Origin of the sequence: Arthrobacter ginkgonis (genome assembly GCF_039540195.1) — a bacterium.
GTDB lineage: Bacteria > Actinomycetota > Actinomycetes > Actinomycetales > Micrococcaceae > Zafaria > Zafaria ginkgonis.
Window position 1 is genome coordinate 112,214 of the sequence record NZ_BAABEO010000024.1, and the last position, 47,364, is coordinate 159,577.

A 47,364-nucleotide genomic window follows, 5' to 3' on the forward strand; every position below is an offset into this window, starting at 1 on the left:
TATGTTGTTATAGGTTATAACGTGTAACACCACGAGGGAGGGCCAATGGCCGCAGGAACCGGAACCATGGGCGATACCGCCACGATCGAGGTCGAAGGCCGCGCCTTCAGGGCGATCGACGTGCGCGCCCCCCTCGGCGGCGACTTCGGGCGCCTGCCCGTGGTGCTGCGGCTGCTCGCGGAGAACACCCTGCGCCGGTCCGCGGCCGAGGAGGGCGCCCGGACGGTGCGGAACCTGCGCCGCTGGCTCGAGGCCCGGACCTCCGAGGAGGAGCTGGAGTTCTGGCCCCAGCGCGTGCTTATGCACGACACCACCAGCACCCCGGCCCTGGTCGACATCGCCGGGATGCGCGACTCCCTGGCCGAGGCCGGCGTCGACCCCTCCGCCCTGAACCCGATGCTGCGCGTGGACGTGTCCATCGACCATTCCCTCGCCGTGGAGGAGTACGGCCGCCCCGACGCCGCCCCGCGCAACCTGGTCCACGAGTACCGGCGCAACCGCGAGCGCTACCGCTTCCTGAAGTGGGCGTCCCAAACGATGGAGACAGTGCACATCAACCCGCCCGGCACCGGGATCATGCACACCATCAACCTCGAGCAGCTGGCGACCGTGGTCACCACCGCCGAGGCGACCGACGGCGGCCTGCCGTGGGCGGTGCCGGACATGATGATCGGCACCGACAGCCACACCCCCATGATCAACGGCGTCGGCGTGCTGGGCTGGGGCGTCGGGGGCCTGGAGGCCCAGACCGTTATGTTCGGCATGCCCACCACCCTGCGCATCCCCGACGTCGTCGGGGTCAAGCTCACCGGAGCCCTGCCCCGCGGCGCGACCGCAACCGACCTGGCCCTGACCGTGACCCAACGCCTGCGCGCCCTGGGCGTCGCGGGCGAGTTCGTCGAGTTCTACGGCCCCGGCGTCTCCAGCCTCACCGTCGGCCAGCGCGCGGTGGTGGCCAACATGGCCCCCGAATACGGCGCGACTACCGGGTACTTCCCCATCGACCACCACGTGCTGGACTACCTGCGCGACACCGGCCGCGACCCGTTCCAGCGCCGGCTCGTCGAGGCCTACGCCCGCACCTGCGGCTTCTGGTTCGACCCCAACGCCGCACCCGAATACTCCCGCACCATCGCGATCGACCTCTCCACGATCCAGCTGCGGGCCGCCGGTCCTCGCCGCCCGCAGGACCTGCGCGCGCTCGCCGAAATCCCCGCCGCGCTCGCCGGGGAGGACGCCTCCGTCCGGGAACCCGCGCGGGACATGCCGGTCTTCCCGGTGGCCCTGGCCGCCATCACCAGCTGCACCAACACCACCGACCCGAAGCTGCTCATCGCCGCGGGCCTGGTCGCCAGCAAGGCGCGCACCCTGGGCCTGAGCGTGCCGGCCTGGGTGAAGACCTCGCTGGCCCCCGGCTCGCCCGCGGCGGCCAGCTACCTCAAGCGGTTCGGGCTGCTGGAGGACCTCGGCGAGGTCGGGTTCGACATCGTTGGCTTCGGCTGCACCACCTGCATCGGCAACCCCGGTCCGTTGTCCGCGCCGATCAAGAAGAACCTCGACGCCGGCCGCATCCGCCCGGTCGCGATCCTCTCCGGCAACCGCAACTTCCCCGGCCGCGTGCACCCCGACCTGGACCTGGGCTTCATCATGTCCCCGCCCCTGGTGGTCGCCTACGCCCTGGCCGGGCGCGCGGACATCGACCTGGCCACCCACGACTTCCGCACCGGCGCCCCCGCCGGCGCGGCGCCGGTGACCCTCGAGGACCTGCTGCCCACGCAGGCGGAGATCGACGAGGCCTGGGCGTCCGGGCAGGACCCGCTGGACTTCGCCCGGGACTTCTCCGTCGCCGTGCGCAACCCGATGTGGTCCCGGCTCGAGGCCCCCGACGCGCCGCAGTTCCCTTGGGATCCGGCCTCCACCATGCTGCGCCGCCCGCCCTTCGCCTCCGCGTCCGAGGGCACGCAGCTGGGTCGCTACGCCGCCCACCCCCTGCTGGTGCTCGGCGACGACATCACCACCGACCACATCTCCCCGGCCAGCGCCATCCCGGCGGACAGCCTGGTCGCGGACTTCCTGGTCGAGCGCGGCGAGAAGCGGGACGACCTGAACGTCTTCGCCTCCCGCCGCGGGAACTGGGAGACCATGCTGCGCGGCGGGTTCCACAACAAGACCGTCGACAACCGCCTCGGCGCCGGGGTTCCCGGAGGGCTGCCGGTGGCGCACACCGTCCACGCGCCCAGCGGCGAGGTCCTGCCGCTGTGGGAGGCCGCCGAGCGCTACCGCGCGGACGGGGACTCGGTGGTCATCGTCGCCGGCGAGCGTTTCGGCACCGGATCCTCGCGCGACTGGGCCGCGAAGGTCCAGCGCCTGCTGGGCGTGCGCGCCGTGATCGCCGGCAGCTTCGAGCGGATCCACCGCTCCAACCTCATCGGCATGGGCGTCCTGCCGCTGATCGCTCCCGCCGAGGTCCGCGCCCGGCTCCAGGACCTGCGCCCCGGGGACACGATCGAGATCGACGCTGCCGCGGACACCCTGGCCCCGCGCGCCGGCGTCGCCGTCGTGCTGCGCACCGCCGACGGCGGGACCGGGGAGTTCACCGCCCGCGCCGCGGTCGAAACCGAACTCGACGTCGAACTGCTGCGCGCCGGGGGCGTCATCCCCTCCCTGCTGCGCAGCACCCTTGAAGCCGCGCGCCAGCGCTGAACGGAGAAGACATTATGGACAAGATCGCCGTGAACGGGCCGATCGTTGAACTTGACGGCGACGAGATGGCCCACACCATGTGGACCCTGGTCCGGGACCGGCTCGTCCTGCCGCACGTGGACGCACCCATCCTGCGGTTCGACCTCTCCCTGCCCAACCGGGAGCGGACGGGGGACCGGGTCACCTTCGAGGCGGCCGAGGCCGTCGCCGAGCACCGGGTGGGCGTGAAGTGCTCCACGATCACTCCCGACGCCGCCCGGGCGGCCGAGTACGGGCTCAGCCGGCTCTGGCCCTCCCCGAACGGGACGGTGCGCGGGGTGCTCAACGGGGTGATCTTCCGCGAGCCGATCATCATCGACTCCGTGCCCCGGCTGGTGCCCGGCTGGACCCGGCCCATCGTGATCGGCCGCCACGCCCACGCGGACCAGTACAAGTCCGTGAACTTCGCGGTCCCCGGCGCCGGCCGGCTCACCCTGACGTACACGCCCGACGACGGCTCGCCGGCGACCAGCCACGAGGTCACCTCCTTCCCGGCCGGGGGAGGGGTGGCGATGGGGATGTACAACTACACCGACTCCATCCGGGACTTCGCCCGCGCCTGCTTCTCCTACGGACTGCGGCGCCGCTTCCCGGTGTACCTGTCCACGAAGAACACCGTGCTCAAGGCCTACGACGGGCAGTTCAAGGACGTCTTCGACGCCGTGTACGCCGACGAGTTCCGGGCCGGGTTCGAGGCGGCCGGGATCGGCTACGAGCACCGGCTGATCGATGACATGGTCGCCTCCGCGCTCAAGTGGGAGGGCGGCTACGTGTGGGCCTGCAAGAACTACGACGGCGACGTGCAGTCGGACATCGTCGCGCAGGGCTTCGGGTCCCCGGGGCTGATGACCTCCGTGCTCACCACGCCCGACGGCGGCACGCAGCTCACCGAGGCGGCGCACGGCACGATCGCCCGCCACCACCGACGCCGGCAGGCGGGGGAGACGACCTCCACCAACCCCATCGCCACCATCTACGCCTGGACCCGGGCCCTGGCCCACCGGGCGGGACTGGACGGCAACGACGCCCTGGCCCGGTTCGCCGCCGAACTGGAGCGGGCCACCACGGACACGGTGGAGCGGGGAACCATGACCGACGATCTGGCGGGCCTGTCCGCCCCGGGAGCCCGTGGCGTGAGCACCGAGGACTTCATCGACGCGGTGGCGGCCTCCGTGTCCGCATCCGTCGCCGCCGGACAGGGCCGCCCCGGCGTCGTTTAGGGGACAAGTCCGAGCCGGACCGGAGCATCCGGAAGCTGGACCCGGGCATCCGGAAAACACCCGTGGGTGGACGGGTGGGATATTTCCGGCAGGCCCGGGTGGATCCCGGTCCCCGCGGGGACCAGCGTGCCGGCTCACGGCCTTGGGTAGGTGCTCCCGCTCACCGCTTCGGCAGGCCCGGGACCCCGGCGGCCTCGGCGACGGCCCGGTAGGCATCGGCCAAGTCGTCGAGGCTGGAATGCGCGTTCAGCCCGCTGGGGTTCGGCGCGACGTGGAGTTCGGTGCCCGGCCACGGCGAGGGTTGCGGGCCGGACCGCGCCCGGGGCTGCCCGAAGGCCACCCGGTAGGCGGTGATGCCCAGGACCGCGACGACGCGTGGACGGCGTTCGCCGACCAGTGCGTCCAGCCGCTCCGCCCCCGCGAGCAGTTCCTCGCGGCCGAGCTCGTCGGCGCGGGCGGTGGCCCGGTGGCAGATGTTGCTGATGCCGATGCCCCGGGTCGCCAGATGCGCGAGGTCCTCATCCCGGTAGCCCGCGGACGCGTCGATGAGGCGGTCGGTGATCCCTGCCCGGAACAGGGCCGGATAGAAGCGGTTTCCCGGACGGGCGAAGTGCGCGCCGGTCGCCGCCGTCCACAGCCCGGGGTTGATGCCCACGAACAGCAGGCGCAGCGGATCGGGCAGCAGGTCGGGCACGGTCGCGTCGCGAAAGGACTCCAGTTCGGCGCGCGTATATCCCACGTCGCCCAGCCTACAGACACCCGAAAGGATCCGGCGGGCTGTCCCTTCGCCGCGGCTGGGGCCTCCGTCGCCGGCTCGTTTTCCTGGACCCGGGGGCCGGTGCGGGCCCCTGGTTGGACGGCGCAGGTGCCAACGGATAGCGTCTTGGACATGCCCAGGTCCGAGTCCCCGTCCAAGCCGCAGAACGCCCTGCTGGTGTTGGGCAAGATCAGCGCAATCCTTGATGCCTTCTCGCTGAGGCAGCCCGTCCTGACCCTCGCGGACCTTCGCCAGGCGACCGGCATGCCCACCTCCACCGTGCAACGGCTCGTGGCCAACCTGGTGGGCCAAGGGTTCCTTGACCGTGAGGGCGACGCGTACCGCATCGGCCTGAAAATGGCCTACTGGGCGGCGCCGGCGACGCGCGGCAAGGAGATCCTCGACGTCATCACCCCCCTGCTCGCCGACCTCCGGGACGCGACCGGCGAAACTGCCTGCCTGTTCCGGACCGAGCAGCACTACCGGGTATGCGTCGGCCTGGCCGAGACGCGCCACGCGCTGCGCCGGGAGATGCACCTGGGCAAGATCCTTCCCCTGCACGCCGGCTCGGCCGGGCGCGTCCTGCTCGCCTGGGACCCGGCGCTGCTCCGCGAGGTGCTGGAGAACCCGCTGGAGCCGATCACCGACATGACCATCACCCGTACCGAGGACCTGGAAGAGGTGGTGGCGCGGACCCGGGCCGAGGGCTTCGCCATCACCACCGACGAACGCGAAAGCGGCTCCTCGGGGCTCTCCGCGCCCATCTTCGACGCCGCCGCCGGCCTGGTCGCCGCGGTCTCCATCAGCGGGCCGGCCCTGCGCATGCCGCGCGAGGTCTGCGAGGGATGGGTGGAACCCCTGCTGGAGACCGCCGAGCGGATGACGCGGCTGATCGGCGGGCGGTTCCCGGGCGAAGCGCGCTCCGCCTAGCCCGTCGGGAGCCGGACTCAGCAGGTGGCGGACGCCAGGGGACGCAAGGTGGCCGCGATTTCCTGGCCGGCGCGAAGCATGGCGGCGGGTTCTCCGGCCACCATGACGTCGGCAAAATGCCTGCGGTAGTCCCCCAGATCCGCTGCGACGGATCCGACAACGGCGAACACCGGAACGGCGGGCGCCTGGTCCGCAACGCGGCGCAGGATGGCGTGGATGATCTTGCCCTGGCCGGTTTGCGAGTCCAGCCGTCCTTCGCCGACCACGACGGCCGAGGCGCGGGCCAGGTGCCGGTCGAACCCGACGGCATCGAGCACCGCGTCGGCGCCGGAGACCAGCTCCGCGCCAAAGTGGGCCCACAGGCCGCCGGAGAACCCGCCCGCTGCACCGGTGCGCGGGACGCCGGACGGGTTGCGCGGCATCTCTGTCGCCAGGGCCCGGAGACGCTCGGTGAGCAGTTCGACGGTGTCGGGGCCCGCCCCCTTCTGCGGACCGTAGACCCGGGCCGCCTCGATGAAGGTGGTGGCGACGTCGGAGAGGACGGTGATGCGGGCTCCGTCCAGGCCGCCGGAGTCCTGGATGGCCCGCACCGCCCCGGCGCCGCCGTCGGTCGTGGCCGAGCCGCCGGCGGCGACCAGGATGTGCCGGGCGCCGCGTCGTGCGGCCTCGGCGATCACCATGCCGGTGCCGTAGGTATCCGCGGCGACGGGGTCGCGATAACCGTCGTGCGGCGTGTGCAGGCCGCTGGCCTGGGAGAGTTCGACGACGGCGGTGTCCCCGGCCAGTCCCAGCAGTGCCTCCGTCGGTGCGCCCCAGGGATTGCGCGCGGGGACCCGCACGGTCTGGGCCCCGAGGCCGGCGCAGAGGGCCTCGAAGGTTCCCTCCCCGCCGTCGGCCACGGGGACCTCCACGGCGGTCCCGCCGGCCCGCCGGACTCCGGTCCCGATGTGGGAGGCGACCTCCGCGGCGGTGTACGTGCCCTTGAAGCTGTCCGGCGCCACCAGGACGGTCACGACCACGCCTCCGGGTTGACCGCGTGCTGCGGGAGGCGGCCGGCCGCCATGTCGGCGGCGTTCAGCGCGCTGAGCCGGGCCATCTCGGTGCGGACCGAGACCGTGGCGCTGCCGACGTGGGGGAGCAGGACGGTGTTGGGCAGCTCCGCAAGGCCGGCGGCGAGCCGGGGCTCATCCTCGAAGACGTCGAGCCCGGCGCCGGCGATGGTTCCGGAGGCGAGTGCCTCGACCAGTGCCGCCTCGTCGACCACCGGACCGCGGGCGGTGTTGACCAGGATCGCCGAGGGCTTCATCCGGCGCAGTACGTCCGCACCGACGAGATGGCGGGTGTCGGCGGTCAGGGGCACGTGCAGGGAGAGGAAGTCGGAGGCGGAGACCAGTTCGTCCCACGGCACCTGGCGGACCTTGCCCGCGAATTCGCCCAGCTCCTCGGCCCCCACGGGCCGGTCCCCGGGAGGCCGCGGAGAGAAGATCACTTCCATCCCGAAGCCGAGCGCGCGGCGGGCGGTGGCCCGCGCGATCCGGCCGAAGCCGGCCAGGCCCAGGACCTGGCCGGAGACGTCGGAGCCGAGCATCAGTTCCGGCTCCCACCCGTGGAAGCGTCCCTCGCGGACCATCCGGTCCGCCTCCACGACCCGGCGGGCGGTGCCCAGGACCAGCAGCATCGCGATGTCCGCCGTCGCGTCGGTGAGCACCCCGGGGGTGTTGCCCACGACGATGCCGTGCTGCGTGGCGGCGACGATGTCGATGTTGTTGTAGCCGACGGCGTAGTTGGAGATGCCCCGCACCTTGGCGGCGGCCAGCAGCGGCGCGTCGATGCGGTCGCGCAGTTGGGTGAGCACGACGTCGTAGTCCCCGCTCGCGCACAGCAGCGCCAGCTCGTCGTAGCCCGGCGGATCGGGAAGGACGTGCACATCGCCGGCGGCCTCCAGCAGCGCGGGCGCCGGCTCGGGGATCGGCGTCGTGACCAGGATCCGGGCGGCCATCACAGCGCTCCTTCGCAGGACGGAACCCGGTCGGAGGCGATGACCCACTCGAAGGCGTCCGCCTTGGAGCGGGCGCCTTGGGCGGCCTTGGACCGGTTCGGTTCGCCGAGGTCGGACAGGAGGGATTCGGACAGGTCCACGAGCCCGGCGAACGCGGCAGGGTCCAGCCAGCCCGGACGGGTGGCGAACAGGATGTCCTCGCTGGAGGTGTTGCCGCTGGCCCCGGGGGCGAACGGGCAGCCGCCCAGCCCGCCGAGCGCGCCGTCGACCAGGGTCGCCCCGGCCTGGATGGCGGCCAGCGTGTTGGCCACGCCGAGGCCCCACGTGTCGTGGCCGTGGTACACGATCCGCCGGTCCGGGGTCTCGTCGCGCACCCGTGCGACCAGGCTGGACACCTGGGCCGGGACCGCCTGGCCGAGGGTGTCGCAGATGACGATGTCGGAGGTGCCCGCGGCGCGGGGGTCGTTGGCGATGTCGATCACGCGCTGTTCCGGAACCAGGCCCTCGAACGGGCAGGTGAAGGAGGTCGCGAGGCACAGTTGGATCCTGCCGCCGGCCTCCAGCGCGTACTCGACGGCCTGGGGCAGGGCGGCGAGGCTGGCGTCGGTGGTGCGCCCGATGTTGGCTTGGTTGTGGGCGTCGGAGGCGGAGAGGCAGTACTGGACGTTGCGGATGCCCGCCTTGACGGCCTTTGCGACGTGGCCCGGGGTGGCGACCCAGATCCAGCACTTCTCCAGCTCCTCGGGCGTCAGCGCCGCCACGACCTCGAGGGTGTTGGCCATCGGCGGAACCAGGTCCGCCCGCGCCATCGAGCCGAGTTCGATTTCCGGCACTCCCAAACGGATCAGTTCCCGGACGGTCTGGACCTTCCGCTCGGTGGAGAGCAGCTTGCCGGTGAGCTGGAGGCCGTCACGCAGGGTGACGTCGCGCAGTTCGGCGTGCGGTGCGTAGGTGAAGCTCATGCCAGGGCTCCTTCGGGGTTGGAGGCTGCCGCGATGCGTTCGGCGTCCATCCCCAGCAGCCCGCCGAGGACCTCGGCGGTGTGCTCGCCGAGGTCGGGGCCGAGGCTGCGGATGGGGAGGGAGGTGCCGCCGATGACCGGTACGACGCCGGGGAACTGGACCCCCTTGATGATCTCCTCCCCGGTGGACACATCGAAGGACTGGACCATGTCGCGGGCGGTGTACTGGGGCTCCTTGACGATGTCCTCCGCGGTGTAGATCGGTCCCGCCGGCACGCCGGCGGCATCGAGGAGGTCCAACGCCTCGGCCGCGGGCAGCGTCGCCGACCAGGCGCCGATGGCCGCGTCGAGTTCCTCGCGGCGCTCCCAGCGCTGCGTGTTGGACTGCAATCCGGTGTCGGCTCCCAGGTCGGGGCGGCCGATGGCTTCCATGTAGCGGCGGAAGATCCCGTCCCCGTTGCCGGCGACGACGATGCTCGCACCATCGGCGCAGACGTAGGCGTTCGACGGCGCGATGCCCTCCATCCGTCCGCCGACGCGTTCCCTGCGGTCGCCGTAGGCGCCCAGGTCCGGGACCAGGGATTCCATCATCGAGAACATCGCCTCATGCAGGGCGACGTCGATGATGCGTTCGGTCAGCGGCACGGGGGAGGCGGACCCGCGCCGGGTTTCGCGCTGGAAGAGGGCCATGACCGCTCCGAAGGCCGCGTAGAGCCCGGCGATGGAGTCTCCGATGGACACGCCCACCCGCACCGGGGCGCGGTCCGGGTCGCCGACGAGGTTGCGGAAGCCGCTGAAGGCCTCGGCGACGGCGGCGAAGCCGGGCCGCTCGGCCAGGGGACCGGTTTGTCCGAAGGCGGAGATGCGGGTGATCACCAGGTCCGGGTTCGCCTCATTGAGCACCTCCGGGCCCAGGCCCCACTTCTCCAGCGTCCCGGGGCGGAAGTTCTCCAGCAGGATGTCGCACTGCTTGACGAGTTCGAGCACCGCCTCGCGGCCGGCCTCGCTGCGCAGGTCCAGCACCACCGACTTCTTGTTCCGGTTGATCGTCCGGTAGAGCATCGAGACGCTGCCCTTCTTCAGGCGCCAGTTGCGCAGTTCGTCGCCGGTGCCGGGGCGTTCGACCTTGATGACCTCCGCCCCGAAGTCCGCGAGCAGGCGCCCGGCGGTGGGGGCGGCGATGTAGTTGCCGAGTTCCAGGACCCTGACGCCGGCCAAGGGGGCGATCGTGTGCTCAGACATGTTCTTGGGTGTCCTTCTGTGATGGTGCGGCCATGGGGTGGCCGCGGAATGCTGGGGGCGGGCGATCAGATGAAGAGGCTCAGCGGGAGGATCACCAGCATCGCGACCACGGAGGCCACGGAGACTCCGAGCGAGACGCTCTTCAGGGCTCCGCGGACGGTCTGGCCGAGCAGGGACTGCAGGAGCCAGAAGGTGTTGGAGGTGACGTGGACCATGAAGAGGGATCCGGCACCGGCCGCCAGGGCAATGAGCACCGGGTCCAGGCCCAGTGCCGGGGCGATGGGGGCCAGCAGGCCGGCGGCGGTGATCGCCGAAAGGGTCACGGAACCGACGGCGATGTGGAGGACGGCGGCGATGCCCCACACGACGAGCAGCGGTGCGACGTGGCTGGCGCTGAAGAAGCCGCCGAGGATGTCGCCGAGGCCGGCCGCGGCAACGGTGGCGGCGAGGGAGCCGCCGACGCCGGTGAGCAGGAGGATCTGGCCGCTTTCCTTGAAACCGGAGGAGATGGCGGCCTCGACCGACTTCTGTCCGATGGCGTAGCGCCCAACGACGGTGGTGCCGATGAGGCCGATCAGCAGGGCGATCACGGGGTCGCCGATCAGCTGCAGCCACGGGATGTCGAGTTCCATGATCTCGACGATCGAGCCTGCGCCCACGAGCAGCAGGGAGGTGATCAGCGGCGTGAAGAGCAGCAGCAGCGGGGCTTCCTTGCGCGGGGTGTCGGTGACGGTGACGCCGCTGGTCGAGGGAGCGGTTTCCGTGGAGGTGCCCGAGATGGCGGTGCCGGGGGCCGTCGCCGCGCCCCGGGGGCTGGGGGCGTCAGTGGTGGGGATGCCGTAGGCGCCGGGGCCGAACTCGTCGGCGGGCTGGCTCTGCGGCAGGTCCTTCTCCTCGAGGAGGTGCTCTTCGTCCCGCTCTTCCTTCCAGAGGCCGCGGCGGAAGAGGAAGCTCATGATCGCGATCGAGATGATGATGGTCGGCACGACGACGATCAGGCCGAACACGAGCATCTTGCCCAGCGGGACGCCGAGCAGGCCGGCCAGCGCCAGGGACGCGACGCCGGGGACGGTGAAGACGATGCCGCATTCGAGGCCGATGGCCATCGCGGTGGCCATGCGGGCGGTGCCGAGCTTGCCGATCTGCGGGGCCAGGCGCCGGGCGAGCGGGGCGGAGATGACCAGGAGCACGTCGAGGAAGATCGACTGCAGGGCGGTGCCGATGGCCAGGGCCATCGTATAGGGCAGGCGCTTGGGCCCGAAGGCCCGCAGGAGCTGCTCGACGAGCCGGCGGATGGCGCCGGTCTCGTTGAGGATGGAGCCCATCAGGACGCCGAAGGCGATCAGCAGGCCGACCTCGACCATGATCTCTCCGAAGCCCCCGGTGATGGTTTCCACCGTTTTGGCGACGCCAAGGCCCGTGGACAGGCCGAGGTAGACCGACCCCAGGACCAGGGAGATCACGGGGTTGACCTTGAAGCGCACGATCAACAGCACGGTGGCCAGGACGGCCACGGCGGTGTTGATGAGGATCGCCGCATCTGACATGAGTTGTTCCGATCGTCGGGGAGGGGGATTTCCCAAGTCTGGGTGACGTGTGCCACATTGGTTATCTCAGATTATGGGTTTTATCCCATAATGTAAATCACCGACCGGGTTCTTCCGGCTCGGACCACCCCCGGGGCACCTTCCCGCCTCGGGTCCTGACCACAGCAAAGAGCCGCTTCCAGTGGGCGGATTTTGCCGAAAAACAAAAGGACAAGACATGAGCGAGAACCACCAGGCCCAGGCCTACATCGACCAGATGGCCGAACAGCGCGGCTACGTGCTCGACTACCACAAGGTGATGGCCAAGCATGACTTCCAGGTCCTGCAGGCTGCCAACGGCCTGGTCAACGCCGCCTACCTGGCGCCGCGCAGCCTCGACCGCACGGTCAAGGAACTGATCTTCATCTGCAGCCTGACGGTGCTCAAGGCGCCCAAGGGGCAAATCGAAAGCCATATCCGCGTCGCGCTCGACCTCGGCCTCAGCCCCCAGGAGATCCTCGAGGCCATCGAGATCGCGCTGCCCGAAGCCGGCGTCGTCGCCTTCCAGATCGGCTTCGACGCCTGGAAGTCGGTTGTGGGCGCCACCGGCATCGAGCCATCGGTCCAGGTCCACGACGCCGGCGTCATCAGCTGACCGATGTTCCCTCACGACTTCTCCACCCGCCTCGCCGCCGACGATGAATTGCGCGAGCTCGGGCTGAACACCGACGTGGCCTTCGCCCTGGCTGTCCGGGAAGGCGAATCGCACACCGTGTCGGTCCGCAACGGCACGGTGGCGCTGGACCAGGCGGGCCCCGGGGACGCGGCGTTCGCCGTCGTCCTGGACCAGGGCGACTGGACCCGGCTGCTCGCCCCGTCGCCGGCGCCGCGCACCCAGCACGTCCTGGCGTTCCTGGCGCCGCGCGGAACGGGAGCCGTGGAAGGGGACCTGGCGTCCTTCGCCCAGCATCTGCACCTTGTCCGGCGAGCCGTCGAGCTGGCCCGGGGAATTGCCGAACAGGAATCGCCCCGCCGGGTGCCGCTGGAGGACATCACGGGGCGGTACGTCCACGTGGACGTGCCGGGGTGGGGGCCATGCGACATCTACGCGGAAACGGCAGGGCAGGGGATTCCCGTGCTGCTGCTCGCCACGGCCGGATCCGACACCCGCCAGTACCACGGCCTGATGTCCGACCCGGACGTGACGTCCCGGTACCGGCTCATCGCCTTCGACCTGCCGTGGCACGGCAAGTCGAATCCTCCGGCCGGCAAGCGCAACACCGACTACGTCCTGGACTCCCAGACGTACACGGACTGCATCGCCGGTGTCATCCGTGCCCTGGACCTGCCCCAGGCGCCGGTCATCGTTGGGGCGTCCATGGCCGGGGCGGTCGTCGTCGAAATGGTGGCCCGCCATCCGGACCTGGTTCGCGGAGCCGTCAGCTCCCAGGCGGGCCCGCGCGTGGCCAACCGCCACACCCCCTGGCTGCGGAACCCCCAGGTGAACCAGGCGCTGCACGTGCCCGAATGGACCTACGGACTCATGTCCCCGGCCTCCCCGAAGGAGGACCGCGACCGGGTCTGGTGGGGCTACTCCCAAGGCGGATTCTCCGTCTACGAACGCGACATCTCCTACTACTCGACGTGCTGGGACATCGACAACATCGCCCACCTGTTGGGCTCCCACACCCCGCCGGTGGTGCTCATGAACGGGGTCTACGACTATTCCGTTCCCCCCGAGGCCACCCGCGAACTCGCCGGACACATCCCCGGGTCCGTGGTGCGGGAGATGCCCGAGCTCGGGCACTTCCCCCACGCCGAAAACCCCTCCGCGTTCGCCGCCCACCTCCTGTGGGCCCTGGCCCACATCCAGAACCGCACCACCGCCCAACCCACAGAAACAAGCGAGGCAATCCGATGACCGAATCCCTCCGCCAAGGAACCCGCCGCCACCGCATCGTCATCATCGACGGGCCCAACATGACCAACCTCGGCGCCCGTAACAAGAAGGTCTACGGCGCCATCAACTCGATCGAGGACCTCCAGGACTTCTCCACGTCCTTCGGCGACCGGATCGGGGTCGAGGTCGAGACGTTCGTGTCCAACTACGAGGGCGCCATCCTCGAATACATCCACGCCAACGCCGCCACGGCCGACGCGTTCATCATCAACCCCGCCGGCCTGACCGAGATCGGCATCCCCACCAAGCACGCGCTCTCGGAGACCGGCAAGCCGGTCATGGAGATCCACTTCGCGAACGTGGACGCGCCGCCCACCGCGCCGCGCGGCCTGCCGATCGGCCCCTGGGACTCGGTGTTCCGCGGCAGCGTGACCGGCGTGGCCATGGGCCTGCGCCAGTACAGCTACTCCTCCGCCATCCTGGGCCTGGCCATGGCACTGGACGACGAAACCTTCCTCGGCGCCGACCTCGCTCCGGCGCCCGCCACGGCGTCCTAAGCCCCTGAACCCCTCCCAGAAAGTTCACCGACAATGACGTCCACCAACATCCCGGTGCAGCGGACAGCGGCCGACAAATCGCAGATCCGTAAGATCATTGCCTCCAGCCTCGTGGGCACGGTGCTGGAGTACTACGAGTTCTTCGTCTACGGCACCGTCGCCGCGCTCGTTCTTGGCGGACTGTTCTTCCCCGGGGAAGACCCGCTGGTCGGAACGCTCGCCGCGTTCGCGACCTTCGCCGTCGGCTTCGTTGCCCGGCCCTTCGGAAGCGTCCTGTTCGGCCACTTCGGCGACAAGCTGGGACGCAAGGCCACCCTCGTCACCTCGCTGCTGCTGATGGGTGGCTCCACCGTGGCCATCGGCCTGTTGCCCACCTACGAGGCGATCGGCGTCGCCGCCCCCATCCTCCTGGTCACCATGCGCCTGATCCAGGGCCTGGCCCTGGGTGGGGAATGGGGCGGGGCCGCCCTGATGCTGGTCGAGAACGCCAAGCCCGGCAAGCGGGGGCTGATGGGCAGCATCGTTATGATCGGCGTTCCGGGCGGACTGGTCCTGGCGTCCCTGGTCACGAGCCTGGCCATCTGGGTCTCGGGGGACCAGTTCGCGGTGTGGGGATGGCGCCTGCCGTTCCTGGTCAGCGCCCTGCTGCTCGCCGTCGCCCTCTTCATCCGCCTCTCGGTCTCCGAAACCCCGGAGTTCCTGGAGGCCAAGGCCAAGCAGGACGCCGCCCCCAAGGCGCCGGTGGGCCTGGTGGTCCGCCACCACTGGAAGGACCTGTTCCTGGCCTTCGGCGTCGCGGCCCCGGGCAACGCGATCTTCTTCATCATCGCGACCTTCACCGTCAACTACGCGACCGCCGGGCTGGGGCTGGACAAGGGCGCGGTCCTGATCGTCCAGGGCATCGCGGGGCTGATCTACTGCGGAACCATCCCCCTGGTGGGATTGCTCGCGGACAGGATCGGCCTGTGGCAGACCGAGCTGATCGGAGCGATCTGCGCCGGCGTCTTCATCCCGCTGTACTTCCTCATGATCAACACCAAGAGCCTGGGGTTGATGCTGGTGGCCATGACGCTGGGTATGGCCGGCGTGCACGCCCTGCTGCAGGCTCCGCAGGCGGCCCTGTTCTCCTCCCGGTTCCCCGTCCCCGTCCGGTACACCGGAATCGCGATGAGCCAGGCGCTGCCCACCACCGTCGTCGGCGGCACCGTGGCGCTGGTCGCGACCTGGTTCGTCAGCCTCACCGGCGACGCCAGCCTCATCATCTACTACGTCATCGGCCTGTCCGTCCTTGCGGCGGCATGTGCCCTGGGGTTCGCCCGCCGGGCCAACACCGAGCCGTCAGCCTAGGCCGCCGTACCGCAGAAAGCCGGAGCGGGACCACCCTGGGGGTGGGCCCGTTCCGGCTTTGGGCGGGCGCCAGCGATCCGCCGTGCGCGGACTACCGGGACTGGGGGACGGGGGCCGACGCCGCCGCCCGGGGCCGCAGGGGCAACGGCGCGCCCTGATGGCTGCGCAGGACCTCGCGCAGGTCCTCGCTGATCCGCCAACTCCGTTCCGTGGCCCGGTCCACCAAGACAATGGTGGATTCCGCGAGCACGGCCGGGGCCTCCTCCGACGGCGCGCTGATCGTGCAGGCGAGCGAGAAGCTCGTCCGGCCGATGTGGGACACCCAAACGCTTGCCGTTACCGGGGCCGGGGAATACCAAAGCTCGCGCTGGAATTCGACGGTTTGCTGGGCCACCAGCCGCCCCACGCCTCCGAGGCCTTCCAGGATCCCCTCCTGGTATCCGGAACCGTCGTGGAGGGAATGGCCGAGAAACGCGGTGCGCGCCTCATCCACGATGCGCGTGATGGCCACATTGCCCACATGCCCGGCTGCGTTGACATCGTCGAAACGCAGTTGAACGCGAGTGTTCCACGGGAAGGCCATGCACATGAAGATTCCTCCGAAAACGACGAGAAGTTGAAGCGGTTCAAGGGCGGAGACTCCGAGGGATGCTCGGCGGGGAGTCTTCGCCGCACTTGCAGAAGGCGGCCCCCGTGCCGAGGCCTGCCAGAACAACGCTACGGGTTCCCCTTGGACCACCTAGACCCATTATATGGGCACCGGCTTGCATTGTGGGAATGTGAATAAGGCTAGGGGCGTCCGAAACAAGACCCTTTTTCCAAGTAAAGCGTGCCCCCCACGTCAAGGATCCACGGGAGGGGGTCCTAGGAAGCGCGTTGCTGGAGGGCCTTGATCCGAATCCGGAGCTGGTCCAGCGGCGCCCGGCCCCCGACGATGTCCATGGCCGAGCCCGAAGCATGCAGGATGCCGAGCGCCAGGTGCGTCTCTTGGATGGTCTTGTCCTGGTGGGCGATCGCCTCGCGCAGGGACAGTTCGAGTGACTTCTTGGCCTCCGGGCTGAAGGGGATGTGCCCGGCGCCGGAAACCAGGCCGCCCCAACCCCTGCGCTTCGGTTCGGCGGCACGTTCCAGTGCCTTCGGCCCGAAGTTGGTTTCCAGACTTCGGTTTACGGCGTCGAGGTCGATCCCGATGGAGCGGAGGGCTTCGGCGTCGTCCGTTCCCAGCGGACGGTCCTTGGCTGTGGCCGTAAGCCTCTCCACCAGGAGTTCCCGGGTGATGCCCGCCTGGGACAGCACGCCGGTAAGGTCCGGGCCGGCCTGCCGCAGCAGGCCCAGGAGCAGGTGCTCGGCGACCACGCGCTCCGACTGGAGCGTCTGGGCTTCCTCGACGGCCGTGACCACTGCGGAGCGCGTACCTTTGCTGAACCTCTCGAACATCAGCGGACCCAGCCTCTCTTGTTGTACTTCTGGTGGACTGCCTGCTTGCTGACTTCCAGGGCCTCGGCGATCGCCTGCCAGGACCAGCCCTGTTCGCGGGCGTTGGCCACTTGGATCGCTTCCAGGCGCTCCAGGAGTCGCCGGAGCGCCAAAACCGCACGCAAACCGACCCGTGGGTCGGGGTTTCCCGCCTCGTCGGCTAGTTTCGTTGCCTCGCTCATGCCGTCAATCTTGGTTGACGATAGTCGCCTTGTCAATCAAAGTTGACGCAGGGGTTTCTGGCGCCCCAGCGGAACGACGACGGCGGGAGGGCACCCGGGTGCCCTCCCGCCGTCGTGCGGTGGGAAGCAGGGGATTGGCGTTTCAGTCCGCCAGCGTGAACGTGGAGATAGTGCGGGATTCGAGCAGGGGGATGATGCCCCCGGCGCCTATCTCGCGGAAGTGCTCGCTGTCCCGGTGGGCCTGGAAATCCTCTTCGCGGCGGTATCTCTCGAGGATGACGATCTGCCGATCGTCGGCGACGCCGCGGAAGAATTCGTAGGAGAGGTTGCCTTCCTCCGTCCTTGTGGCGGCGGCCAAGGCGAACAGCTTCTCGAGGACTTCGCCGGTCCGGCCATCCTGCGTGCGGTAACGGGCGATGACGTTGAAACTTGGGTTCATGGTTGTCCTGGTCGTGAGGATTGCGCCACGGCTGGAAGCCCGGCGGGGAATGAGGGAGTATCCGCAAGGGCGGATGGAGAGATCAGCCGGATCTTCCCCGCTCCGCATAGGAATTCATCCTTTTCGTCCTGGCATTCCACCCGCACCGGTCTAGGGTCCGTGGTGAGAAATGCGCGGATGGCGAGCCCGGCGGCCGCCTCGGCACGCGAGTGGGTGAGTGAGGGGAGGCCGCGGGATTCCGCGAGGACGGCCAGCGGGAAGCTGCCCTTGTCGATGTAGTCCAGAGTGGAGAGCAGATGGGGCGCGGATTGCATGGCGCCCGTGGGCTTGCGGACGGTGTAACCGCGGCCGTTCAGGGCAGCGTGCACTCTGGCGCTTAAGGGCAGCAGCCAGCCGGTGAGAAAATGGGCGCACGAGACGCGCGCCTGGCGCGTCCCGAGGAAGTGCCGTTCCCAGTCAGCCTCGCCCAGCGGAACTCCGGACCCGCAGGCTCCGCACACGGCTACGGCTCCGTCGTTGACTCGTCGGACAGGACGACGCCTGCATTGTGCTCGATCCATTTCGTCACGGCGGTGTGGTCGAGCATCCGGTCGTCGAGTTCGCGGCGGGCTTCCTGCCACAGCTGGACCGTGCTGCGGACGATGGAGGGTTCCCCGTGGTTCTCGGGAAGGATCTCGGCGGCGATGCCCAGGTCCTTGACCATGAGGTCCATGGCGAAGCCGGAGTTGAAGGCCCGGGACAGGATGAACTTCGCGAACTTCACCTGGGTGGCTTGGTTCGAGCCAGTGGAGTTGTTGAGGATGTCGAGCATGGTCTCCGGCCTCAGTCCGTACTTGGCGCCCGCTGCCATTACTTCCGCGGCAGCGGCGAGCCCCGTGGCCGAAAGCAGGTTGTTCAGCGCCTTCATGGCGTGGCCGGCGCCGTGGCCGCCGGCGTGGAAGATCTTCGATCCGAGCAGCTTGAGGACCGGCAGGGCCGCCGCGAAGTCGTTGTCCTGCCCGCCGGCCATGATGGCCAGTTCCCCCGTGATTGCCTTGGCGCGGCCTCCCGAAACGGGGGCGTCGATGAACCGGATCCCTTGGGCCGCGGCAATTTCGGCCAGTTTGCGGGTGCTGTCGGGGTGGGAGGAGCTCATGTCGATGACGAGCGAGCCCGGCTTGAGGGATTCGAGGAGCCCTTGCTCTAGCAGGAGCGACTCGACCACGGCGCTGCTGGGGAGCATGAGGACCACGGCATCCTGTTCGGCGGCGGCAACCACCGGGTCGGGGACCGCCACGGCTCCCAGATTCTCGGCAACCTCCGCGCGCCGGTCTTCGGAGAGGTCGTAGACGCTCAGCTGGGCGCCGCCCTTGCTGAGGTTCGCGGCCATGGGCTCGCCCATGGCGCCCAAGCCGATGAACAGGATGCTCTTCGGCTCTGCGGGGATCTCAGTGGTCAATGTCTTCTCCTGGTTCATGAAAGGCCGGAATTGGCGTGGCGGGCGGCCCCGAGGAGTTCCCGCCTTGCTTTCCACAGTAGAGCAAAACAACCGATTGCGTAAGGGTTTCGATCCGCCCTTTAACGTAACGGCTATGTAAATTACCCGGATTTTCGCCCCGCTGCGTTGACGCGAGCCGGTCGAGGGTGCAACAGTTAGGCAACCGATTGCATAGATGGTGTGGATCACATGGTCGCGTTCAGCGCATCACACCTGTTTTAGTGAAAAGGAAAGAACCAATGGCAGTTTCCGCCCAGGAGTACGTCGATGCGATGGTCGCCAAGCGTGGCTACGTGCTCGACTACCACAAGATCATGGCCAAGCACGACTTCGACGTCCTCCAGGCGGCCAACGGGCTTGTCTCGGCGGCGTACCTCGATCAGCGCACCCTGGACCGCAAGACCAAGGAGCTGATCTTCATCGTCAGCCTCACCGTCATGCGCGCCTCCAAGGGCCACATCCAGAGCCACATCCGCGTGGCGCTCGACCTCGGCGTGACGCCCACGGAAATCCTCGAGGCGATCGAGATCTCGCTTCCCGAAGCGGGCATCGTTGCTTTCCAGACCGGCTTCGACGCCTGGCGCGAAGTCGTCGGCGCCGAGGGTATCGAGCCGACCGTCCAGGCGCATTCCGGCGGGTCCGGCGCCTAAGAACATGCCCAGGTGATTCCAGTGAACAACCCATTGCCCGCACCCCGGCGTTTCACCGTCAGGGAAACCCGCATCGCCACGGTCATCGCGTTCTTCGCGTGGGCGGTCGCGGTCTATGACTTCATCATGTTCGGCACGCTCCTTCCGGTCATCAAGGAGGACTTTGGATGGAGCGAAAGCCAGGCGCTGTTCGTCCACACGCTCACCACCCTGGGCGGGGCCATCGTGGTCTTCGTGCTCGGTCCCCTGGTGGACCGGTTCGGACGGCGCCGCGGCATGATGCTGACCGTGGCCGGCACCGCGGTTTCCTCCGGGCTCACCGCGTTGGCGACCAACATCGCCGCCATGGTGGGCATCCGCTCGATCAGCGGCCTGGGCTTGGCGGAGCAGTCGGTCAACGCCACCTACCTCAACGAGGTCTATGAGCTGACCGAGGACGAGAAGGCCCGCCGCAACAAGGGCTTCTTCTACTCCTTCGTCCAGTCCGGGTGGCCGGTCGGCGCGCTGATCGCCTCCGCCTTCGTGTCCATCGTCGCGGGCATCTTCGGGGCGAACGAGTGGCGGTTGACGTTCCTGCTGGCCACCATCCCGGGTCTGCTGATCCTGTGGATCCGGCGCTCTCTGCGGGAATCGCCCCAGTTCGAGGCGACCAAGGAGATCCGCCGGCTGAAGGAAGCCGGACAGGCCGAGCAGGCCGAACTCCTCGCGCGGCAGTTTGGCATCGACACGTCCGTGGGCGCTCCGCTCAAGGCGATCTTCACCGGCCGCCGGCTGCGCAACACCCTGGTGCTGGGCGGCGCGTTCTTCCTCAACTGGTTTGCCGTCCAGAGCTTCAGCGTCCTGGCGACCACCGTCCTGACGTCCGCCAAGGGCCTCGAGTTCAGCGTCGTCACCCCGCTGCTGGTGATCGCGAACCTGGTCGGCGCCGCCGGGTACCTGTTCTTCGGATGGGCCGGCGACCGCTGGGGCCGGCGCAACCTGATCGGGCTGGGATGGATCGCCGCCTCGGGCCTCTTCGCCGCGCTGCTGCTCATCGACATGCCCGTTCCGATGACGGTGGTCATCTATTCCCTGGGTCTGTTCTGCCTCCTGGGCCCGGCGGCTGCCCTGTTCTTCTACATCGCCGAATGCTACGACGCGGCCTGCCGCGCCACCGGGGGAACGTTCATCCTGGCGGTCAGCCAGCCCGGCGCGGTCCTGGCAGGCTTCCTGCTCTCCGGGTTGATCGCCGCCGGCCTGGACATCAACATCAGCTTCACCCTGGTCGGCGTCCTGGGATGCTTGGCCTCGGGGCTGCTGGTCTTCGCCGCGCACTCCATCAAGGAGCCTGAAGCGAAGCACTCCCTCCACCATCCCCACAAACCGCACTCAGAACTGGAGAACCAGTAATGGCAAAGGAAATCAAGGTCACTTTCGGCTCCGACATCGACGCCGTCGCCGGTTGGCTCGGATCCTACGGCGGCGAGGACTCCCCGCACGACATCCAGCGCGGCATGTTCGCCGGCGAGGTCGGCGTGCCCCGGCTGCTGAATCTCTTCAAGAAGTACGACATCAAGATGACCTGGTTCATCCCCGGCCACAGCGCAGAGACCTTCCCCCACATGGTCGAGCGCATCGCCGAAGCCGGCCACGAAATCGGCGGCCACGGCTACACCCACGAGAACGCCGTCGAAATGAGCGCCGAGCAGGAACGCGACGTCATCTTCCGCTCCACCGAGATCCTCGAGAAAATGACCGGCGAACGCCCGGTCGGCTACATCACCCCCTGGTGGGAGATGTCCGCACGGACCGCGGCCACGCTGATCGAAGCCGGATACGAGTACGACAAGTCCCAAGGCCTGCACGACTTCCAGCCCTTCTACGCGCGGGTCGAGGATTCCTGGACCAAGATCGACTATTCGAAGCCGGCCGAAACCTGGATGAAGCCGCTTGAGCGCGGGCGTGAGATCGACCTGGTCGAGCTCGGCGGCACCTGGGAGGTTGATGACCTGCCCCCCATGATGTTCAACAAGCACAGCCCCAACAGCTACGGCTTCACCAACCCGCGCGACATCGAGGACATGTGGCGCGACCAGTTCGATTGGGTGTATGAGAACTACGACTACGCCGTGTTCCCGTTCACCATTCACCCGGACGTGTCCGGCCGACCGCATGTGCTCAAGATGCTGGAGCGTCTGATCAAGCACATGGCTCCTCTGCCTGGTGTGAGTTTCGAGCCGAGCCGCGACATCGCCCGCGACTTCCGCAAGCGGTTCCCCTTCGAGAGCAATCCCAAGTACCCCTTCGACCGCGACCTCGGCTAGCCCCCTGGGGCGTCCGGAGCGGTCCGGACGCCCCGCCCATTTTTCCAAGAGGACGAAGCTCCAATGCACTCTGGCACACGACACAGAATCGACGTATTTTCCCTCGGCGGGACCATCACCTCGCTGCCGCTCGAGTCCGGCGGCGGCCCCGTGGGCCCCACGCTCAGCGGCCGGGAAGTACTCAGCACGCTCGCACGGGACGCCGCGGTCGACTTCGTATTCCACGAACTCGACCCCAAGCCATCGAACTGGCTGGCCATTGAGGACGTGCTCGCGCTTTCCGCGATGGTCGAGACGGCTGCCGGTGCCGGGTCTGCCGGGGCGCTTGTGATCCAAGGGACCGACACCATGGAGGAAACCGGCTTCCTGCTGGAGCTCAGCTGTTCGGCGGCCGTTCCGATCGCCGTCACCGGGGCGATGCGGGGCCCGTCCGAGCTGAGCGCCGACGGCCAGGCCAACTTGGCGTCCGCCATCGGCTATCTGGTCCAGGCCGAAGCCGCGACGCGGGTGGTGGTCATGAACGACGAAATCCACCCGGCCCGCTTCGTCCGCAAGGACCATACGACGCGTGTGGACTCCTTCGCCTCCGGCCCCCAGGGGCCGGAAGGCCTTTGGGTGGAGGAGCGGTTCGTCGAGTACCGCACGCCCCTGCCGAAGCCGGAGGGCTTGGACCTGGCCAGCGCCCCCGAACGGAAGGTCCTGCTCATCAAGGCGGCCCTTGGGGACACCCTCGACTGGCTGGTCCCGATCCTGGACCGGTTTCAGGGCATCGTGGTGGAGGCGATGGGTGGGGGGCACCTGCACAGGGATGCGACGCGTGTGCTCGTGGAGGCCTGCGCTCGGGTTCCCGTCGTCGTAACGAGCCGGTGCCATGGCGGCCCGCTGCTGCGGCAGACCTACGGGTACGAGGGCTCCGAGGTCCACCTCCTGAAGGCAGGCATCCACCTTGCTGCGCTTGATTCCCTCAAGGCGCGCCTGGCGCTCTCACTCGTCCCCGCGGAACTCCCGGCGGCAGCGGCGCTCGAACGGTTTGCCCGGATCGAATCGGCCCTGGGCCTCCGGCCTGGCAGCGGCACGTCGGCCTCCAAAGGCCTGGCCCCCGCGACCTGAGACCACAACGGCAACTGCCCCCGCCGGCCGGCGGGGGCAGTTGCCGTTGTGGTCCGCCAGGAATCGGCGCCGTCCTTGCCCGGCAGGAAAACCGCGAATCGTCGCCTTCGTGGGCCGTGCCGGCGGCGTGCCTCAGGCTGGGGCTGCCTGCGACCGCAAGGGATCCCCGGGGTCGCTTGGCGTCCAGGCGTCGTTCCTCGCCATGGTCGACAAACGCGCCTTCAGCTGGGGCTCGAGCAGCTCGGCCACCGGTTCTCCGCCCGCGATGATGTCCAGGAGTACCTCCGCGCCGCGTTCGCCCATCCGGAAGATCGGAGAGCTGACCGAGGTCAGCGGCAGCGGGAGGTATTGGGCCAGGGGGATGTCGTTGTAGCCGACCACGGCCAGGTCGACGCCGGGGGTTCGGCCCGCTTCACGGGCCGCTCCCATGGCGCCGATGGCTGCGAAGTCGTTGGTGGCGAAGATTCCGGTGACTTCCGGGTGGCGTGCCAGGAGTTCGCGCGCAGCGGCGAAGCCGCCTTCGGCGTCGTTTTGCGACTCGATCCGCACGCTCGGGTCCAGGCGGATGCCGGCCCGGGCGTAGTGCTGGGAAAACCCCAGTGATCGCTCGATGCCGGTGCTCGTGTAGCCCGGCCCGGCGAGGATGCCGACGTCCCGGTGTCCAAGCCCCAACAGATGTTCGGCCGCCAGTTCGCCGCCGCGGAGGTCGTCGGTGGTAACGCTGGGGTGGCCGTGCAGGCGCCGGTTGACCAGGACATAGGGGATCTGCCGCCGCTTCAGCGTGGCCACGACCTCGTCTCCATCGAGGCGCGCATCTCCGATGATGAGTCCATCCACGCGGCGCGCCAGGAGGCTCTCAAGCTGCTGCACGCGCACGGCCGGGTCGTCATCGGTGTTCGAGACGATCGTCGTGTAGCCGTGCTGGCGCGCTGTCTTGGTGGCGCCCTCGTAGACGGAGGCCAGAACGTAGTCGGTCACGCGCGGAACCAAGACCCCGATAACCCGGCTTTTCCCCGACCTGAGGGTCGCGGCGGCCGAATCCGGCAGGTACCCCATCTCTGCTGCGATGGCCCGGATGCGCTCCACTGTTGCTGCGCCGACCTGCTGTGGATTGCTGGTCAGCGCCCGTGAAACCGTGGATTTGTTGACCCCTGCCCGTTGCGCCACCTCGGCGAGGGTAACTGGCTGTCGCTTGATCATTCGACACCTTTCCGGCCGCCTGGGAAATTCCGGCGGCCCATCGCCACGAGTAGGCACGTGCCGCTGGAAACGGCCCGATTGGCTCTACCGATCCTAGCCAACCGGAAATCCGGTCCCGCTACATTCATGAAAACAACCGATTGCGTAAATGTTACCGGATGACGCCACATGTAAGAAGACCATTAATTGCCGGGAATATTTGGCCGCACCGTTGACTTGAGAGCAATGATGATGCGAAAGTTTACGCAACCGATTGCGAAGAGAGGTGGATCACACCGTTCGGCGCTCTACTCGCCATACGCAATCGGTTGCTCCACTCCCTTCCCAATCTTTCGTGAACGGCCATCGCACGACGGCCCTGTCCGGTTTCTAGGAGAAGCAGTGAAAGAACTCAACGAGGCTCCCGTGAAGGCTGAGCCGAAGTTCTCGCTCACCGTGTCGAAGCGGCAAACGCGTCTCGGCACGCTCATCGCCTTTCTGGCATGGGTCGTCGCGGTCTATGACTTCATCATGTTCGGCACGTTGCTGCCCGAGATCCGGCTCGAGTTCGGGTGGTCGGAGGCGCAGGCTACCGGGATCAACACGGCGATCGCGGTCGGCACCGGCATCATCGTGCTCGCCATCGGTCCGATCGTGGACCGCATCGGCCGGCGGCGGGGCATGATGGCCACCGTGGGAGGGACCGCCGTGGCATCGGCGCTGTCCGCGATGACCATGAACCCCGCCTTCCTGGTCGGCGTCCGTTCCGTGAGCGGCCTGGGCATGGCCGAGCAGTCCATCAACACCACCTACCTCAACGAGGTGTACGCGGTCACCGAGGACGAGAAGATCAAGAAGAACCGAGGCTTCATCTACAGCATCGTCCAGAGCGGATGGCCGGTGGGCTCCCTCCTCGCGGCCGGTTTCATCGCCCTGCTCCTTCCGGTGGCCGGCTGGCGCGGCGTCTTCCTCCTGGCGGCCCTGCCGGCCATCATCCTGCTCTGGATGCGCCGCAGCCTGAAGGAGACCCCGCAGTACCTGCTCCTCAACGAGGCCCGCAAGCTCAAGAAGGCCGGCCAGAAGGCCGAGGCCGATGAGCTCCTGGCCCGCTACGGCCTGGAACAGAACGAGACGGCGCCCCTGCGCACCATCTTCAATTCCCGCTACCGCCGGAACACGTTCTTCCTGTCTCTGGTGTGGATCCTCAACTTCTTCGGGGTCACGACCTTCACCGTCCTGGGCACCACCCTGCTCACCGACGGCAAGGGCCTGCCGTACGGCATCTCGCTGCTGGTCTTCATGGCCGCCTGCGCCGGCGGCTTCCTGGGCTACCTCTTCTTCGGCTGGCTCGGCCAGCGCTTCGGCCGGCGCGGCGTCGTTGCCGCGGGCTTCATGATCTCCGCCCTCGCCTACACCGCGATGCTCTTCTGGGCGCACGACGTCCCGACCGTCATCCTCTTCTACGCGCTCGGACAGTTCTTCATGGCCGGTCCGTTCTCCGCGTTCATGTTCTACATGGGCGAGGTCTACGGCGCCGACTGCCGCGCCACCGGAACGAGCTTCCTCAACGCCATGGCCCAGCCCGGCTCCATCATCGCCGGTGTCCTCATCACCGTGTTCCTCGCCTCCGGCGTCTCCTGGATCACCGCGGCGTTCGTGGTCGGCGTCGTCGGCGTGTTCCTCTCCGGGGTGGCGATGCTCGCCTGCACGCCGGCCAAGGAACTCCGCGGCCTCGAGCCCGCCTCCGAGCCCGAGGTTGCCGAGGTGGTGGCATGAGCACCGAACGCGTCGCCATCATCACCGGCGCGGCCAGCGGCATCGGCCAAAGCCTGGCGGCCAGCTACGGAAGCCGGGGCATGCGCGTCCTCGTCGGCTACCACGCGGGGGACCCCCACGACCCGGAGGCCACCGTCCGGGCGGTCAAGGAAGCCGGCGGCACCGCCATCGCCCACGAAGTGGACGTCCGGAGAACCGCCGACGTCGAGGCCTTCGCCGACCGCGCGATCGACGCCTGGGGACGCCTGGACATCGCCGTGGCCAACGCGGGCGTGCTGCGCCGGGCTCCGATCGCCTCCCTCGACGACGGCGCCTGGAACGACCTGCTCGACGTGGACCTCACCGGAGTCATGCGGACTTTCCGTTCGGCCGCGGCCCGCATGTCCGGCACCGGCGGCTCCCTGGTCGCCATCTCCTCCATCGCCGGAGGTGTCTACGGATGGGCCGAGCGCGCCCACTACGCGACCGCCAAGGCCGGCATCATCGGCCTCGTCAAGAGCCTCGCCGTCGAACTCGGACCACGCGGCATCAGGGTCAACACCGTCATCCCCGGCACCATCGACACGCCCCAGGCACGCGACGGGGAGAACTCCCTGGGGAGCCAAGGCATCGAGGACCAGGGCCGCCACCTGCCCCTGCAGCGGGCCGGCAGGGCGGAGGACGTGGCCGCCGCCATCGCCTTCCTGACCTCGGAGGAGGCCTCCTTCATCACCGGAACGTCCCTGCTCGTGGATGGCGGCATGACCGCCATGATGCCCAAATGAGCGGCCAGCTCCAGGACCAAACCGCGCTGGTGATCGGCGGCGCCGGCGGAATCGGACAGGCGATCGCCGCGGCCTTCGAGGCCGAGGGAGCCCTGGTGACCATCGCCGACCGCGCCGAAGCTTTGGCCCAGGCCGCGGGTACCACCGTTCCCATCGACGTCACCGACTCGGACTCGGTCCGTTGCGCCGTCGACGCGACCGAGCAGCGGTACGGCCACATCGATGTCCTGGTGAATGCCGCCGGAGTCTCCAGCGAGCGGTACTGGGACGAGCTCGGCATCGACGAGTGGGAGCGCATCATCTCGATCAACCTGACCGGCACCTTCCTGGTCTGCAAGGAAGTCGTCCCGCGCATGGTCCGGCGCAAGCGGGGGCGGGTGATCAACATCGCTTCGCAGCTCGCCATCAAGGGCGCTCCCGGGCTTGCCCACTACTGCGCCTCGAAGGCGGGAGTGATCGGCCTGACCAAGGCACTTGCCCTGGAAGTCGCGCCGCAGGGCGTGCTCGTCAACGCGATCGCGCCGGGCCCCATCCACACCCCCCTGACCGACCGGATGAGCGAGGGGTGGAAACGGCAGAAGGCCGACGAACTGCCCCTCAAGCGCTTCGGAATCCCCGAGGAGGTGGCACCGACCGCCGTCCTGCTTGCCAGCGAGATCGGCGGCAGCCTCTACGTCGGCCAGACCCTGGGACCCAACTCCGGCGACGTGATGCCCTAGGTCACACGCCCGACCGGGGCCCGCCGTGCAAACTACCCCTGAACCCCCAACCCCAACGAAAGAGAATCGGCGAATGCCTAGCAACACCATCAGTTCCCTGCTCGAAACCTTCACGCTCGGCAGCCTGCAGCTGCGCAACCGGGTGCTCGTGGCCCCGATGACCCGCGTCAGCGCGAACCCGGACGGAACCGTCCCCGAGCGCATGCGCCGCTACTACGAGGTCTACGCCGCCGGAGGCTTCGGCGCGGTCATCAGCGAAGGGCTGTACATCGACTCGGAGCACAGCCAGACATACTCCAACCAGCCGGGCATGGCCCGCGACGAGCACATCGACTCCTGGCGGGAGACGACCGGTGCGGTGCACCGGCACGGGGCGAAGATCATCGCCCAGCTGCAGCACTCCGGTCCCCAGAGCCAGGGCAACCCGAACGCCGGAGGCGTCAAGGCCCCTTCGGACATCGCCGCGCGCGGCGAGCAACTGGGCATGTACGGAGGGGTCGGACCCTACACACGGCCCACGCCGCTGACCCTCGAGGAGATCGCGGATGTCCGGCGCTCCTTCGCCCTGGCCGCCGTCCGCGCACGCAAGGCCGGGTTCGACGGCGTCGAGATCCACGGCGCCAACGGCTACCTGCTGGACGCGTTCCTGACCGATTACCTCAACGACCGCGACGACCAGTACGGCGGATCGCCGCGGAACCGCGTCCGGCTCATCGAGGAGATCTGCCGCGACGTCCGCCAGGCCGTCGGCGACGACTTCGTCGTGGGCGTGCGGATTTCCCAAGGCAAGGTCAGCGATCCCCACCACAAGTGGGAGCAGGGGGTTGAGGAGGCCAAGACCATCTTCTCCACCCTTGCCGCCACGGGCATCGACTACATCCACACCACCGAATGGGTGGCCACGGCGCCGGCTTTCGGCGACGATCCGCGCTCGCTGGGCCAGCTGGCCAGGGAATCCGGGGCCGTGCCGGTCATCGCCAACGGCAAGCTGGACACGCCCCAGGAGGCGGGCGACGCCGTAGCCAACGGCCACGGCGACCTGGTTTCCCTCGGCAAGGCCGCGCTGTCGAACCGGGACTGGCCGCGCCGCGCCGCCGCCGGCCAGCCGGTAAAAAATTCCTTCCACCCGTCCGGCTTCGGCGACTCGGCCGTCATCCAGGATTGGGAACTCGACGCCGACCGCCTCCTCGCGCCGGAAGGAAAGGCCCAGCCGGCGGCCCGGTGACCGCGGCCAGGCGGGGGTAGGTCCAGTCCGTAGGCGCCTTGCGCCACAACGGCACGACGGCGGGAAGGCGCCGGGTGCCCTCCCGCCGTCGGACCATTGGCCGCCTGGTCAGACCGCGAGCCGCCTGCGGATGAGGGCGGAGACCTGGTCGACCACGATGATCAGGACCAGGACCACGATGATGTGCGTGAGCATCTCGTCGAACTGGAAGGACTTGATGGACTGGTTGATGAGCAGGCCGATCCCGCCGGCTCCCACCAGGCCAAGGACCAGCGAGGAGCGCACGTTCACGTCGAAGCGGTACAGCAGCAGGCCCACGAACTGCGGGATGGCCATCGGGAGGGTGGCGTGGGCGACCTGCTGCAGGCGGCTGGCTCCGGCGGTCCGCAGCGCCTCCTGGGGGCCGTGGTCCATTTCTTCCATCGACTCGGCCCAGAGCTTGCCCATGACGCCGGTGTTGTGGCAGATCAGCGCCAGCACCCCGGCGAAGGGCCCCAGCCCCACGGCGGTCACGAAGATCAGCGCGAATACGATGTCCGGCACGGCGCGGAAGAAGGACAGCACCGCGCGCGCCGCCTGGTAGACGAGCCGGTTCGGCGTCGTGGTATTCGCGGCCAGGACCGCGAGCAGCAGCGCCGTGGGGATGGACACCGTGGTGCCCAGCAGGCCGATCCACAACGTCACGAGGGTGGCCTCAAGGCTGGGTTTGAGCACCTCCTCCCAGTCCAGGTCCGGCGGGAAGGCGTCGCCGATGAACCTGGCCATCCCTTCGGCGCCCTCGGCCAGCAGCGCCGGCTGGAAGCCGGTGCCTTCGAAGGCCAGCGCGTGCACCACCACCAGCACGACGGCGGCACCGGCCAGGGAGCCGCGCCGCAGCGTGCGGGCGGGGTCGGCGGGGACGGGCAGGCGGCGGACCTGCTGCCCGGTGGGATGGCGTCCAGCGGGATGGTGTCCGGTGGGCTGGTCCGGAAGCGTGTTCAGGCCGGTGTTCATGACGCGTCGCCTCGATCGGGGGAGTAGAGGGTGTCCTGCAGGTCGGTGGTCAGGCCCCCGACCGGGCCGTTGAAGATGATGCGGCCGTTGAGCAGGCCGATGGCCCGGTCCGCGTGGCGCAGGGCCAGGTCCGGCTGGTGCAGCACGGCCGCGACGGCCAGGTTTTCGTTGTGGGCCAGTTCGCCGAGCAGGCCCATGACCTGTTCGGCGGCATGGGGATCCAGTGCGGAGACCGGCTCGTCGGCCAGGACCACGCGGGCGCGCTGGCACAGGGCCCGGGCCACGGCCACGCGCTGCTGCTGGCCGCCGGAGAGCCGGCCGACGCGTTCAAGGGCGCGGTCGGCCATGCCGACGCGGTCCAGCGCCGCCATGGCTTCCTCCTTCAGGTCCCTGGGGAAGAGCGCCGGGGCCAGGGACCTGGCGGGGCCCAGGCGGGCGAGGCCGCCGGCGCACACGTTCTCCAGGGCGGTGCGCCGGGGGACCAGGTGGATCTTCTGGAAGACCATGGCGGCCTGGCTGCGGGCCCGGACCAGGCTGCGGCCGCGCAGGGAACCCAGGTCCGCCCCCGCGAGGGTGATGCTGCCGCCGTCGGGCTCGGCCAGCCCCATGACGCACTTGAGGGTGGTGGACTTCCCGGACCCGTTGGCGCCCAGGAAGGCGACCAGTTCCCCGGCGTGGACGCGGAAGTCCACGCCGTCGAGCACCGTGCGCCCGGAGAAGCGCTTGGTGAGCCCGGCGACCTCCAGCAGCGGCCCGTCCGCCGGCGCCGCTGGCCGGGTGTCCGCCGGTTGGGTGTCTACGCGGTCCGGCGAGGTGCGGGCCGCCGTCACAGGTCCTCCTCGGTCAGGCCCATGGTGGAGGCCAGATCGAAAAGGGGACGGTAGGTGTCCTTGGCGACTTCAGCCAAGGGGCCGGGAGGGGTGACGTCGAGGAACGCGCCGACCTCCGCGATCGCTTCGGGCGGAAGGTTCAGCAGCGCCTCCTTGACGGCCCGCTTGAATTCCGGATCGGCGTCGCCGGCGACGGTGATCGGATCGTTCGGGATCGGCTCGGACTCCCAGACCTGGCGGAACTGCGAGGCGTCGAACGTTCCCGCAGCCGTGGCGGTGGCCAGGGTCTGGGAGTTGATCTGGGCCGCGTCGACGGTGCCGTTGACCAGGGCCAGCAGGGCCTCGGGGTGGCCGCCGGCGTAGTTCACGTTTAGGTCCGCCTCCGGCAGGCCCGCCTCGCGCAGCGCGTAGCGGGGCAGCACGTCCCCGGAGGTGGATCCGACGCCGCCCAGGGCCAGGTCGCGGTCCCGCAGGTCCGCCACCGAGCGGATGTCGGAGTCCTTCGGGACCCAGATGCCGGCGGTGTAGCTGCTCAGCTGTCCCTCGGCCGTGGCGAAGGAGACCAGCGGTTCGGCGTTGGCCTCTTCGCTGGCGAAGACGTAGCCCAGCGGCCCGAACTGGCCCAGGTGCAGTTTGCCGTTGCGCATGGCCAGGACCTCGGCGGCGTAGTCCTCGACGACCTGGACGTTGACCGGGCAGTCCAGTTCCTGGGACAGCGCGTCGGCCAGCACGCGGTAGGCCGGTTCGAGCTTGGCCGGATCCTCGTAGGGTTCGATGCCGAACTCGATGGCCCCGCCGGGGCAGGTCGCGGAGGCGGCCGCGGTGGGGGCCGCGGGGGCCGGACCAGCGCAGGCGGAGAGGGCAAGGCCGGCGGCGGCGAGGGACAGAAGGGCGAGCGGCCTCATCTTGGAGGGCATGGGCATGGGCATGGGCATGGGCATGGGAGCGTCCTCTGTTTTGAAGGGAGCAGGTGGGAAGAGAGCGGGTGGGAAGGGTGCGCTGTTCGGTAAGGCGAAGGCGGTTCGGAAGGAGGCGGTACGGGTCAGGCCAGCGCTGCGCGGTTGTGATTGGCGCGGTTGTCATGGGCAAGGTTGCGTTCGGCCAAGCCGAAGGACACCGTCATGCCGATGCCGGAGGTCACCGAGACGGCGGTGACGCCGGGGGCCACGTCGCGGACCAGCAGCGGCCCCTTCTCGCTGGAGGCGTAGATCCCCTGCCAGCGCTGGGTAACGGTGAGGTCCTCCACGTCCAGCACGGAGCGGATTTCCTCCAGCAGGCGCTCGCCGGTCGACTCGGCCAGGAAGGGGTCCTGCGTCAGGTCGTAGGCGTGGGAGTCGCCCAGCAGCAGGGTGCCGTCGGGGCGTTGGGTGAACATGACGTTGGCGCCGATGTCCAGCAGTTCCGGCGCGGTTGCGGCCACCTCGTCCCGCAGGGCCTGCGCGGAGGGCACCTCGGTGAAGGCGTCGTAGCGGAGCATGGACGTGGCGGTCAGGACGGCCTCTTCCAGGTCCAGCCCGGCCGGGCGTTCGGCCATGGCCATCTGCAGGGCACAGCGGCGGATCCCGTGCTCGGCGGCGACGTCCGGGAACAGGTAGTCCACGTCGTGCCCCACGCAGACGAAGACCCGGTCCGCCTCGATGGTGCCGCGGCTGGTCCGCACGGCCGCCTTCCGGGAGGTCCCGGCGTCGAACCCGAGCGCGGAGGTGTTCCAGCGAACCGTGACCCCCGCCTGCCGGGACAGCCAGCCCGCCAGTTCGGCAACGGTGGTGCGCGGGTCCACCCTGAGGTCATCGCGCAGCCAGGCCCCGCCGGCCACCGACGCGTTGGCGCTCGCGGTCCCCAGCCGTGCCCGGATCTCCGCTGCCGTCAGCAGGACGATCTCGCCGGGTTCGCGCAGGCCGGACAGTTCCTGCAGCACCGCCAGTTCGGTGGCGGTGCGGGCCACCACCAGGGCCCCTGCCTCGCGGGCCCAGAAGCCGGCGCGGCTGGCGAAGTCCAGCCAGTGCTTGCGGCCGTTGCGCGCCAGCTCGTACAGCTCGCCGGACTGCGCGGTGATGCAGCAGTGGCCGAAGTTGCGGATGGAGGCGCCGACGGCGCGGTGGTCGCGCTCGATGACGGTGACGGTGAGGCCGCGGTCCGCGGCCAGTGCCGCGTGGGCCAGGCCGATGATGCCGGCGCCGACGATCAGTACATCGGTGGACGTCGTCTGGGGGAAGGTTTCGGTGTTCACGTATTCGATGGTGGACGCCCCGGGGCCGACGTCCAAGCCAAAACGCCACTTGTATGGACAAGTTAACCAAATCTTCCCTTTTGATCCCCTTTGTTTGCCCACTGTTTGCGTAAGACTCTTCAAAACCCAGGGAATGGTCCGAGCCCAACTTGTATGATCAGGTTGTGGAAAACAGAGACGGACGACCCCTGCACGAGCGGCTGAGCGAAGAGTTTCGCCACCGGATCGCCACCGGCGCCTGGCCCGAAGGGTCCCAGCTGCCCAGCGAGGCCACCCTGTGCGGCGAGTTCGGAACGTCGCGGGGAACGGTCCGCCAGGCGCTGGCCACCCTGCGCAACGAGGGCGTCGTGACCGGCGGTCGCGGCCGCCCGCCCATGGTGCGCGCGGCGGTGCAGTCCCAGTCGTTCTCGACCTTCATGTCCTTTACCGAATGGGCGCATTCCATCGGCAAGACTCCCGGGCAGCGGACCTACGAGGTCGCCCGCCGCCCCGCAGGCCCCGTCGCGGCCGCGCAACTGGGCCTGGAGGCGGGCGAGCCCGTGGTCGAGATATACCGGCTCCGGAGCCTGGACGGCGTGCCGGCCATGATCGAACGCACCACGTTCGTGATGGAGGCCGGCCGGCTGCTCTTCGACTTCGACGCGGACAACGGCTCCATCTTCAACTACCTGCGCAGTCGCGGCGTGGACCTCAGCCGCGCCCGTCGCACCATCGACGCCGTCGCGGCCGGCCCGGACGACGCCCGGCTGCTGGAGGTCGACCCCAACACGCCCCTGCTGCGGGAACGGCGGCTGACCTCCTCGGCCGACGGCCGGCCCATCGAGTACTCCGAGGACTGCTACCTGCCGTCCCTGACCAACTTCACCATCGACAACACCAGCGAAAGCCGCGCCAGCCTGGTGCGGATCCCAACCCCGTAAGGAAACCCCATGATTGAACTAGCGGTCTTCGACATGGCCGGAACCACGATCGACGAGCACGGCGACGTCTACGCCGCGCTGGAGAGCAGCGTCCGCGAGACCGGCGTGAAGGTGGCGCCCGAGGACCTGCAGGCCTGGATGGGAGCGGACAAGGTCGAGGCCATTGCCGCCCTGATCCGGCTCGGCGGCGGCACTCCGGAACCGGACCTGGTCGCCCGGACCTTCGACCGTTTTCGCCTGATCCTCGCCGACTCGTACGCCGCCAACCCGCCCGCGGCCCTGCCCGGCGTGGAGGAGGCCCTGCGCGACCTGAAGTCGCGCGGCATCAAGATTGCCTTGACCACCGGTTTTTCGAGGGACGTCGCGGATCCCCTGCTTGAGGGGCTGGGGTGGGGGACCGGCGAGGGCGAACTGCTCGACGCCGTCGTCACCTCCGACGAGGTCGCGGCCGGCCGCCCCGCCCCGTTCATGATCCACCGCGCCATGGAGCGCACCGGGGTGTTCGACGTGCGGAAGGTCCTGAACGCCGGAGACACCGTGGTGGACCTGCTGGCGGGCACCAATGCCGGGGTCATCGCCGTCGGGGTTCTCACCGGCAAGCTCGGGCGCGCCGAACTGGAACGCCACCCGCACAGCCACATCGTGGACGGCGTGAAGGACATTCCCGCCCTGGTCTGACCGAGCGCCGCAGCCGAGCCGGAGCATCCGGAAAAAACCCGCCGTCGGACAGGCGGGTTTTTTCCGGATGCCCAGGTCGATCCCGGGGGCAAGCGCGACTTGGACGGAGTAGCCCCACCGGGGGCACGCCTTATTCCGCGACCGTCGCCTCCGGGGTGCCCGGTGGCGAGGCCAAGGCGCTGTCTGCGCGGAAGCAGGCTGATGCGATGCGGACCAGGTCGGGAACTGCGGGGTGCGCGGGAGGATCGGTCCAGGCGAGGAAAACGTCCACGGGCGGGGCGCCGGCCAAGGGCCTGTAGACGAGGCCTTCAGGGGCGTAGCTGGCCGCGGTGGACGCGCCGGTTATCCCGATGCCCGAACCGGCGATGACGGCCAAGATCCAGTCATCGGTATTGGTGACCTCTACCGTGTGTGGGGGCCGGCTCTCCGGCGGCCAGAGGGCCAAGGTGGTTGTGCCGGAAACGGTGTTGATCACGATGGTCTGGTCGGCGAGGTCGGAGAGCGTGAGCGACGTGCGGCCGGCCAGGGGATGCGCCGCAGGCAGTGCGGCGATGCGCTCCTCCGTGAACAGACGCACTGTCTCAACCCCCGCCCGCCCGGGCGCGCCCCTGAGAACCGCGGCGTCGGCCTGTCCGGTTGCCAGTCCCGCCAGCCGGTCGTCGATGCGCCGCAGCAGCAGCGGGATCTCCGGGTGGGCTGCCTGCCATTCCTGCATCAGTTTCCCGGTGTGCCGGCCGAGGGCCGACCAGGCGTGGCCGAGGCGCAGCGGCCGCGATGCCGTCTGGTCCGGGTCCAGGGCAGCGTCCAGCGCCGCGATGGCCGCCGCGGCTCGGGGCTGGTACCGCTCGCCCTCCAGGGTGAGCGCCACATGGTGGGTGGAGCGGTCAAGAAGCGTCAGGCCCAGGTGCTCCTCCAGCTGGCGCAGCGTGCGTGAAAGCGCCGGCTGGCTGACATGGAGGGCAGCGGCCGCCCGGGTGAAGTTTCCCTCGGCCGCCACGGCGAGGAAAACGCGCAGGTGCCGGGCATCAATGGTCATGCTCCTAGGTTATAACCGGGGCGAAAAAGGTCTTTCCCTCCCGATGGGCCCTATCCCTACGGTTGAACCGTGACTGTATTGACAAGGCAGCGGCAATCGCCGGCACTGGGCGCGGCCGGCATGGTTCTGATCGGGCTGGTGTGCCAGGAGGTCGGAGCCTCCGTTGCGGTGCTGCTGTTCCCATCCACCGGCCCGCTGGGCATGGCCGCCCTGCGCCTGGGCTTTTCCGCCCTCATTCTGCTCGCCGTCCTCCGTCCACGCCTGCGCGGCCATGCGCGCAGGGACTGGGCGGTCGCCGGCGCCTTCGGCGCGGTCCTCGCGGGGATGAACATGTTGTTCTATGCGGCGCTGGAACGCCTGCCCCTCGGCACCGCGGTCACCCTGGAACTGCTCGGACCCCTGGTGCTGTCCGTGGCGATGAGCAGGCGCCTGTCGGGCTGGCTGTGGGCGGGACTGGCCTTCGCCGGGGTTGCCCTGCTCGGACACGGGGGAATCGACCGACTGGACCCCGTCGGCGTCGGCCTTGCGCTGGGCGCGGCCGCCATGTGGGCCGGGTACATCCTCCTGTCGGCCAAAGCCGGCAGGCACTTCCCCAAACTCGACGGACTCGCCCTCGCCATGGGCTTCGCCGCAATACTGTCGCTGCCGATGGGGCTGGCATCCGCAGGGACCGCCCTGCTGCGGCCGGACATCCTCCTCCTCGGGGCGGCCGTGGCAGTCCTTTCCTCGGCCGTGCCCTATGCCCTGGAACTGTTGGCCCTGCGCCGGCTTCCGGAATCGACGTTCTCGATCCTGATGTGCCTGGCACCGGCGGCAGCCGCCGCAGCCGGCTTTGTCATCCTTGGACAAGGCATCGAGGTCGTGGAAATGCTCGCCATCGCCTTGGTCATCGCCGCCAGCATCGGCGCCCTGCGCTCGACGTCCGCCTAGGGCCAGGGCCTCGGGGCCACGGCCTGGGTGTCGAATGCCGCCACCGCTTCGCGCAGAAGGCGGGCGACGGTGTCCACCGGCGTGCTGACGGGCCTTCGCCGGTCGAACCGCCGCAGGACGATGCGCCGGGTGCCCAGTCCGGGGACGTCCAGGATCTCGACGCCGTCCTGGACCACGCCGCTCAACGCCAGGGCGGGCACGACGGCCGCACCTTCCCCCGCGGCCACCAGCGCGAGGGCCGTCAGCGTCTCCTGGTACTGATGGACGATCTCCACCTGGGCGCCCGTCGACTGGCGAAGCCGGCCGACCACCGAGGCGTTGGCGGCCGAGGGCTCGACGCCCAGCCACGGAAGGGGCAGCCGGGCAAGATCGACGTTCTCGGTGGCAAGCAGGACCCCGGAGGGAACAACCAGCTTCCACGGCTCGTCCAGGAGCGGCTCCTCGGACATGCCGGCGGGAAGCTGTCGCTGGGCGGCCGTCATCGAGTCGAGTTCGACCACCACGGCGTCAAGCTCGCGCTGGCGGAGCAGCCGCATCAACGCCGGGAGGTCATCCTCGATGATGCGGATCTGCAGCTGCGGGTACTGGACGCGCCATTCGGGCAGGCGGGGGATGACCACAGTGCGCAGAAAGCTGGTGAATCCGCCAACCCGCACGACTCCCGCCAGTTCCGCCCCGCCCTCCATGCGGCCTCGGGCAACGTTGAGGGCGCGCTCGATCTCCTCGGCGGCCTCCGCCATCGCCATGCCGGCGGGGGTCAGCAGCGAGCCTCGCGGGGTCCGCACGACCAAGGCGTGCCCCGTTTCCTCCTCCAATTTGTTGAGCTGCTGGGACACGGCCGAAGGCGTAATCCCCAGCTCGTCGGCCGCGGCGAGTACCCCACCGGTGCGGGCAATGGCCAGAAGCATGCACAGTCGGCGCGGATCGATTTCCATGTTTAGGTTTTATAAACCATGTCTGCAGTGGAATGCAATTGATCTAAAGGCTCGAGTTGCCAATAATTGCTACTGAAACCACAGGTCCGTGCAGGAGGGGGAGAGACGATGTTTGCCGCAGCTCTGGGTTGGCTGGGAACAGCCGGGACTTTTTTGGCGTACGCCATGCTGTGGAGAGGTCGTCTCACATCGGAGTCCCGCCTGTATGCCTTGCTCAATATGGCCGGCGGACTGATGGCAGGAAGCGCCTGCGTCCTCTACGGAGCGTGGCCCAGTGCCGCATCCAACCTCGCTTGGGCCGCCTTGGGCCTCCACGGCGTGGTCCGCGCATACCGTCGGCGCCGCCTCGAGACGCCCGTACTGACTACCTCTGTGGGCTGATCCGGCCTGCCGGCTGCCCCCGCAGCGACACCGGAAACCGCTGCGGAGGGGGTATTTTCTGTGCGGGGGAATGTTGTTCCCCGGGAGAAGACCAGGGGGCCGGGAGTGCGCCGGTCCCTGCTTTGATCGGAGCGGGATGTTGAGGGTCGAGCGGGCGCCTGATCTTGAGGCGTGGCAGCGAATCATCGCGGGTTCCTTCGTGCCGATGAGCATTCTGGTGCATACGCAAGCCGGTCCCGGCGTGTCCTTCGAGGGCACCGTCACGCGCCTGCAGCTTGGCACCATTGGAATGTCGGTTGTCTCCGCCGGAGCGCATATAGCCCGGCGGACGGAGCGTGACATCAGGTTGCACCCGGCTGACTACTACAAGGCGAGCCTCCAGCTTGAAGGAACGTCGACCCTGCGGCAGCGCGACCGCTCGGTCGAGCTCGTTCCCGGAACCCTGGCACTCTATGACGTCACGCATCCCTACGAGCTTCTGTTCGCGGAGCAGAACGTCTCCTTGGTGATCCAGATTCCGCGTTCCCAAGTCTTCCTCGGCGAAACGCAGATTGAGGGACTGCTGGTTCGCCCGATCGACCCGCTGCCCGGCACCCGTGCCTTCCTCGAAAGCCAGTTCTCCGCCGCGGAGGGGTGCGGTCCCGCGGAGGCAAGTCATCGGGGGCAGTGCATCGCAAGCCTGTTGAACGCGATCTTGGCGAGGTCCGCCGCCGCGGGACCCATGATCATAGAGGCCGACGCCTTCGACGGGGCGAAGCGGTATGCGCTGGCCCATCTCTCCGATCCGGAGCTGCGCCAGGAGGACGTCGCGCGGGCCAACTTCATCTCCGTCCGCGGCCTCCAGCGGGCGTTCGCGGCCAACGGGACATCCTTCGCGGCCTGGGTGCGGGAGCAGCGCCTGGCGCGTGCCAAGGTCTGGATCCAGGACACGGACGAACCCATCGCGCGCATCGCCGCGGAATGCGGCTTCGCCTCGGCCCAGCACTTCAGCCGGCTTTTCCGCGAACGCTACGGTGCCGCCGCCCGGGAGCTGCGGAAGGGCGGCGAGGAGCCGATCGCCGTTCAGGGACAAGTGCTTGGCGCGAATCCTCAAGAATGACCGCCCCTTCCTCCTCTAGCGTGGTGCAAACCACAGCTACACCGGCGGAGGAGCCCGATGCAGATTCACAAGTCCGAAGTCCTTGTTTTCCCGTCCGCGGAAGCCGGATCGGCCGACTGGTCCGAATTCGCCCCCGCGGGCGAGCCGGCCGGATGGGTCCGCGGCCTTCTGGGCCGCGAGGACCTGCCCGCCGGATCCATCCAGCGGGTTTCGTTCTGGAAGCACGACGGCGGCGACCTGCCGTATGCGCCCCCCATGGCCGAGCTCGTGGTCATCCTCCAGGGCCGCGTCGAACTGGTGGACGAGGAAGGGGCGCGCTACGACGTCGGACCCGGACAGGTCGCCCTCATTCCCGCAGGGTTCCGCGGTACATGGATCACTCGGGAGCCCGTGCTCAAGGTCAGCGCCGTGGTGGCCCACAACTAGGCTTCACTGCCTCAATTACCGATCGAGGTCTTCATGGAAAACACCGTAAGGCGGGTTCGCCCGCAATTGCAGATCGAAGAGTCCCCCATGACACCGTTCCTCTGGCGGGTCTCGGCTTTCACCCTCGGAGGGATGTTCACCGACGGCTACATCCTCGGCCACATCGGCATCGCCCTGGGTCTCGCGACGCCGGAACTCGGGCTGAACGGCCTGTGGCTCGGCCTGCTTGCCGCATCCACGCTCCTCGGCATCCTCATCGGCGCGCCCATCGCCGGACGCCTTGCTGACCGTTTTGGCCGCCGGAGGCTGCTGGCCGTCGACTTCGCGGTGATCGCAGCGGGCGCGCTGGCACACCTGTTTGTCACGGATCCAGGGACCCTGCTGGCACTGCGAACGTTCATGGGCATCGCCATCGGTGCCGAATATGCGATCGGGGCCGCCGTGCTGTCGGAGTTCGCACCGCGCCGCAGCCGGGGCACGCTGCTGGCCAGCCTCAACGGAGCATGGATCGTCGGCTTCGTCGCCGGCTTTGCGGTCGCGTACGTGATGCGGGAGGCCGGAGCCGACTGGCGGGCCATCTTCGCCTCCGCCGCGGTCCCCGCCCTGGCGGTCCTGCTCCTGCGGATCGGCAGCCCCGAATCTCCCCGCTGGCTGCTGGCGAACGGCCGCGGCGAGGAGGCGCAGGCCGTCGTGGAGCGATTCTACGGCGGAGGCTACGGGCTTGAGGGCCTGGCGGCCGCCAGCGGGGAGCCTGCCAAGCGGGGACTCGCCGAGTTGTTCTCGCCCGCCTATCGGACCAGGACGATCTTCGCCGGCGGCTTCTGGGCCTGCCAGGTCATGCCGCTGTTCGCCTTGACGATCTTCCTTCCGCAGGTGTTCGAGGCCTTGGGCATCGGAACGGAGTTGGGCGCCGAGATGCTCGTCAACGGAATGCTGCTGGTGGGGGCCGTTACCGGGGTCATCGCCATCAAGTACCTTCCCCGGCGGAAGCTGGTCATCGTTACCTTCGGGATCGTGGCGGCGGCACTCCTGGCCATGTCCTTCGCCGGCAGCTTCCCGGTCTGGTTCGGCATCGGCGCGTTCGCCGTCTTCGTCCTGGTCGCGTCCGCGGCATCGAACCTGGAGTACGTGTACCCGTCGGAGATCTTCCCCACGGAGATCCGCGCCACCGGGATGGGCTTCGCGGCCGCACTCAGCCGCGTGGGCGCGGCAGCCAGCACCTTCCTTCTGCCGGTGGCTCTGGAGAAGTTCGGAAACATGGCCACCATGGCCCTGCTTGCCGCCATCGCGGTGCTCGGCCTGGTCATCTCCGTCCTCTGGGCCCCCGAGACCCAGGGCAAGTCCCTCGATGAAGCCTCAAGGGAGGGCGCGCAGTGAAATCGCCCCGAAAATCTCCCCGAATCGCGGTCATCGGCGCCGGGGCCATCGGGTCAACGACCGCGCTGGCCCTGGCCGGGGAAGGGGCGGACGTCACCATCTACGACCGTTTCGCTCCTCCCCACGGCTACGGTGCCCACGCCGGCGAGAGCCGCCTGCTGCGCACGGTTCCCTACCTGGAGAAGACCCCCGGCGAAGCCGCCCTGCTCGTCCAGGGCCTCGAAGGCTGGGAGCGGATCGAGAAGGAGGCCGGCCGGCCGCTCATCACCCGCTGCGGCGGCCTGATCATCGACGATTCGTCTTCCGAACGCCTTGCGGCGCTGGACTTGTCCTCCGCCGCGGGCGTGGAAAGCCTCACCCGGAATGCGGTGGGGGAGCGGTTCCCGCAGTTCGAGGTGGGCCCGGAGCAGTCCGCCGTCTTCGATGCCCGTGCCGGCATCATCGATCCCGCGGCCGCCGTCGAAGCGGCCCTGGAACTCGCGGCTTCCAGGGGAGCCCGGTGCCGGTTCAACGAGCGCGTTCACGACCTCCGCCCGGTGGATGGCGGCGTCGAGGTCCGGTCCGCGAGCGGGACGGAGACCTACGACCGCGTCGTCCTGGCGGCCGGGGCCTTTTCCGCCGGCCTCGAACCGGGCCTGCCGATGTATGCGCGCAGGCTCCTGCTCGGCTGGTTCACGCCCCGCCCGGGCATGGAGCACCTGCTGGAGGGATGCCCGTCCTTCGTGTGGACCCCAGAGCCCGGGCAGTTCGTCTACGGAGGACGCTCCTACGACGGACGCACGCTCAAGGTCGGCATCGACTGGGACTGGGGAGCCGTCACGGATCCGGCGTCCCAGGGGCGCGAGGTTGCGGAGTCCGACAGGGAAGCCATGCAGGAGAGCGTCAGGGCCCTGCTGCCGTGGCTGGATCCCGTGGGGGACCGGTTCGAGATGCACATCGACGGCTGGTCGGAGGACAAGATCGGCTTCCTCGGCGAGCGCCCGGACCGGCCGAACATCATCCTGGCCACCGCGTGGTCCGGTTATGGCTTCAAGCTGGCACCCGCCCTCGGCGAGACCGCGGCAAGGCTTGCCCTGGGCAAGGAGCCGGGCATCGACATCGAGCCCCTCAGCCCGAACCGCCGTCCGGTATCTGCGCCAGCCCCATAGCCACTCATTCAGGTGGCCGGACCGGGGCATCCGGAAAAGACCCACCGTTGGACGGGCGGGTTTTTTCCGGATGCCCGGGTCGACCCCGGGCTGCGCCGGCTCAGTAGCTGGCCGGCACGTTCTTGTCGGGGCCAGTCCCGTCCGTGCCGGCGTCGCCGGTGAAGCGGGCGGCCAGGGCCTCGGTGCCGCGGGCCAGCAGGGCGACGTCGGCGCCCACGCCCACGAAGTCCGCCCCGGCGGCCATGTAGCGGCGGGCCTCGGTCTCGGCGAACGCGTTCACGCCCACGTACTTCCCGGCGGCCTTGACGGTCGCGATCGTGGCCTCGACGGCGGCGACGACGTCGGGGTGGGCCTGCTGGCCGATCACGTCCATCGACGCGGCGAGGTCGGAGGGACCGATGAAGACCCCGTCCACGCCGTCGACCGCGGCGATGTCCGCGGCGTTGGCCACGGCCTGTTCGGATTCGATCTGCACGATCAGGGTGATGGTCTCCGAGGCGCGCCTCAGGTAGTCGGGGATGCGGTTCCAGCGGGCGGAGCGGGCTAGCGCGGAGCCGACGCCGCGGATTCCGTGCGGCGGGTAGCGCACCGCGGCGACGGCGGCCCGGGCCTCCTCGGCCGTGTGGACCATGGGAATGATCAGGGTCTGCGCCCCGACGTCGAGATACTGCTTGATCAGGACCGGGTCGTTGGCCGGCGGGCGGACCACCGGGACCACGGGGTAGCCGCGCACGGCCTGGAGCTGGTCCAGGACGGAGGCCGGGCCGTTGGGGGAGTGCTCGGCGTCGATGAACAGCCAGTCGAAGCCGGCGCCGGCGCAGATTTCGGCGACCAGCCCGGATGCGGAGCAGACCCAGATCCCGGCCAGCGGGCGGTCCGCGCCGGCCAGGACGTCCTTGAGGGAGGGGTCGGGTTCTACTCGAAACGGCACGTGATGCTCCCCAGGGGTCCGTAGTCCGCGAACACGGTGTCGCCGGGGTGCACCCACATGGGGCGGGTGAAGGACCCGGCGAGGATGATTTCCCCGGCCTTGAGGCTCTGGCCGTGGGGCGCGATCTTGTTGGCCAGCCAGTAGACCCCGGCGGCCGGGTGGCCCAGCACGCCGGCGGCGACGCCGGTCTCCTCCACCGTCTGGTTCTTGAACAGGACCGCGGAGATCCACGGCAGGTCCACCTCGGACGGCTTCACGGGGGTGCCGCCGATGACCATGGCGCCCATCGCGGCGTTGTCGGAAATGGTGTCCACGATGGTGCGGCCCTCCATCTGGATCCGCGAGTCCAGGATCTCCAGGGCCGGGACCACGTACTCGGTGGCGCGCAGCACGTCGAAGATATTGGCGTTGGGGCCCTCGATGTCCTTGTTCAGGACGAAGGCGAGCTCGACCTCGATGCGCGGGTGGGTGTACTGGTCCCACTGCACGGTGCACCCCGAGTCCAGGACCATGTCGTCGAAGATGATCCCGTAGTCGGGCTCGGTGATCCCGGTCGCCGCCTGCATCGCCTTCGACGTCAGGCCGATCTTGCGGCCCACCAGGCGCCGTCCCGCGGCCTCCGAGCGCTGCCGCCACAAATCCTGCACCGCGTAGGAATCCTCCACGGTCATCTCCGGGAAGCGCGCCGTCAGGCGCTCCACCGGAACGCGGCTGCGTCCGGCCTCCACCAGTTCGTCCGCGATGCGGACGATTGTCTCCCTCTCCAGCATGTCTCCTCCTCGTTTCGCCTGCGCTCCCCGCGGACCGGCGTGGCCCCGGGATGTCCTCCATTGCGTCGGCCACCCTGTCCGCCGCTGGTCGGCGGGGCCTGGGTGGCGTCCCCCGGGATCCGCTCTTGACGCTACCGGGTGACGAGTGCCACACTACATCGTATACGATTTCATACACAACAGATGAGGAGCGTGACAGTGGGCCAGGAAGCCAGCCACACCCAGCAGACGCAGCAGACCGACTTCGAGGTGCGTCCGGTGGACCAGGCCGTGCTCGACGCAGCCGGCAAGGTGCTGGCGGTGCACCTGAGCTACCGCTCCCGCGCCGAGCAGCGCGGCCGGGTCCCGGCCAGCCCCTCCTACTTCATGAAGGCGGCCTCCTCGCTGAGCCTCTCCGGCACCCCGGTCGAGCGCCCCGCCGGCACCGAACTGCTGGCCTTCGAGGGCGAGATCGCCCTGGTCATCGGCACCGCGGCCCGCCGCGTGTCCCTCGAGGACGCCTGGGCCTACGTCGGGTGGGTCACCGCGAGCAACGACCTGGGCGTGTACGACATGAAGTACGCGGACAAGGGATCCAACATCCGCTCCAAGTCCGGGGACGGCTTCACCCCGTTCGGCCCGGCCCTGATCCCGGCCTCCGTGGTGGACCCGGAGGCGCTGCGCGTGCGCACCTGGGTGAACGGCGAACTCGCCCAGGACGACACCACCAACGACCTGCTCTTCTCCTTCGCGCAGATCATCGCCGACCTCTCCCAGCTCATGACCCTGCACCCGGGCGACGTGATCCTCACCGGGACCCCGGCCGGCTCCTCCGTGGTCGTCCCCGGCGACACGGTCGAGGTCGAGGTCGACTTCCCCTCCGCGGGCCTGTCCTCCGGCCGCCTGTCCACCCCCGTCGTGCAGGGCACCGAATCCTTCGCCGACTTCGGCAACCTGCCCCGGATCACCGAAGCGGACCGCATCGACGCGTTCGGCAGCGAGGAGGCCGCCGGCGTCGTGCCCCCGGTCACCGGCAAGTCCGCGCTGACCGAGGACGTCAAGGCCAAGCTGCTCTCCGTCGCCACCGCCACCATCTCCGGCGCGCTGCGCAAGCGCGGGCTGAACAACGTGAGCATCGACGGCCTGCAGGCCACCAAGGGCACCCAAAAGGTGATCGGCACCGCCCGCACGCTGCGCTACGTGCCCAACCGCGAGGACCTCTTCAAGTCCCACGGTGGCGGCTACAACGCCCAGAAGCGCATCATCGACGCGATCGGCCCCGGCGAGATCCTGGTCATGGAGGCCCGCGGCGAGAAGGGCTCTGCCACCCTTGGCGACATCCTCGCCCTGCGCGCCCAGGTCCGCGGCGCCGAGGCGATCATCACCGACGGCGGCGTCCGCGACCTGAGCGCCGTCACCGAACTGGACATCCCCACCTTCCACAACGGCGCGCACCCGGCGGTGCTCGGCCGCAAGCACGTGCCGTGGGACACCGACGTGACCATCGGCTGCGGCGGGACCACCATCCAGCCCGGCGACGTGATCGTCGCCGACGCCGACGGCATCCTGGTCATCCCGCCGGCGATCGTGGCCGAGGTCGCCGACGAGGTCGTGGAGCAGGAACGCCAGGACACGTTCGTCTTCCGCAGGGTCCAGGAGGGCCACAAGGTGGACGGCCTGTTCCCGATGAACGCCGAGTGGAAGGCCCGCTACGACGAATGGGTCGCGGAGGGTGCGAAGTGACCGTGACCGCCCCCGCCCGGTCCAAGTCCCAGCAGGCCTACGAGCTGCTCCACGAGAGGATCTCCGCCGGCGCCCTGGTCCCCGGCTACCGCCTGGTGCTCTCCACCCTGGCGGCCGAGCTCGGCTGCAGCACCGTGCCGGTGCGCGAAGCCATCCGCCGGCTCCAGGCCGAGGGCCTGGTGACCTTCGAACCCAACGTCGGGGCCACCGTGGCCGCCGTCGACGCCACGCTGTACCTGCACACCATGCAGACCCTGGCCATCGTCGAGGGCGCGGCCACCGCGCTCGCCGCCCCGCAACTCACCGCCGCGGACCTGGCCCAGGCGCGGGCCCTCAACGAGGAACTGCGCGCCTGCCTGGAGGACTTCGACCCGGCGCGCTTCACCGAACTGAACAACCGCTTCCACGAGGCGCTCTACGGACCCTGCCCCAATCCGCACATCCTGGACCTGGTGCACCGCGGGTGGAACCGGCTGAACGCCATGCGCGCCTCCAGCTTCACCCACATCCCCGGCCGGGCCCGCCAGTCGGTCGAAGAGCACGAGGAGTTGCTCCGGCTGCTCGAGTCCCGGGGCCCGGCCCCCGAGGTCGAAGCCCTGGCCCGGGCCCACCGGATGCGCACCCTGAACGCCTATCTCGCGGCCGCGGGCGAACCGCCGTCGGTCCTCTAGACCACCTCCACACCCCAATCCCGTCCCGGAAAGGACCCCCAGCATGACCAAGCACTTCGTGCCGGACAACCTGCCCAGCCACCTTCAGCACTACATCGGCGGAAAGTTCGTCGACTCCCTCGGCGGCGAGACCTTCGAGGTCCTGGACCCGGTGACCAACACCGCCTACGCCACCGCCGCGGCCGGCCAGAAGGCCGACGTCGACGCCGCCGTCGCCGCGGCCCGCGACGCGTTCGTCAACGGCCCGTGGCCGAGGATGAAGCCGCGCGAGCGTGCCAAGGTGCTCTACGCGATCGCCGACGCCGTCGTCGCCCAGGAGGACCGCCTGGCCGAGATGGAAACCTTCGACACCGGCCTGCCGATCACCCAGGCGCGCGGGCAGGCCCAGCGCGCCGCGGAGAACTTCCGCTTCTTTGCCGACCTGATCGTCGCCCAGCACGACACCGCGCTGAAGGTCCCGGGCTCCCAGCTCAACTACGTCAACCGCAAGCCGATCGGCGTCGCGGGCCTGATCACCCCGTGGAACACCCCGTTCATGCTGGAGTCCTGGAAGCTGGCCCCCTCGATCGCCTCCGGCTGCACCGTGGTGCTCAAGCCGGCCGAGTTCACCCCGCTGTCCGCCTCCCTGTGGGCCGAGATCTTCGAGCAGGCCGGCCTGCCGGAGGGCGTGTTCAACCTGGTCAACGGCATGGGCGAGGACGCCGGCGACGCGCTGGTCAAGCACCCGGACGTCCCGCTGATCTCCTTCACCGGCGAGTCCTCCACCGGCCAGCTGATCTTCCGCAACTGCGCCGAGAACCTCAAGGGCATGTCCATGGAGCTGGGCGGCAAGTCCCCGGCGATCGTGTTCGCCGACGCGGACCTGGACGCGGCCATCGACTCCACGCTGTTCGGCGTCTTCTCCCTCAACGGCGAGCGCTGCACCGCCGGGTCCCGCATCCTGGTCCAGCGCGACATCTACGACACCTTCGTGGAGCGCTACGCCGCCCGCGCGAAGACCATCGTGGTCGGTGACCCGCACGACCCCAAGACCCAGGTCGGCGCCCTGGTGCACCCGGAGCACTACGACAAGGTCATGTCCTACGTGGAGATCGGCAAGTCCGAGGGCCGCCTGGTGGCCGGCGGCGGCCGCCCGGAGAACCTGCCCGAGGGCCAGGAGAAGGGCTCCTACGTCGCCCCGACCGTCTTCGCCGACGTCGCCCCGGACGCGCGGATCTTCCAGGAGGAGATCTTCGGCCCGGTCGTGGGGATCACCCCGTTCGACACCGACGAGGAGGCCCTGGCGCTGGCGAACAACACCAAGTACGGGCTGGCCGCCTACGTGTGGACCAACGACCTCAAGCGCGCACACAACTTCGCACAGTCGGTCGAGGCCGGCATGGTGTGGCTGAACTCCCACAACGTGCGCGACCTGCGCTCCCCGTTCGGCGGCGTGAAGGCCTCCGGACTGGGCCACGAGGGCGGCTACCGCTCGATCGACTTCTACACCGACCAGCAGGCCGTGCACATCACCCTCGGCGACGTGCACACCCCCAAGTTCGGCGTCGAGTCCAGCCGCGAAACCGGCGACGCCTAGTCCCTCCAAGCGCCTAGCCCCTCCGAACCGGGGCCGGTCCGCGGTCCTAGACCCTTCCCGCCGGGCCGGTCCTTACCCAGGCGGCACCCGGGGCGGACCTTCCGCCCGCCCCGGGCCCGGCCGTCGTACCCAAAAACATCCCGATTTCTCGAAGGAGAGAACCATGAGCAACGTCATTCCCACGCCCTCCGTTCCGGCTCCGGACATCGTCCGCTGCGCCTACATGGAAA

The 47,364-nt window shown here is 69.2% G+C and carries 46 protein-coding genes; 26 read left to right on the plus strand and 20 right to left on the minus strand.

Features of this window, described 5'->3' with window-relative positions:
- Positions 1–45: 45 nt before the first annotated feature.
- Positions 46–2,703 (plus strand): aconitate hydratase AcnA, encoded by a 2,658-nt coding sequence (gene acnA, locus ABD912_RS18305; protein WP_345153091.1) that lies wholly within the window; start codon positions 46–48, stop codon positions 2,701–2,703.
- 14 nt (positions 2,704–2,717) lie between these two features.
- Positions 2,718–3,962, plus strand: a complete 1,245-nt coding sequence (locus ABD912_RS18310; protein WP_345153093.1) for an NADP-dependent isocitrate dehydrogenase — start codon at positions 2,718–2,720, stop codon at positions 3,960–3,962.
- Positions 3,963–4,122: 160 nt separating this feature from the next.
- On the opposite strand, the gene ABD912_RS18315 is transcribed toward ABD912_RS18310, so the two are convergent.
- Complete coding sequence (locus ABD912_RS18315) at positions 4,123–4,701, minus strand: mismatch-specific DNA-glycosylase (RefSeq protein WP_345153095.1); 579 nt, start codon at positions 4,699–4,701, stop codon at positions 4,123–4,125.
- Between the two features lie 150 nt (positions 4,702–4,851).
- On the opposite strand from ABD912_RS18315, the gene ABD912_RS18320 reads away from it, so the two are divergent.
- Complete coding sequence (locus ABD912_RS18320) at positions 4,852–5,649, plus strand: IclR family transcriptional regulator (protein ID WP_345153096.1); 798 nt, start codon at positions 4,852–4,854, stop codon at positions 5,647–5,649.
- Between the two features lie 17 nt (positions 5,650–5,666).
- On the opposite strand, the gene ABD912_RS18325 is transcribed toward ABD912_RS18320, so the two are convergent.
- The 5 genes from ABD912_RS18325 to ABD912_RS18345 form a co-directional block, all read right to left on the minus strand.
- Complete coding sequence (locus tag ABD912_RS18325; RefSeq protein ID WP_345153097.1) at positions 5,667–6,662, minus strand: glycerate kinase; 996 nt, start codon at positions 6,660–6,662, stop codon at positions 5,667–5,669.
- Positions 6,659–7,648 carry a 2-hydroxyacid dehydrogenase gene (locus ABD912_RS18330; RefSeq protein WP_345153098.1) on the minus strand — a complete coding sequence of 330 codons (990 nt, stop codon included), beginning with the start codon at positions 7,646–7,648 and terminating at the stop codon, positions 6,659–6,661. The genes ABD912_RS18325 and ABD912_RS18330 overlap by 4 nt, the downstream gene beginning before the upstream one ends.
- A complete protein-coding gene (locus ABD912_RS18335; RefSeq protein WP_345153099.1) occupies positions 7,648–8,610 on the minus strand; it encodes a beta/alpha barrel domain-containing protein in 963 nt (320 codons plus the stop codon). The genes ABD912_RS18330 and ABD912_RS18335 overlap by 1 nt, the downstream gene beginning before the upstream one ends.
- Entirely contained in the window at positions 8,607–9,851 is a 1,245-nt protein-coding gene (locus ABD912_RS18340; protein WP_345153100.1) for a CaiB/BaiF CoA transferase family protein, read from the minus strand. The genes ABD912_RS18335 and ABD912_RS18340 overlap by 4 nt, the downstream gene beginning before the upstream one ends.
- Before the next feature lie 65 nt (positions 9,852–9,916).
- Entirely contained in the window at positions 9,917–11,398 is a 1,482-nt protein-coding gene (locus tag ABD912_RS18345; protein ID WP_345153102.1) for a GntP family permease, read from the minus strand.
- A gap of 217 nt (positions 11,399–11,615) precedes the next feature.
- On the opposite strand from ABD912_RS18345, the gene ABD912_RS18350 reads away from it, so the two are divergent.
- The 4 genes from ABD912_RS18350 to ABD912_RS18365 are packed head-to-tail and all read left to right on the plus strand — an operon-like array spanning position 11,616 to position 15,181.
- On the plus strand, positions 11,616–12,032 hold the full coding sequence (locus ABD912_RS18350) for a carboxymuconolactone decarboxylase family protein (RefSeq protein WP_345153104.1): 417 nt from the start codon (positions 11,616–11,618) through the stop codon (positions 12,030–12,032).
- A gap of 3 nt (positions 12,033–12,035) precedes the next feature.
- Positions 12,036–13,298, plus strand: a complete 1,263-nt coding sequence (locus ABD912_RS18355) for an alpha/beta fold hydrolase (protein ID WP_345153105.1) — start codon at positions 12,036–12,038, stop codon at positions 13,296–13,298.
- Positions 13,295–13,834 carry a type II 3-dehydroquinate dehydratase gene (locus ABD912_RS18360; protein WP_345153107.1) on the plus strand — a complete coding sequence of 180 codons (540 nt, stop codon included), beginning with the start codon at positions 13,295–13,297 and terminating at the stop codon, positions 13,832–13,834. The genes ABD912_RS18355 and ABD912_RS18360 overlap by 4 nt, the downstream gene beginning before the upstream one ends.
- A gap of 33 nt (positions 13,835–13,867) precedes the next feature.
- Positions 13,868–15,181 carry an MFS transporter gene (locus ABD912_RS18365; RefSeq protein ID WP_345153110.1) on the plus strand — a complete coding sequence of 438 codons (1,314 nt, stop codon included), beginning with the start codon at positions 13,868–13,870 and terminating at the stop codon, positions 15,179–15,181.
- A 91-nt stretch (positions 15,182–15,272) separates the two neighbouring features.
- Here ABD912_RS18365 and ABD912_RS18370 read toward each other — a convergent pair whose 3' ends face one another.
- The 5 genes from ABD912_RS18370 to ABD912_RS18390 all read right to left on the minus strand — a co-directional run bounded on the left by ABD912_RS18370 (position 15,273) and on the right by ABD912_RS18390 (position 18,716).
- Entirely contained in the window at positions 15,273–15,764 is a 492-nt protein-coding gene (locus ABD912_RS18370) for an acyl-CoA thioesterase (RefSeq protein WP_345153112.1), read from the minus strand.
- A gap of 281 nt (positions 15,765–16,045) precedes the next feature.
- Positions 16,046–16,582, minus strand: a complete 537-nt coding sequence (locus tag ABD912_RS18375; RefSeq protein WP_345153114.1) for a Clp protease N-terminal domain-containing protein — start codon at positions 16,580–16,582, stop codon at positions 16,046–16,048.
- Between the two features lie 35 nt (positions 16,583–16,617).
- Positions 16,618–16,839 carry a helix-turn-helix domain-containing protein gene (locus ABD912_RS18380; protein WP_345153116.1) on the minus strand — a complete coding sequence of 74 codons (222 nt, stop codon included), beginning with the start codon at positions 16,837–16,839 and terminating at the stop codon, positions 16,618–16,620.
- 142 nt (positions 16,840–16,981) lie between these two features.
- Positions 16,982–17,278: a putative quinol monooxygenase gene (locus ABD912_RS18385; protein ID WP_345153118.1), complete on the minus strand. Its 297-nt coding sequence runs from the start codon at positions 17,276–17,278 to the stop codon at positions 16,982–16,984.
- 502 nt (positions 17,279–17,780) lie between these two features.
- A complete protein-coding gene (locus ABD912_RS18390; RefSeq protein WP_345153120.1) occupies positions 17,781–18,716 on the minus strand; it encodes an NAD(P)-dependent oxidoreductase in 936 nt (311 codons plus the stop codon).
- Positions 18,717–18,994: 278 nt separating this feature from the next.
- Here ABD912_RS18390 and ABD912_RS18395 point away from each other — a divergent pair, with 278 nt between their 5' ends.
- From ABD912_RS18395 to ABD912_RS18410, 4 genes are all read left to right on the plus strand, one after another.
- The gene (locus ABD912_RS18395; RefSeq protein WP_345153122.1) at positions 18,995–19,405 is read left to right on the plus strand and encodes a carboxymuconolactone decarboxylase family protein; all 411 of its coding nucleotides are present in this window, start codon (positions 18,995–18,997) and stop codon (positions 19,403–19,405) included.
- A 21-nt stretch (positions 19,406–19,426) separates the two neighbouring features.
- Positions 19,427–20,794 carry an MFS transporter gene (locus ABD912_RS18400; RefSeq protein ID WP_345153124.1) on the plus strand — a complete coding sequence of 456 codons (1,368 nt, stop codon included), beginning with the start codon at positions 19,427–19,429 and terminating at the stop codon, positions 20,792–20,794.
- Positions 20,794–21,708, plus strand: coding sequence for a polysaccharide deacetylase family protein (locus tag ABD912_RS18405; protein ID WP_345153126.1), 915 nt, complete (start codon positions 20,794–20,796; stop codon positions 21,706–21,708). The genes ABD912_RS18400 and ABD912_RS18405 overlap by 1 nt, the downstream gene beginning before the upstream one ends.
- Before the next feature lie 63 nt (positions 21,709–21,771).
- The gene (locus ABD912_RS18410) at positions 21,772–22,818 is read left to right on the plus strand and encodes an asparaginase (protein ID WP_345153128.1); all 1,047 of its coding nucleotides are present in this window, start codon (positions 21,772–21,774) and stop codon (positions 22,816–22,818) included.
- Positions 22,819–22,950: 132 nt separating this feature from the next.
- On the opposite strand, the gene ABD912_RS18415 is transcribed toward ABD912_RS18410, so the two are convergent.
- On the minus strand, positions 22,951–24,018 hold the full coding sequence (locus ABD912_RS18415) for a LacI family DNA-binding transcriptional regulator (protein WP_345153130.1): 1,068 nt from the start codon (positions 24,016–24,018) through the stop codon (positions 22,951–22,953).
- 381 nt (positions 24,019–24,399) lie between these two features.
- Here ABD912_RS18415 and ABD912_RS18420 point away from each other — a divergent pair, with 381 nt between their 5' ends.
- The 4 genes from ABD912_RS18420 to ABD912_RS18435 all read left to right on the plus strand — a co-directional run bounded on the left by ABD912_RS18420 (position 24,400) and on the right by ABD912_RS18435 (position 28,481).
- A complete protein-coding gene (locus ABD912_RS18420; protein ID WP_345153132.1) occupies positions 24,400–25,773 on the plus strand; it encodes an MFS transporter in 1,374 nt (457 codons plus the stop codon).
- Positions 25,770–26,537: an SDR family NAD(P)-dependent oxidoreductase gene (locus ABD912_RS18425; protein WP_345153134.1), complete on the plus strand. Its 768-nt coding sequence runs from the start codon at positions 25,770–25,772 to the stop codon at positions 26,535–26,537. The genes ABD912_RS18420 and ABD912_RS18425 overlap by 4 nt, the downstream gene beginning before the upstream one ends.
- Positions 26,534–27,256, plus strand: coding sequence for an SDR family NAD(P)-dependent oxidoreductase (locus ABD912_RS18430; RefSeq protein ID WP_345153137.1), 723 nt, complete (start codon positions 26,534–26,536; stop codon positions 27,254–27,256). Before ABD912_RS18425 ends, ABD912_RS18430 begins: the two co-directional genes overlap by 4 nt.
- Before the next feature lie 73 nt (positions 27,257–27,329).
- Positions 27,330–28,481: an NADH:flavin oxidoreductase gene (locus ABD912_RS18435; RefSeq protein WP_345153140.1), complete on the plus strand. Its 1,152-nt coding sequence runs from the start codon at positions 27,330–27,332 to the stop codon at positions 28,479–28,481.
- Between the two features lie 108 nt (positions 28,482–28,589).
- On the opposite strand, the gene phnE is transcribed toward ABD912_RS18435, so the two are convergent.
- From phnE to ABD912_RS18455, 4 genes are all read right to left on the minus strand, one after another.
- A complete protein-coding gene (gene phnE, locus ABD912_RS18440) occupies positions 28,590–29,474 on the minus strand; it encodes a phosphonate ABC transporter, permease protein PhnE (RefSeq protein WP_345153143.1) in 885 nt (294 codons plus the stop codon).
- Positions 29,471–30,304, minus strand: a complete 834-nt coding sequence (locus ABD912_RS18445) for a phosphonate ABC transporter ATP-binding protein (RefSeq protein WP_345153147.1) — start codon at positions 30,302–30,304, stop codon at positions 29,471–29,473. Before ABD912_RS18445 ends, phnE begins: the two co-directional genes overlap by 4 nt.
- The gene (locus ABD912_RS18450) at positions 30,301–31,245 is read right to left on the minus strand and encodes a phosphate/phosphite/phosphonate ABC transporter substrate-binding protein (RefSeq protein ID WP_345153149.1); all 945 of its coding nucleotides are present in this window, start codon (positions 31,243–31,245) and stop codon (positions 30,301–30,303) included. Before ABD912_RS18450 ends, ABD912_RS18445 begins: the two co-directional genes overlap by 4 nt.
- Before the next feature lie 101 nt (positions 31,246–31,346).
- Entirely contained in the window at positions 31,347–32,534 is a 1,188-nt protein-coding gene (locus ABD912_RS18455; protein ID WP_345153151.1) for a TIGR03364 family FAD-dependent oxidoreductase, read from the minus strand.
- A gap of 164 nt (positions 32,535–32,698) precedes the next feature.
- On the opposite strand from ABD912_RS18455, the gene ABD912_RS18460 reads away from it, so the two are divergent.
- Positions 32,699–33,454, plus strand: a complete 756-nt coding sequence (locus tag ABD912_RS18460; RefSeq protein WP_345153153.1) for a GntR family transcriptional regulator — start codon at positions 32,699–32,701, stop codon at positions 33,452–33,454.
- Between the two features lie 9 nt (positions 33,455–33,463).
- Entirely contained in the window at positions 33,464–34,132 is a 669-nt protein-coding gene (locus tag ABD912_RS18465) for a phosphonatase-like hydrolase (RefSeq protein WP_345153156.1), read from the plus strand.
- 130 nt (positions 34,133–34,262) lie between these two features.
- Here the strand turns inward: ABD912_RS18465 and ABD912_RS18470 are convergent, their stop codons facing one another.
- Positions 34,263–35,168, minus strand: a complete 906-nt coding sequence (locus ABD912_RS18470; protein ID WP_345153158.1) for a LysR family transcriptional regulator — start codon at positions 35,166–35,168, stop codon at positions 34,263–34,265.
- A 120-nt stretch (positions 35,169–35,288) separates the two neighbouring features.
- Between ABD912_RS18470 and ABD912_RS18475 the strand changes: the two genes are divergently transcribed.
- Positions 35,289–36,098, plus strand: coding sequence for an EamA family transporter (locus tag ABD912_RS18475; RefSeq protein ID WP_345153187.1), 810 nt, complete (start codon positions 35,289–35,291; stop codon positions 36,096–36,098).
- Here ABD912_RS18475 and ABD912_RS18480 read toward each other — a convergent pair.
- Positions 36,095–37,033, minus strand: a complete 939-nt coding sequence (locus ABD912_RS18480) for a LysR family transcriptional regulator (protein WP_345153160.1) — start codon at positions 37,031–37,033, stop codon at positions 36,095–36,097. The genes ABD912_RS18475 and ABD912_RS18480 overlap by 4 nt on opposite strands.
- A gap of 108 nt (positions 37,034–37,141) precedes the next feature.
- On the opposite strand from ABD912_RS18480, the gene ABD912_RS23600 reads away from it, so the two are divergent.
- The 5 genes from ABD912_RS23600 (at position 37,142) to ABD912_RS18500 (ending at position 41,464) form a co-directional block, all read left to right on the plus strand.
- Positions 37,142–37,414 (plus strand): CBU_0592 family membrane protein, encoded by a 273-nt coding sequence (locus tag ABD912_RS23600; RefSeq protein ID WP_425548106.1) that lies wholly within the window; start codon positions 37,142–37,144, stop codon positions 37,412–37,414.
- A 136-nt stretch (positions 37,415–37,550) separates the two neighbouring features.
- Positions 37,551–38,513, plus strand: a complete 963-nt coding sequence (locus tag ABD912_RS18485; RefSeq protein WP_345153162.1) for a helix-turn-helix domain-containing protein — start codon at positions 37,551–37,553, stop codon at positions 38,511–38,513.
- 57 nt (positions 38,514–38,570) lie between these two features.
- Positions 38,571–38,939 carry a cupin domain-containing protein gene (locus ABD912_RS18490; protein ID WP_345153164.1) on the plus strand — a complete coding sequence of 123 codons (369 nt, stop codon included), beginning with the start codon at positions 38,571–38,573 and terminating at the stop codon, positions 38,937–38,939.
- An 87-nt stretch (positions 38,940–39,026) separates the two neighbouring features.
- Positions 39,027–40,316, plus strand: coding sequence for an MFS transporter (locus tag ABD912_RS18495; RefSeq protein ID WP_345153166.1), 1,290 nt, complete (start codon positions 39,027–39,029; stop codon positions 40,314–40,316).
- Positions 40,313–41,464, plus strand: coding sequence for an FAD-dependent oxidoreductase (locus ABD912_RS18500; RefSeq protein ID WP_345153168.1), 1,152 nt, complete (start codon positions 40,313–40,315; stop codon positions 41,462–41,464). Before ABD912_RS18495 ends, ABD912_RS18500 begins: the two co-directional genes overlap by 4 nt.
- A 100-nt stretch (positions 41,465–41,564) precedes the next feature.
- Here ABD912_RS18500 and ABD912_RS18505 read toward each other — a convergent pair whose 3' ends face one another.
- Both ABD912_RS18505 and hpaH read right to left on the minus strand, forming a co-directional pair.
- Positions 41,565–42,395: an aldolase/citrate lyase family protein gene (locus ABD912_RS18505; protein WP_345153172.1), complete on the minus strand. Its 831-nt coding sequence runs from the start codon at positions 42,393–42,395 to the stop codon at positions 41,565–41,567.
- On the minus strand, positions 42,380–43,165 hold the full coding sequence (gene hpaH, locus ABD912_RS18510) for a 2-oxo-hept-4-ene-1,7-dioate hydratase (protein ID WP_345153174.1): 786 nt from the start codon (positions 43,163–43,165) through the stop codon (positions 42,380–42,382). Before hpaH ends, ABD912_RS18505 begins: the two co-directional genes overlap by 16 nt.
- A gap of 183 nt (positions 43,166–43,348) precedes the next feature.
- Here hpaH and ABD912_RS18515 point away from each other — a divergent pair, with 183 nt between their 5' ends.
- From ABD912_RS18515 to hpaE, 3 genes are read left to right on the plus strand one after another with little or no spacing between them, the layout of a single operon-like run.
- Positions 43,349–44,887: a fumarylacetoacetate hydrolase family protein gene (locus ABD912_RS18515; protein ID WP_345153176.1), complete on the plus strand. Its 1,539-nt coding sequence runs from the start codon at positions 43,349–43,351 to the stop codon at positions 44,885–44,887.
- Positions 44,863–45,558 carry a GntR family transcriptional regulator gene (locus tag ABD912_RS18520; RefSeq protein WP_345153178.1) on the plus strand — a complete coding sequence of 232 codons (696 nt, stop codon included), beginning with the start codon at positions 44,863–44,865 and terminating at the stop codon, positions 45,556–45,558. The genes ABD912_RS18515 and ABD912_RS18520 overlap by 25 nt, the downstream gene beginning before the upstream one ends.
- A gap of 43 nt (positions 45,559–45,601) precedes the next feature.
- The gene (gene hpaE, locus ABD912_RS18525; protein ID WP_345153181.1) at positions 45,602–47,134 is read left to right on the plus strand and encodes a 5-carboxymethyl-2-hydroxymuconate semialdehyde dehydrogenase; all 1,533 of its coding nucleotides are present in this window, start codon (positions 45,602–45,604) and stop codon (positions 47,132–47,134) included.
- The last annotated feature ends 230 nt before the right edge of the window (positions 47,135–47,364 follow it).

Bases quoted from the DNA above. Each gene is read 5' to 3' on its own strand.
- hpaE (WP_345153181.1), top strand. From the start codon at position 45,602: ATGACCAAGCACTTCGTGCCGGACAACCTGCCCAGCCACCTTCAGCAC.
- ABD912_RS18490 (WP_345153164.1), top strand. From the start codon at position 38,571: ATGCAGATTCACAAGTCCGAAGTCCTTGTTTTCCCGTCCGCGGAAGCC.
- ABD912_RS18365 (WP_345153110.1), top strand. From the start codon at position 13,868: ATGACGTCCACCAACATCCCGGTGCAGCGGACAGCGGCCGACAAATCG.
- ABD912_RS18450 (WP_345153149.1), bottom strand. From the start codon at position 31,245: ATGCCCATGCCCATGCCCATGCCCATGCCCTCCAAGATGAGGCCGCTC.
- ABD912_RS18520 (WP_345153178.1), top strand. From the start codon at position 44,863: ATGGGTCGCGGAGGGTGCGAAGTGACCGTGACCGCCCCCGCCCGGTCC.
- ABD912_RS18465 (WP_345153156.1), top strand. From the start codon at position 33,464: ATGATTGAACTAGCGGTCTTCGACATGGCCGGAACCACGATCGACGAG.
- ABD912_RS18405 (WP_345153126.1), top strand. From the start codon at position 20,794: ATGGCAAAGGAAATCAAGGTCACTTTCGGCTCCGACATCGACGCCGTC.
- ABD912_RS18515 (WP_345153176.1), top strand. From the start codon at position 43,349: ATGAGGAGCGTGACAGTGGGCCAGGAAGCCAGCCACACCCAGCAGACG.
- ABD912_RS18335 (WP_345153099.1), bottom strand. From the start codon at position 8,610: ATGAGCTTCACCTACGCACCGCACGCCGAACTGCGCGACGTCACCCTG.
- ABD912_RS18385 (WP_345153118.1), bottom strand. From the start codon at position 17,278: ATGAACCCAAGTTTCAACGTCATCGCCCGTTACCGCACGCAGGATGGC.
- ABD912_RS18350 (WP_345153104.1), top strand. From the start codon at position 11,616: ATGAGCGAGAACCACCAGGCCCAGGCCTACATCGACCAGATGGCCGAA.
- ABD912_RS18410 (WP_345153128.1), top strand. From the start codon at position 21,772: ATGCACTCTGGCACACGACACAGAATCGACGTATTTTCCCTCGGCGGG.
- ABD912_RS18475 (WP_345153187.1), top strand. From the start codon at position 35,289: ATGGTTCTGATCGGGCTGGTGTGCCAGGAGGTCGGAGCCTCCGTTGCG.
- hpaH (WP_345153174.1), bottom strand. From the start codon at position 43,165: ATGCTGGAGAGGGAGACAATCGTCCGCATCGCGGACGAACTGGTGGAG.
- ABD912_RS18380 (WP_345153116.1), bottom strand. From the start codon at position 16,839: ATGAGCGAGGCAACGAAACTAGCCGACGAGGCGGGAAACCCCGACCCA.
- ABD912_RS18340 (WP_345153100.1), bottom strand. From the start codon at position 9,851: ATGTCTGAGCACACGATCGCCCCCTTGGCCGGCGTCAGGGTCCTGGAA.
- ABD912_RS23600 (WP_425548106.1), top strand. From the start codon at position 37,142: ATGTTTGCCGCAGCTCTGGGTTGGCTGGGAACAGCCGGGACTTTTTTG.
- ABD912_RS18355 (WP_345153105.1), top strand. From the start codon at position 12,036: ATGTTCCCTCACGACTTCTCCACCCGCCTCGCCGCCGACGATGAATTG.
- ABD912_RS18345 (WP_345153102.1), bottom strand. From the start codon at position 11,398: ATGTCAGATGCGGCGATCCTCATCAACACCGCCGTGGCCGTCCTGGCC.
- ABD912_RS18360 (WP_345153107.1), top strand. From the start codon at position 13,295: ATGACCGAATCCCTCCGCCAAGGAACCCGCCGCCACCGCATCGTCATC.
- acnA (WP_345153091.1), top strand. From the start codon at position 46: ATGGCCGCAGGAACCGGAACCATGGGCGATACCGCCACGATCGAGGTC.
- ABD912_RS18485 (WP_345153162.1), top strand. From the start codon at position 37,551: ATGTTGAGGGTCGAGCGGGCGCCTGATCTTGAGGCGTGGCAGCGAATC.
- ABD912_RS18330 (WP_345153098.1), bottom strand. From the start codon at position 7,648: ATGGCCGCCCGGATCCTGGTCACGACGCCGATCCCCGAGCCGGCGCCC.
- ABD912_RS18480 (WP_345153160.1), bottom strand. From the start codon at position 37,033: ATGGAAATCGATCCGCGCCGACTGTGCATGCTTCTGGCCATTGCCCGC.
- ABD912_RS18370 (WP_345153112.1), bottom strand. From the start codon at position 15,764: ATGGCCTTCCCGTGGAACACTCGCGTTCAACTGCGTTTCGACGATGTC.
- ABD912_RS18435 (WP_345153140.1), top strand. From the start codon at position 27,330: ATGCCTAGCAACACCATCAGTTCCCTGCTCGAAACCTTCACGCTCGGC.
- ABD912_RS18320 (WP_345153096.1), top strand. From the start codon at position 4,852: ATGCCCAGGTCCGAGTCCCCGTCCAAGCCGCAGAACGCCCTGCTGGTG.
- ABD912_RS18430 (WP_345153137.1), top strand. From the start codon at position 26,534: ATGAGCGGCCAGCTCCAGGACCAAACCGCGCTGGTGATCGGCGGCGCC.
- ABD912_RS18495 (WP_345153166.1), top strand. From the start codon at position 39,027: ATGACACCGTTCCTCTGGCGGGTCTCGGCTTTCACCCTCGGAGGGATG.
- ABD912_RS18425 (WP_345153134.1), top strand. From the start codon at position 25,770: ATGAGCACCGAACGCGTCGCCATCATCACCGGCGCGGCCAGCGGCATC.
- phnE (WP_345153143.1), bottom strand. From the start codon at position 29,474: ATGAACACCGGCCTGAACACGCTTCCGGACCAGCCCACCGGACACCAT.
- ABD912_RS18415 (WP_345153130.1), bottom strand. From the start codon at position 24,018: ATGATCAAGCGACAGCCAGTTACCCTCGCCGAGGTGGCGCAACGGGCA.
- ABD912_RS18470 (WP_345153158.1), bottom strand. From the start codon at position 35,168: ATGACCATTGATGCCCGGCACCTGCGCGTTTTCCTCGCCGTGGCGGCC.
- ABD912_RS18395 (WP_345153122.1), top strand. From the start codon at position 18,995: ATGGCAGTTTCCGCCCAGGAGTACGTCGATGCGATGGTCGCCAAGCGT.
- ABD912_RS18310 (WP_345153093.1), top strand. From the start codon at position 2,718: ATGGACAAGATCGCCGTGAACGGGCCGATCGTTGAACTTGACGGCGAC.